This window comes from Ensifer sp. Root142 (assembly GCF_001426785.1).
GTDB classification, from domain to species: Bacteria; Pseudomonadota; Alphaproteobacteria; order Rhizobiales; family Rhizobiaceae; genus Ensifer; species Ensifer canadensis.
In genome coordinates this window covers 56,804-113,694 of the sequence record NZ_LMFK01000047.1, presented here as the reverse complement: position 1 = coordinate 113,694, position 56,891 = coordinate 56,804, and the positions used below count along the sequence as shown (strand labels likewise).

Annotated in this window: 50 protein-coding genes, 3 tRNA genes, 1 pseudogene and 1 riboswitch (1 of these 55 cut by a window edge); of the genes and pseudogenes, 43 read left to right on the top strand and 11 right to left on the bottom strand. The window is 60.7% G+C overall.

Annotated elements, in window-relative coordinates; genetic code table 11:
- Nucleotides 1-64: 64 nt before the first annotated feature.
- Nucleotides 65-856, bottom strand: a complete 792-nt coding sequence (locus ASD52_RS32680) for a phenylalanine 4-monooxygenase (protein ID WP_057226520.1) — start codon at nt 854-856, stop codon at nt 65-67.
- Nucleotides 857-968: 112 nt separating this feature from the next.
- Here ASD52_RS32680 and ASD52_RS32675 point away from each other — a divergent pair, with 112 nt between their 5' ends.
- Nucleotides 969-1,442 carry an Lrp/AsnC family transcriptional regulator gene (locus ASD52_RS32675; RefSeq protein ID WP_051509158.1) on the top strand — a complete coding sequence of 158 codons (474 nt, stop codon included), beginning with the start codon at nt 969-971 and terminating at the stop codon, nt 1,440-1,442.
- Between the two features lie 54 nt (nt 1,443-1,496).
- On the opposite strand, the gene rpsI is transcribed toward ASD52_RS32675, so the two are convergent.
- The 3 genes from rpsI to ASD52_RS32660 all read right to left on the bottom strand — a co-directional run bounded on the left by rpsI (nt 1,497) and on the right by ASD52_RS32660 (nt 3,085).
- Entirely contained in the window at nt 1,497-1,964 is a 468-nt protein-coding gene (gene rpsI / locus ASD52_RS32670) for a 30S ribosomal protein S9 (protein WP_025426556.1), read from the bottom strand.
- Entirely contained in the window at nt 1,964-2,428 is a 465-nt protein-coding gene (rplM, locus tag ASD52_RS32665) for a 50S ribosomal protein L13 (protein ID WP_025426557.1), read from the bottom strand. The genes rpsI and rplM overlap by 1 nt, the downstream gene beginning before the upstream one ends.
- A gap of 225 nt (nt 2,429-2,653) precedes the next feature.
- Nucleotides 2,654-3,085, bottom strand: coding sequence for a PaaI family thioesterase (locus ASD52_RS32660; RefSeq protein WP_025426558.1), 432 nt, complete (start codon nt 3,083-3,085; stop codon nt 2,654-2,656).
- A 172-nt stretch (nt 3,086-3,257) separates the two neighbouring features.
- On the opposite strand from ASD52_RS32660, the gene ASD52_RS32655 reads away from it, so the two are divergent.
- Entirely contained in the window at nt 3,258-4,079 is an 822-nt protein-coding gene (locus tag ASD52_RS32655) for an enoyl-CoA hydratase (protein WP_025426559.1), read from the top strand.
- A gap of 19 nt (nt 4,080-4,098) precedes the next feature.
- On the opposite strand, the gene ASD52_RS32650 is transcribed toward ASD52_RS32655, so the two are convergent.
- On the bottom strand, nt 4,099-4,935 hold the full coding sequence (locus ASD52_RS32650; protein WP_025426560.1) for an EamA family transporter: 837 nt from the start codon (nt 4,933-4,935) through the stop codon (nt 4,099-4,101).
- Nucleotides 4,936-5,133: 198 nt separating this feature from the next.
- Between ASD52_RS32650 and ASD52_RS32645 the strand changes: the two genes are divergently transcribed.
- From ASD52_RS32645 to ASD52_RS32635, 3 genes are all read left to right on the top strand, one after another.
- A complete protein-coding gene (locus ASD52_RS32645; RefSeq protein WP_025426561.1) occupies nt 5,134-5,562 on the top strand; it encodes a CoA-binding protein in 429 nt (142 codons plus the stop codon).
- Between the two features lie 212 nt (nt 5,563-5,774).
- Nucleotides 5,775-7,058, top strand: a complete 1,284-nt coding sequence (locus ASD52_RS32640) for an O-acetylhomoserine aminocarboxypropyltransferase (RefSeq protein WP_025426562.1) — start codon at nt 5,775-5,777, stop codon at nt 7,056-7,058.
- A 56-nt stretch (nt 7,059-7,114) separates the two neighbouring features.
- Complete coding sequence (locus ASD52_RS32635) at nt 7,115-7,459, top strand: cupin domain-containing protein (protein WP_025426563.1); 345 nt, start codon at nt 7,115-7,117, stop codon at nt 7,457-7,459.
- An 8-nt stretch (nt 7,460-7,467) separates the two neighbouring features.
- Here the strand turns inward: ASD52_RS32635 and ASD52_RS32630 are convergent, their stop codons facing one another.
- Complete coding sequence (locus tag ASD52_RS32630) at nt 7,468-7,956, bottom strand: MarR family winged helix-turn-helix transcriptional regulator (RefSeq protein ID WP_025426564.1); 489 nt, start codon at nt 7,954-7,956, stop codon at nt 7,468-7,470.
- A 128-nt stretch (nt 7,957-8,084) separates the two neighbouring features.
- On the opposite strand from ASD52_RS32630, the gene ASD52_RS32625 reads away from it, so the two are divergent.
- Nucleotides 8,085-8,903, top strand: a complete 819-nt coding sequence (locus tag ASD52_RS32625) for an SDR family oxidoreductase (protein ID WP_025426565.1) — start codon at nt 8,085-8,087, stop codon at nt 8,901-8,903.
- Between the two features lie 94 nt (nt 8,904-8,997).
- Here ASD52_RS32625 and ASD52_RS32620 read toward each other — a convergent pair whose 3' ends face one another.
- Nucleotides 8,998-10,245, bottom strand: coding sequence for a cytochrome P450 (locus tag ASD52_RS32620; protein ID WP_025426566.1), 1,248 nt, complete (start codon nt 10,243-10,245; stop codon nt 8,998-9,000).
- A gap of 257 nt (nt 10,246-10,502) precedes the next feature.
- On the opposite strand from ASD52_RS32620, the pseudogene ASD52_RS32615 reads away from it, so the two are divergent.
- The 9 genes and pseudogenes from ASD52_RS32615 (at nt 10,503) to ASD52_RS32575 (ending at nt 23,197) form a co-directional block, all read left to right on the top strand.
- Nucleotides 10,503-11,073: pseudogene (locus ASD52_RS32615) on the top strand (VOC family protein).
- A gap of 236 nt (nt 11,074-11,309) precedes the next feature.
- Nucleotides 11,310-12,167 (top strand): endonuclease/exonuclease/phosphatase family protein, encoded by an 858-nt coding sequence (locus tag ASD52_RS32610; RefSeq protein WP_025426567.1) that lies wholly within the window; start codon nt 11,310-11,312, stop codon nt 12,165-12,167.
- A 22-nt stretch (nt 12,168-12,189) separates the two neighbouring features.
- Nucleotides 12,190-13,749 (top strand): phospholipase D family protein, encoded by a 1,560-nt coding sequence (locus tag ASD52_RS32605; protein ID WP_025426568.1) that lies wholly within the window; start codon nt 12,190-12,192, stop codon nt 13,747-13,749.
- A 291-nt stretch (nt 13,750-14,040) separates the two neighbouring features.
- A complete protein-coding gene (gene clpP / locus ASD52_RS32600; RefSeq protein WP_025426569.1) occupies nt 14,041-14,673 on the top strand; it encodes an ATP-dependent Clp endopeptidase proteolytic subunit ClpP in 633 nt (210 codons plus the stop codon).
- Nucleotides 14,674-14,967: 294 nt separating this feature from the next.
- On the top strand, nt 14,968-16,245 hold the full coding sequence (gene clpX, locus ASD52_RS32595) for an ATP-dependent Clp protease ATP-binding subunit ClpX (protein WP_025426570.1): 1,278 nt from the start codon (nt 14,968-14,970) through the stop codon (nt 16,243-16,245).
- Nucleotides 16,246-16,623: 378 nt separating this feature from the next.
- A complete protein-coding gene (gene lon, locus ASD52_RS32590; protein WP_025426571.1) occupies nt 16,624-19,044 on the top strand; it encodes an endopeptidase La in 2,421 nt (806 codons plus the stop codon).
- A 222-nt stretch (nt 19,045-19,266) separates the two neighbouring features.
- On the top strand, nt 19,267-19,542 hold the full coding sequence (gene hupB, locus ASD52_RS32585; protein ID WP_025426572.1) for a DNA-binding protein HupB: 276 nt from the start codon (nt 19,267-19,269) through the stop codon (nt 19,540-19,542).
- A gap of 122 nt (nt 19,543-19,664) precedes the next feature.
- Nucleotides 19,665-19,917: riboswitch (FMN riboswitch) on the top strand.
- An 86-nt stretch (nt 19,918-20,003) separates the two neighbouring features.
- Entirely contained in the window at nt 20,004-20,903 is a 900-nt protein-coding gene (locus ASD52_RS32580) for a DMT family transporter (protein ID WP_057212386.1), read from the top strand.
- 98 nt (nt 20,904-21,001) lie between these two features.
- Nucleotides 21,002-23,197 carry an esterase-like activity of phytase family protein gene (locus tag ASD52_RS32575; protein ID WP_057221474.1) on the top strand — a complete coding sequence of 732 codons (2,196 nt, stop codon included), beginning with the start codon at nt 21,002-21,004 and terminating at the stop codon, nt 23,195-23,197.
- Nucleotides 23,198-23,291: 94 nt separating this feature from the next.
- Here ASD52_RS32575 and ASD52_RS32570 read toward each other — a convergent pair whose 3' ends face one another.
- Together ASD52_RS32570 and ASD52_RS32565 are read right to left on the bottom strand one after the other, a co-directional pair.
- The gene (locus tag ASD52_RS32570; RefSeq protein ID WP_025426575.1) at nt 23,292-23,765 is read right to left on the bottom strand and encodes a MarR family transcriptional regulator; all 474 of its coding nucleotides are present in this window, start codon (nt 23,763-23,765) and stop codon (nt 23,292-23,294) included.
- Between the two features lie 183 nt (nt 23,766-23,948).
- A complete protein-coding gene (locus ASD52_RS32565; RefSeq protein ID WP_025426576.1) occupies nt 23,949-25,787 on the bottom strand; it encodes a HAMP domain-containing methyl-accepting chemotaxis protein in 1,839 nt (612 codons plus the stop codon).
- 376 nt (nt 25,788-26,163) lie between these two features.
- On the opposite strand from ASD52_RS32565, the gene ASD52_RS32560 reads away from it, so the two are divergent.
- The 3 genes from ASD52_RS32560 to ASD52_RS32550 are packed head-to-tail and all read left to right on the top strand — an operon-like array spanning nt 26,164 to nt 31,353.
- Nucleotides 26,164-27,441: an exonuclease SbcCD subunit D gene (locus ASD52_RS32560; protein WP_025426577.1), complete on the top strand. Its 1,278-nt coding sequence runs from the start codon at nt 26,164-26,166 to the stop codon at nt 27,439-27,441.
- Nucleotides 27,441-30,902 carry an AAA family ATPase gene (locus ASD52_RS32555; RefSeq protein WP_057211428.1) on the top strand — a complete coding sequence of 1,154 codons (3,462 nt, stop codon included), beginning with the start codon at nt 27,441-27,443 and terminating at the stop codon, nt 30,900-30,902. The genes ASD52_RS32560 and ASD52_RS32555 overlap by 1 nt, the downstream gene beginning before the upstream one ends.
- Before the next feature lie 52 nt (nt 30,903-30,954).
- Nucleotides 30,955-31,353 carry a cupin domain-containing protein gene (locus ASD52_RS32550; RefSeq protein WP_025426579.1) on the top strand — a complete coding sequence of 133 codons (399 nt, stop codon included), beginning with the start codon at nt 30,955-30,957 and terminating at the stop codon, nt 31,351-31,353.
- A gap of 298 nt (nt 31,354-31,651) precedes the next feature.
- On the opposite strand, the gene ASD52_RS32545 is transcribed toward ASD52_RS32550, so the two are convergent.
- A tRNA-Val gene (locus ASD52_RS32545) sits at nt 31,652-31,727 on the bottom strand.
- 471 nt (nt 31,728-32,198) lie between these two features.
- Here ASD52_RS32545 and ASD52_RS32540 point away from each other — a divergent pair.
- From ASD52_RS32540 to ASD52_RS32415, 25 genes are all read left to right on the top strand, one after another.
- Nucleotides 32,199-32,275 (top strand) — tRNA-Asp (locus ASD52_RS32540).
- 75 nt (nt 32,276-32,350) lie between these two features.
- A tRNA-Asp gene (locus ASD52_RS32535) sits at nt 32,351-32,427 on the top strand.
- Between the two features lie 295 nt (nt 32,428-32,722).
- Complete coding sequence (locus ASD52_RS32530) at nt 32,723-33,088, top strand: NADH-quinone oxidoreductase subunit A (protein ID WP_025426580.1); 366 nt, start codon at nt 32,723-32,725, stop codon at nt 33,086-33,088.
- Entirely contained in the window at nt 33,079-33,657 is a 579-nt protein-coding gene (locus ASD52_RS32525; RefSeq protein WP_025426581.1) for an NADH-quinone oxidoreductase subunit B, read from the top strand. The genes ASD52_RS32530 and ASD52_RS32525 overlap by 10 nt, the downstream gene beginning before the upstream one ends.
- An 18-nt stretch (nt 33,658-33,675) precedes the next feature.
- Nucleotides 33,676-34,281 (top strand): NADH-quinone oxidoreductase subunit C, encoded by a 606-nt coding sequence (locus tag ASD52_RS32520; RefSeq protein ID WP_057226518.1) that lies wholly within the window; start codon nt 33,676-33,678, stop codon nt 34,279-34,281.
- A 57-nt stretch (nt 34,282-34,338) separates the two neighbouring features.
- Nucleotides 34,339-35,529, top strand: coding sequence for an NADH-quinone oxidoreductase subunit D (locus ASD52_RS32515; RefSeq protein WP_025426583.1), 1,191 nt, complete (start codon nt 34,339-34,341; stop codon nt 35,527-35,529).
- The gene (locus ASD52_RS32510; protein WP_025426584.1) at nt 35,529-35,783 is read left to right on the top strand and encodes a hypothetical protein; all 255 of its coding nucleotides are present in this window, start codon (nt 35,529-35,531) and stop codon (nt 35,781-35,783) included. The genes ASD52_RS32515 and ASD52_RS32510 overlap by 1 nt, the downstream gene beginning before the upstream one ends.
- A gap of 16 nt (nt 35,784-35,799) precedes the next feature.
- Entirely contained in the window at nt 35,800-36,927 is a 1,128-nt protein-coding gene (locus tag ASD52_RS32505; protein WP_025426585.1) for an NADH-quinone oxidoreductase subunit E, read from the top strand.
- A gap of 11 nt (nt 36,928-36,938) precedes the next feature.
- Complete coding sequence (gene nuoF, locus ASD52_RS32500) at nt 36,939-38,243, top strand: NADH-quinone oxidoreductase subunit NuoF (protein WP_025426586.1); 1,305 nt, start codon at nt 36,939-36,941, stop codon at nt 38,241-38,243.
- Between the two features lie 6 nt (nt 38,244-38,249).
- Nucleotides 38,250-38,924 (top strand): NADH:ubiquinone oxidoreductase, encoded by a 675-nt coding sequence (locus ASD52_RS32495; RefSeq protein WP_057211427.1) that lies wholly within the window; start codon nt 38,250-38,252, stop codon nt 38,922-38,924.
- 103 nt (nt 38,925-39,027) lie between these two features.
- The gene (gene nuoG / locus ASD52_RS32490) at nt 39,028-41,100 is read left to right on the top strand and encodes an NADH-quinone oxidoreductase subunit NuoG (protein ID WP_025426588.1); all 2,073 of its coding nucleotides are present in this window, start codon (nt 39,028-39,030) and stop codon (nt 41,098-41,100) included.
- Nucleotides 41,101-41,120: 20 nt separating this feature from the next.
- A complete protein-coding gene (gene nuoH, locus ASD52_RS32485) occupies nt 41,121-42,164 on the top strand; it encodes an NADH-quinone oxidoreductase subunit NuoH (protein WP_025426589.1) in 1,044 nt (347 codons plus the stop codon).
- Between the two features lie 64 nt (nt 42,165-42,228).
- The gene (gene nuoI / locus ASD52_RS32480) at nt 42,229-42,720 is read left to right on the top strand and encodes an NADH-quinone oxidoreductase subunit NuoI (protein ID WP_025426590.1); all 492 of its coding nucleotides are present in this window, start codon (nt 42,229-42,231) and stop codon (nt 42,718-42,720) included.
- Nucleotides 42,721-42,857: 137 nt separating this feature from the next.
- On the top strand, nt 42,858-43,472 hold the full coding sequence (locus tag ASD52_RS32475) for an NADH-quinone oxidoreductase subunit J (protein WP_025426591.1): 615 nt from the start codon (nt 42,858-42,860) through the stop codon (nt 43,470-43,472).
- 28 nt (nt 43,473-43,500) lie between these two features.
- Nucleotides 43,501-43,809, top strand: coding sequence for an NADH-quinone oxidoreductase subunit NuoK (gene nuoK / locus ASD52_RS32470; protein WP_025426592.1), 309 nt, complete (start codon nt 43,501-43,503; stop codon nt 43,807-43,809).
- A gap of 7 nt (nt 43,810-43,816) precedes the next feature.
- Complete coding sequence (gene nuoL / locus ASD52_RS32465) at nt 43,817-45,811, top strand: NADH-quinone oxidoreductase subunit L (protein WP_057211425.1); 1,995 nt, start codon at nt 43,817-43,819, stop codon at nt 45,809-45,811.
- Nucleotides 45,811-47,322, top strand: coding sequence for an NADH-quinone oxidoreductase subunit M (locus ASD52_RS32460; protein WP_057211424.1), 1,512 nt, complete (start codon nt 45,811-45,813; stop codon nt 47,320-47,322). Before nuoL ends, ASD52_RS32460 begins: the two co-directional genes overlap by 1 nt.
- Nucleotides 47,323-47,341: 19 nt before the next feature.
- Nucleotides 47,342-48,787: an NADH-quinone oxidoreductase subunit NuoN gene (gene nuoN / locus ASD52_RS32455; protein WP_057211423.1), complete on the top strand. Its 1,446-nt coding sequence runs from the start codon at nt 47,342-47,344 to the stop codon at nt 48,785-48,787.
- The gene (locus ASD52_RS32450) at nt 48,787-49,551 is read left to right on the top strand and encodes a biotin--[acetyl-CoA-carboxylase] ligase (RefSeq protein ID WP_162249774.1); all 765 of its coding nucleotides are present in this window, start codon (nt 48,787-48,789) and stop codon (nt 49,549-49,551) included. The genes nuoN and ASD52_RS32450 overlap by 1 nt, the downstream gene beginning before the upstream one ends.
- A gap of 24 nt (nt 49,552-49,575) precedes the next feature.
- A complete protein-coding gene (locus tag ASD52_RS32445) occupies nt 49,576-51,243 on the top strand; it encodes a ribonuclease J (RefSeq protein WP_025426597.1) in 1,668 nt (555 codons plus the stop codon).
- A 69-nt stretch (nt 51,244-51,312) separates the two neighbouring features.
- Nucleotides 51,313-51,717 carry a methylmalonyl-CoA epimerase gene (gene mce, locus ASD52_RS32440; RefSeq protein ID WP_025426598.1) on the top strand — a complete coding sequence of 135 codons (405 nt, stop codon included), beginning with the start codon at nt 51,313-51,315 and terminating at the stop codon, nt 51,715-51,717.
- A 232-nt stretch (nt 51,718-51,949) separates the two neighbouring features.
- Nucleotides 51,950-52,219: a DUF1467 family protein gene (locus ASD52_RS32435; RefSeq protein WP_025426599.1), complete on the top strand. Its 270-nt coding sequence runs from the start codon at nt 51,950-51,952 to the stop codon at nt 52,217-52,219.
- A 780-nt stretch (nt 52,220-52,999) separates the two neighbouring features.
- Nucleotides 53,000-54,328 (top strand): proline--tRNA ligase, encoded by a 1,329-nt coding sequence (proS, locus tag ASD52_RS32425; protein ID WP_025426600.1) that lies wholly within the window; start codon nt 53,000-53,002, stop codon nt 54,326-54,328.
- 20 nt (nt 54,329-54,348) lie between these two features.
- The gene (locus ASD52_RS32420; protein ID WP_025426601.1) at nt 54,349-55,659 is read left to right on the top strand and encodes a lipoprotein-releasing ABC transporter permease subunit; all 1,311 of its coding nucleotides are present in this window, start codon (nt 54,349-54,351) and stop codon (nt 55,657-55,659) included.
- Nucleotides 55,660-55,675: 16 nt separating this feature from the next.
- Nucleotides 55,676-56,362 (top strand): ABC transporter ATP-binding protein, encoded by a 687-nt coding sequence (locus ASD52_RS32415; protein WP_025426602.1) that lies wholly within the window; start codon nt 55,676-55,678, stop codon nt 56,360-56,362.
- A gap of 63 nt (nt 56,363-56,425) precedes the next feature.
- Here ASD52_RS32415 and ASD52_RS32410 read toward each other — a convergent pair whose 3' ends face one another.
- Nucleotides 56,426-56,891 carry the 3' portion of a DUF5680 domain-containing protein gene (locus tag ASD52_RS32410; protein ID WP_025426603.1) on the bottom strand. The gene runs 2 nt beyond the window's last position, so only the last 466 of its 468 coding nucleotides appear in the window; the start codon is cut by the window's right edge — 1 of its three bases falls inside, at nt 56,891; it ends in the stop codon at nt 56,426-56,428.

Below are 56,891 nucleotides of genomic sequence, written 5' to 3'. Positions count from 1 at the left end.
AGCAGGTTCAAAGTGTTACAGCGTCCTTCGCGCGTCATATTTGACGCGCGGCGCTGTAATGCTGTCAGGACGCCTTGGCTTCGAAGGTCGGCGCGAAGTCACCCAGCGCCTTGGCCTCGGTAATGCGCGCGCCGATGTCCTCTTCGATGATGGACTCGAGCTGCGCGAAGCTGTCGATCACGTAGTAGATCGGCTGGACGATATCGATGCGATAGGGGGTGCGCAGCACCGTCATCAGGTCGAAGGGGCGAAATTCACTCGCCGACGGCTCCATCGCCGTGCGGGTCTCGTTCGGCGACGACACGATGCCGGCACCGAAGCAGCGCCGACCTTGCGGCGTGTTGATCAGTCCGAACTCGACAGTGAACCAGAAGATCCGGAACATATGCCAGGAATAACCCTTGCCAAGTGCGACGGACTTTTCGCCGAAGCGGCGGACGAAGTTGGCGTAGCTCTGGTTGGTCAGGAGCGGGCAATGGCCGAAGACCTCGTGGAAAATATCAGGCTCTTCGATATAGTCGATGTGTTCGCGCCTGCGGATGAAGGTTGCGAGCGGAAACTTGCCCTCAGACAGAAGTTCGTAGAACCGCGATGGCGGGATCAGTGCCGGTACGCCTTCGACACCGAAGCCGGTGGTTTCCTGCAGGCGGCGGTTGACGTCCTGCAACTGCGGCACGCGGTCAGGGCCAAGGCCAAGTTTGCGCGCGCCCTCCAGATATTCGTCGCAGGCCTTGTCGGCGAGCAGTGCCATCTGTCGCTGGTAAAGTTCGCCCCAGATCGCATCTTCCTCGGGCGTGTAGTGGTAGCTGCCATCGGGCTCCGGCAGTTTCGCGGTGTAGCTGCTTTCCTTGGGCATGACGTCTCCTCATTCGTCAAAACATCCGGTTGTTGCAATTGTATCGCGAATGGAGCGAGTATTTGTTTCACAGTTGCCGGCGGAAGCCGCTGATGCGGGAGGAAATTTCAAAATGTCGTCGGATTTGAAGGAAACTTCCCAGCCATTGCGCAAGCTGCTGAGGCTGATTCAGGCCGACAGCGGCCAGTCGCTGTCGGAGCTCGCGGAAAGCGCGGGCATGTCGCAAAGCTCCGCCTGGCGCCGGCTGCAGGAACTGGAGGCCGACGGCGTGATCCGCAAGCGGGTGGCGCTGCTCGATCCGTCGAAACTGGATCTGAAACTCTGCATCATCGCCCATGTGACGCTGGAGGATCATCATGACGAGGCCATCGCCTCTTTCTCGGCGGTTGTCCGCGATCGGCCGGAGATTATGGAGTGCTATGCGCTGTCGGGAACCTTCGACTACATGCTGAAGATCCGCGCGAACGACGTCGACAGCTATGACGCCTTCATGACGCGCTATCTCATGCGCAATCCGCATGTGCGCACGGTGGTTTCAAGCTTCGTGCTGCGCGAGTTGAAGTCGACGACCGAGCTGCCGATCTGAAACAAAAAAAGGCCGGGCGAACCCGGCCTTCCAAAATGCAGTGTCTTCCAGCGATTAACGCTTGGAGAACTGGAACGAACGGCGGGCCTTGGCCTTACCGTACTTCTTACGTTCGACGACACGGCTGTCGCGGGTCAGGAAGCCGCCCTTCTTCAGGACCGGACGCAGGCCCGGTTCGAAGTAGGTGAGCGCCTTGGAGATGCCGTGACGAACGGCACCGGCCTGGCCGGAGAGACCGCCACCGGCGACCGTCGCGTCGATGTCGAACTGGCCATCACGGGCAGCTGCGACGATCGGCTGCTGCAGGATCATCTGCAGAACCGGACGAGCGAAGTAGTCGAGGTACGGCTTGCCGTTGACGGTGATCTTGCCCGAGCCGGGCTTGACCCATACGCGGGCGACAGCGTTCTTACGCTTGCCGGTCGCGTAGGAGCGGCCCTGTGCATCGACCTTCTTGACGTGAACCGGAGCTGCCGGTTCCGCAGTCGTGGCGATTTCCTTGAGAGCGGAAAGGTCGGCCATTAGGCGCTCCTTGTGTTCTTGCTGTTCAGCTTGGCGACGTCGAGGACGGCCGGCTGCTGTGCTTCATGCGGATGGTTCGTGCCTGCGTAAACGCGCAGGTTCTTCATCTGGCGACGGCCGAGCGGGCCGCGGGGAACCATGCGCTCGACGGCCTTCTCGATGACGCGCTCCGGGAAGCGGCCTTCGATGATCTGGCGCGCGGTGCGCTCCTTGATGCCGCCGGGGTAGCCGGTGTGCCAGTAGTACTTCTTGTCGGTGTACTTCTTGCCCGTAAGCACGGCCTTCTCGGCGTTGATCACGATGACGTTGTCGCCATCGTCAACATGCGGCGTGAAGGTGGCTTTGTGCTTGCCGCGCAGGCGGTTCGCGATGATGGAAGCGAGGCGACCGACAACGAGGCCTTCGGCATCGATGATGATCCACTTCTTCTCCACCTCTGCAGGCTTCTGAACGAAGGTTGCCATAACAAAACTCTTTCTCTGGACCCGAACGGCGAACCGCTGGGCGTTTCTTGTTGCTTGGTTTTGACTGAAACTCAGCCAAAAGAAGAAAGCGGCCCGAGAGGGACCGCGATCTGAGGGTGCTTATACCCAAGCCCTAAACCGGCGTCAACAACGTGAATTTTGCAAGGTCGAAATAAAGTATTGCGAAAACAACGACTTAGCAATGTGGTGCATTGATACCTCAATTTACTGAGGCGGAATCGAATAGGTCGCTGTCGCATGCGCCACGAGATCGTCGCTGCTGACCATTGCGATAGCGGCGTCAAGAACGGCCAATCGCTTACCGAGCTTGAGGATGCGGCAGGTGCATTCGAGCGGCCGCGGCTCCGGCTTGCGCAGGAAATTGATGTTGAGATTGGTGGTGACGGCAAGCGCCACAGGTCCGATATGGGCGATCAGCGCGATATAAGCCGAAACGTCCGCAAGCGCGAAAAGTGTCGGGCCCGATACGGTGCCGCCCGGCCGGATATGACGCTCGTTCGGATCGAGTCGCATCGTCGCAAATCCGGGGCCGGCCTCGGTGACATGGAACACTTTGCCGTCCGTGTGGACCTGAGGAAAGTCCGTGTCGAGAAACCGGTTCAGCTCCTCGACCGTCATGATGGGCTGGATCTTCATCGGCAGGTATTCCTTTGCGCTAACATCGACACTTAGTGAAGCCGACATGCGTTTTTGCGCAAGGCGGAAAAAGGTCTAAGTCGCGACAGCTACCACTGACTTGAAAGGTTGCAGGAGGCGGCGTACCACGGATGCCCATTTACGGGGATAGACAGGACAGCAGGAGAAAAGCATGGCGGACGTTGTTTCATTTCGGAAGGAAGAGCCGAGTGCATTGCTGGTGCGCGAGCTTTCGGGACCGGTGCTTCGGCTGACGCTCAACAACCCGCCAGCCAATGTGCTTTCGATCGAGCTGATGGAGGCGTTGCATACGGCGCTCGATGCCGTTGCCCATTCCAAGGACATCAGAGTTGTCGTGCTGGCGGCATCCGGCAAGCTGTTCTCCGCGGGCCACGACCTCAAGGAAATGACGGCACATCGGGCCGATGCCGACGGGGGCAGGGCCTTCTTCGAAACGACGATCCGCCTTGCTGCAGATTTGATGATCAAGATCACGCGGCTGCCCCAGGCGGTCATCGCCGAGTTCGACGGCCTGGCGACGGCAGCCGGTTGCCAGCTTGTTGCCAGCTGTGATCTGGCGATCTGCACCGACAGCTCCACCTTCTGCACGCCGGGCGTCAATATCGGCCTGTTCTGCTCGACGCCGATGGTGGCGCTGTCGCGGGCAGCACATCGCAAGCAGGCGATGGAAATGCTTCTGACAGGCGAGACCATCGATGCATCGACCGCCAAGGATTTCGGCCTGGTCAATCGCATCGTGCCCCAGCAATATCTTCGCCAGGTCGTCGACAAATATGCAGCCGTCATTGCTTCGAAATCGCCGCAGGCGCTGAAGATCGGCAAGGAAGCGTTCTATCGCCAGGCGGAAATGAGCCTTCCCGAGGCTTACGATTATGCGGTCGGCGTCATGGTCGAAAATATGCTGGCAGGCGACGCCGAGAACGGCATCGGCGCCTTCCTCGGCAAGCGGATGCCGGAGTGGGATAGGGAATAATTGGGATTGGGAATAGCGGTCAGGCCAGTTTCAGGAGCAGGGCGCCAAGCGCGATTACGCAGGCGGCGGCGATGCGCCAGATGCTGACGCGCTCCTTCAGAAACACCACGGAGATAACGACAGCGAACAGGATCGCGGTCTCGCGCAGCGCTGCGACGGTCGCGACCGGCGCCTTCGTCATCGCCCACAGTGCCAGGCCGTAGGCGCCAATGGAGCCGGCGCCGCCGATGAGGCCGCGCCACCAGTTCTTGTAGACGTGGCGGGCGACCGGCTTGATGCCCCGCCGGGCAAAGGCCCAGGTAAACAGCAACACCGGCGGAAGCAGCGCCATCCACAAAGTGTAGGAGATCGCGTTGCCCGACACCCGCGCGCCGATGCCGTCGACAAAGGTATAGCATGCAATCACGCAGGCATTGAGTAGCGCCAGGATGATCGCGTGTTTGCCGCCTTTTCGCGATTCGAAGGCGAGCGTCAGCACGCCGACGCTGATGGTCAACACACCCGCCATGGCGCCGGTTGTCAGCTGCTCGCCGATGATGACGCTGCTGGTGGAGGCGACGATCAGTGGCGCGACGCCGCGCATCAGGGGATAGACTAGCCCGATATCGCCGGCACGGTAGGAGGCAGCGACCAGCTGGAAATAGGCAAACTGGAAAAGCGCCGAAACCAGGATGAACGGCCAGGCTTCCGGCTGCGGCAATGGCAGGAACGGCAGGAAAGGAATGGCCACGACTGCCGCGCCGAGTGCGATCATTGCCGCATCGAGCGATTTCTCCGAGCCCGCCTTGACCAGCGCATTCCAGGTCGCGTGCAACAGCGCCCCGAAGAGGACGAGCGCAATGACATCAAGGGGCAAGGTGAAACCTCAGTGGAGAATGGGGCAGGCCGTTGCCAGCGTTGTCGCGCCACTGTACGGGAAAAGCAACCGGAAATTGGCGGGAGGATGCCTGTGCGGCGCTACAGCCGTTCCGCCGCCGCCATCGGGCGCTCGATTGACACCCGCCGCCACCGTGCGAACTATACACGCGTATAACAGATGAGTTCGGATCAGAACATGAACCACGACGCCTACCCGGATTATTACCTCGCCGACATCCTGCGTTCGACAAAGACGATCGCCCTCGTCGGTGCATCGCCGAACGCCGAGCGGCCGAGCCATCGGGTCATGGCCTTCCTGTTGCGCAAGGGCTATCGCGTCATCCCCATCAATCCGGGTCATGTCGGCAAGACGATCCTCGATCAGCCCGTCGTCGGCAGGCTCACCGACGTCAAGGAGCCGATCGACATGGTCGACGTCTTTCGCGCGGCCCATGCACTGCCGGCGCTCGTCGACGAGATCCTGGCGCTCGAGACCTTGCCGAAGGCGATCTGGGGCCAACTGTCGGTGAGGCACGACGCCGCTGCTGCCAAGGCGGAGGCCGCCGGTATCAAGGTCGTCATGGATCGCTGTCCGGCGATGGAGTATCCGCGTCTGATCGGCTGACACGGCATCGGCCACAGCGATGTTTCGTGCAACCGTCAGTTTTGAAAAAATCTTTCTTTGACCACGCGTGGCGGCTCTGGGATAGTGCCGCCGCTCCAGCGCATGAAGCCGAAATCGAAGCTGTTCTTCGACGCGCACGATGCCTGGAATCAAAGGGATAGGGTGCGTTTGGCGCCTCCATGGGAGGTGCGGCGCGGTCATGGGAGGGACGAATGACGAAAGACAATCCTGGTTTCAGCACGCTCGCAATCCACGCCGGAGCGCAACCAGATCCGACGACGGGCGCCCGGGCGACGCCGATCTACCAGACGACCAGCTTCGTCTTCAACGACACCGACCATGCGGCAGCACTCTTCGGCCTCCAGCAGTTCGGCAATATCTACACCCGCATCATGAACCCGACGCAGGCGGTGCTGGAAGAGCGCCTCGCCGCATTGGAAGGCGGCACTGCGGCGCTGGCGGTTGCTTCCGGGCATGCGGCCCAGCTTCTCGTATTCCACACGATCATGAGCCCGGGTGACAATTTCGTCGCCGCCAACCGTCTTTACGGTGGCTCGGTCAATCAGTTCGGCCATGCCTTCAAGTCCTTCGATTGGCAGGTTCGTTGGGCGGATCCGGGCGATCCTTCGAGCTTTGAGGCGAAGATCGATGCGCGCACCAAGGCGATCTTCATCGAAAGTCTCGCCAATCCGGGTGGTACCTTCGTCGATATCGCCGCGATTGCCGAGGTCGCACACAAGCATGGCCTGCCGCTGATCGTCGACAACACGATGGCGACACCCTACCTGCTGCGTCCGCTGGAGCACGGTGCGGATATCGTCGTGCATTCGCTCACCAAGTTCATCGGCGGTCATGGTAATTCGATGGGCGGCGTCATCGTCGATGGCGGCACCTTCGACTGGTCGAAGTCCGGCAAGTACCCAATGCTGTCGGAGCCGCGCCCGGAATATGCAGGCGTCGTGCTGCATCAGGCCTTTGGCAATTTCGCCTTTGCGATTGCTGCTCGCGTTCTCGGGCTTCGCGACTTCGGGCCGGCGATTTCGCCGTTCAACGCCTTCATGATCCTGACTGGCGTCGAGACGCTGCCGCTGCGCATGCAGCGCCATTGCGACAATGCGCTCGCCGTTGCCAAGTGGCTGAAGGGCCACGACAAGGTGTCCTGGGTCAACTATGCCGGGCTTGAGGACGATCCGAACAATGCGCTGCAAAAGCGCTATGCACCGAAGGGTGCCGGCGCCGTCTTCACCTTCGGTCTCAAGGACGGCTACGAGGCAGGAAAGCGCTTCGTCGAGGGGCTCGAGATGTTCTCTCACCTTGCCAATATCGGTGATACCCGTTCGCTCGTCATTCACCCGGCCTCGACCACCCATCGTCAGCTGACCCCGGAGCAGCTGGTTGCGGCGGGGGCAGGTCCCGATGTCGTGCGCCTGTCTGTCGGTATCGAAGACGTTTCCGACATCATCGCCGATCTCGAGCAGTCGCTCGCAAAGATCTGATATTGATATGAAAAAGAGGGGACGGACCTTCCGTCCCCTTATGGAGTTGGTGCGTGATGGTGAAGATGCAGAAATTCGACTTGGCGGCGATCGAGCCCGAAGTCGGCGGGCCTGCGGCCGATCGGCTGATTTCCGGCACGCCTCGGTTCCGCACCTGGAACGTCGAGGAGGCCGATGGCGGGATTTATGCCGGCGTCTGGGAATCCACGCCCGGAAAGTGGCGCATCGCCTATGACGAATGGGAGTACTTCCATATCCTGTCGGGCTACTCGGTCGTCACCGACGACGGCGGCGCAGTGGTGCACCTGCGCGCCGGCGACAGCATGATCCTCCAGCCCGGTTTCAAGGGAACGTGGGAGGTCATCGAGACGACCCGCAAGGATTACGTCATCCGCCTCTGATCGACCCGTTATCCCTTTGCGCCCGGCTCGGTACCGTCCGATGCCCGGGTGAACGCTTCGGCAAACGAGGCTTCCGAGATTCCGTTCAGCGCCCGCCGCAAGGCTTCGGCCTCCTGTTTACCGAGAGCATTGTCGAAGCGCGCCTGCGCCTTGCGCCAGAGATCCGTCGTCTCCCGCTGCTTCTTGGCGCCGAAGGGCGTCAGCTGAACGCGCTTCACTCGCCGGTCCGACGCGTCGGGCACAAGCTCGACATAGCCGTCGCGGATGAGTGGCTTCAGCGTGTGACCAAGCGCCGACAGGTCCATCACCAACAGATCCGCGAGCGTGCGCAGCGACGCATTCTTGCTATGGGCGATCTGGCTCAGCAGCGAATACTGCGTGCCGCGCAATCCGCTTGGTGCGAGCACATCCTCATAGAGCTGTCCTAACTGTCGCGAGGCGCGCTTCAGCGCACTGTTGGTGCAGAAGTCCCAGATTCCCTTCGGCGTGTCGTCCATCGTTTCCTCCGTCGGGAGCTGCGGCGCCCATTTTCGACTTTGGTAGCGCCACTCTTGCGCAGCGTCCAGTTTGCTGTATATTTAGTGGCATATACCACTAGATTGAAATCCGAACAAGGAAACCGACAATGCGTGCAGTGGAGAAAAGGGGTAAGGCGCTGGTGACGGGCGCGTCGTCGGGCATCGGCGCGACCTATGCGGACCGCTTGGCGCAACGCGGCCATGACCTGGTTCTGGTGGCACGCGATAAAAAGCGTCTCTCCGATCTTGCCGCCAAGCTGTCGGCGCAATACGGTGTGACGGTCGACGTGCTCAAGGCGGACTTGACGCTACGGGATGACGTAAGGCTGGTCGAGAAGCGCCTGCGCGAAGACGAGGCAATCGAACTCCTTGTCAACAACGCGGGGATCGGTCCGAAGGGACCGCTGCTCACTGATGACCTGGACTATCTCGAAGCCATGATCGAGCTGAACGTCGTCGCCGTGAACCGGTTGGCGATTGCCGCCGCCCAGACATTCGCGATGCGCGGCAAGGGAGCGATCATCAACATCGCCTCCGTCGTCGCGCTGGTGCCCGAGCGGTTCAACGGCACATACAATGCCTCCAAGGCGTTTGTGCTTAACCTGACGCAATCGATCAACGTGGAAGCGGCAGACAAGGGCGTCAGGGTTCAGGCGGTGCTGCCCGGGCTGACCCGCACCGAGATCTTTGACCGGGCCGGCGGCTCGATCGACCGGCTCGACCCTTCGATGGTGATGGACGTCACCGATCTCGTCGACGCGGCACTTGCCGGTTTCGACCAGGGAGAACTGGTCACCATTCCATCGTTGCCCGACGCTGCCGACTGGCACGCCTTCACAAAGGCGCGCATGGTGCTGTCGCCCAATCTTTCGCATGACAGGCCGGCGGCGCGCTACGGTGTCGAACAGACGGCCGCCGCCGTCTAAACCCCAACGCATTCGCCTCTGCAATTGGGATCAAACGGCTTCGGCGGTTGCGTCGAAGCCGTTTGCTTTGCGCAGACCGGGCAGGGGTGTCCCTTCACCAAACGAGATCGAGCCGCTCCAGGCCATGGAAATGGAAACTGTCCTTCACTTCCGGCGGGTGTTTCAGCCGCATCCCGGGCAAGCGCTGGAACAGGATCGGCAGCGACAGCTTGAGTTCGAGCCGGGCGAGCGGCGCTCCGATGCAGAAGTGCAGGCCCGCACCGAACGAGACGTTGACGCCCTCGTCGCGCGCAGGCTTGAAGCGGTCAGGGTCGCTGAACTTCCGCGGATCGACATTGGCGGCACCAAGAAGCAGGCCGATCTTGTCGCCCTTGCGAAGCGCAATCCCTTCGTCGAGTTCGATATCCGACAGCGCATAGCGTTGAAAGATATGCAGCGGTGCGGCAAATCGGAGGCACTCCTCGATCGCAAGATCGGTCGTCGCCTCCGTTGCGAACAGATCTCCCGGCGCGTGGTCCGACTGCAGGATCGTTCTGACCGCGTTGCCGATCTGATGGACGGTCGCCTCGTGGCCGGCGTTGAGAAGCAGGGCGGCCGTCGAAACCAGCTCTGCCTCGGACAATCGCTCTCCATCTTTCTCCGACGTGATCATATGTGTCAGCAGATCGTCGGCCGGCTTGCGGCGCTTCTCGGCGATGATGGTCTTGAGGTAGTCGGCGAAGTCGGCGGAGGCCTGGTTGGCGTCGAACTCGGTCTCGTGGCTCCGATTGAAGACGTACATTCTCACCATGCGATGCGACCAATCGAGCAGGTTTGGCGCGGCGTCGACGGGAATGCCGAGCATCCTGGCGATGATCGTGACCGGGATCGTTTCGGCATAGGTCTTCAGTAGCTCGACTTCGCCGTCCTGCTCGAAACCGTCGATGATCGTATGCGAAAGCCGTTCGATGTCCGGCCGCAACTGTTCGATCTGCCGGGAGACGAAGGCGCGGTTGACGAGGGTGCGAAGCCTGGTGTGGGTCGGCGGTTCGAGCTCCAGTAGCGAATGCTCCTCAAGTGCGTCGAAATCCTTCAGATGCGGCTTCGGTGCCGGCATGCCGAGTTCTTCGCGTGTCGCCACGTGTAGGATCTGCCGGCCAAAACGCCGGTCGCGTAGCAACGCGTTCACCTGGTCGTAGCCCGCGAAATACCATTGTTCGCGCTCGCTCCAGTAAAATGCCGGGCAATGGGCGTGAATTTCCGCGTAAGCCGACAGTGGCGCACGGTAGAAATCCGGGTCGTGCACGTCGATCGAAACGCTTCGCTTGGCGCTGTCGATGATGATGGCGGGCTTGGGCGGCATGATCTGGCTCTTTGCAAGGCGGGTGCGACAGCTATTTCTAAGGGCGACCGGGTTCGCCCCGCAAGAGTACAAGTTGCAGAGCCCTGACCGATCGACAGCGCGACTGAGTGGTTGTCGCAACGGGTCATCGGCTTGCGGTATCAGCGCGTTGACAAGATAGCTCACCGCGAGTCAATGTTCTGACGCTGCGTAGGGCGCATCGGTGCAAGGTCGAAAGGGCAACGCCCACCTACGGTAGATAGACCTTAGTTGCGCCCATGCCGAACCTCGAAAACCTCAAGAAGCAGGCCCGACCTGGATGATCGGGAAATATTGAAGGCAGACTTCAAGCTCGCCGACGCCCAGGAACTGGTCGCACGCCAGATGGGTTTTGACGGCTGGCAGGCGCTCAAATCAGGAGCCCTGACAATGACCATGCAAGCAAAACAAGCAGCACCGCGCCCTGTTCTGCAATCGACTTCGGCACAATTGTTCGTCGCCGATATCAAGGCGTCTTGCGACTTCGTCACCGACAAACTCGGTTTTGCCGTCGACTTCGTCTACGGCGATCCACCCTTCTATGGCCAGGTGAAACGCGACAATGCGCTGCTCGCATTGCGCCTGGTCTGCGAGCCTGTCTTCGTCGGCGACATCAGAGAGCGGGAGCATCTGCTTTCCGCCTCCTTGACCGTCGCCACATCGGATGAGCTCAAGCGCCTGTTCCTCGACTATCAGGCCGCCGGCGTGCGTTTTCACCAAACATTGCGGACCGAGCCTTGGGGTGCGCGGAACTTCATCGTCCTTGATCCCGACGGCAATCTGATCCTCTTTGCCGGTCCGGCGGATTGAAGGTCGCGTTTGCGCAACGGCGGGTGGCCCGGCGGCCGGCCGTCATTCTCCAGCCCTCAAAAATGCGGGAAACAGTCTACCTGTGCCTTGAGGTCTGAGCGGCGCCGATGACTGTGGAGCAGTTCGAAAAAGCGCCACTGCCGCCATTTCGAACGGAACAAGTTTTGGTCTGGAGCCTTTTTCAGTGGCGTCCGGCGACCTATTTGCGCATGATGCGGCAGCAAGCAGGGAGCGGCATGGCAAAAAACCAGACCAGTCTATCGGCGGGCATCGTAGCGGCAATCCGCAAGCGGCGACCCACCGTCGTCAGCCGTGAGGCGGCGGTCAACCGCGGTGATATCGTCATCGCTTCCTACAACATCCACAAATGTGTCGGCACCGATGGCCGCTTTGATCCGGGCCGCACGGCCCAAGTGATCGGCGAACTCGGCGCCGATATCGTCGCCCTTCAGGAAGCCGACCAGCGGTTCGGTGAGCGGGCAGGGCTCCTCGATCTGGAACATCTGCGGCGCGAAGCGCATCTCGTATCCGTTCCGATCTCGGGCTTCTCCACCAAGGGGCATGGCTGGCACGGCAATGTGCTGCTTCTGCGTGAAGGTGCGGTTTCCGACGTACAGCAACTGAAACTTCCGGGTGTCGAGCCGCGCGGAGCGCTCGTTGTCGATCTTGACCTCAGGATGGGGCCGCTGCGCGTGATCGCCGCCCATCTCGGATTGCTTCGTCATTCCCGCGCGCAACAGGCCGAGGCGATCATCGAGGCGGCCTCCGATGCGGGCGGGCGACCCACGCTTTTGATCGGCGACCTCAACGAGTGGCGCATGGGCAAACGGTCGTCGCTGTCCTTCCTTAGCCCCGTCTTCGACCCCTCGCATGCGACCGTCGCGAGCTTTCCCTCTCGCTTTCCGCTGTTGCCGCTCGATCGCGTTCTCGGCAACCCGCACAGCCTGGTGACATCGGTCGCAGTGCACGATTCTCCTCTGGCCCGCATCGCTTCCGATCATTTGCCGGTCAAGGCATCGATCGATCTGAAGGTCGGCAAGCGGGAAGACCATAACAACGAACGGATTGAAGTGAGCCGGGCCGGATCGGCCTGAGACACTTTCTGGCGGGCAGGTGATGTTGTCCTTTGTCATTGTTGCCGTTGTCGCCATCGGCGGCGCGTTCGGTGCGGCGATTTTCTATGTCTATGGCCGCTTCGGTCGGCGTCCCCATGGAGACCCGTCTGCTGCACTCCCTGTCGCTGACGCCGATACCGAACTCGATCGGGCCATAGGCCCGCTGCTTCGCACCCGTTCCGGAAAGAACGGCATATCGCTGGTCTCTGACAACATCGAAGCTTTCGTCGTCAGGGCGCATGCGGCTCGCAGGGCCGGCCGCGGCCTCGACCTGCAATACTACTACTGGAAGGATGACTTGACCGGTCTCTTGCTCACGCGTGAAATCCTGACGGCTGCCGACCGCGGCGTCCACGTCCGCCTGCTGCTCGATGATATCAACGCCGGCATCCACGACCGGATGTGCATCGCGCTTGATGCCCACGAGAACATTGAGGTCCGGCTCTTCAATCCAAGCCGTGCCCGCACCGATCGTATCCGCCGGGGTTTCGAGATGGCCATCCGCGCTTTCAGCGCCACACGCCGCATGCACAACAAGCTGTGGGTTTCCGATGCGCGCCTGGCCATCGCCGGCGGGCGCAATATCGGCGATGCCTATTTCGACGCGGCCGAGCTTTCAAACTTTCGTGACCTCGATCTCTGGATGATCGGGCCGGTGGTCGATCAGGCAACGGCAATGTTCGATCGCTATTGGAACAGCACGTCCGTGCTGCCGATCGCCAAACTGCGCACCCCCCGCAAGCAATATCTGCCGGCGCTGAGGGAGGCGCTCGATGCCCATGCGCGCACGCCTGCCGCCCGTTTCTATCTGGAGCGCGTGACTGACGCGATGGCCGAAGAGACGTTCTATAGCGGCTCGAGAAGGCTGTACTGGATCGACAACGTTCGCCTTGAGGCCGACCCGCCCGAGAAGGCGCTGATGCAAAAGCGGCAGAACTGGCTGCTGCGCGAACTCTTCCCGCTGATCCAGGCGGCAAAGAACGATCTGCGCATCATTTCGCCCTATTTCATTCCCGGCACGGCCGGGACGCGCGAACTGACGGCGCTTGTGAAAAAGGGCATCCGCGTCGCGGTGCTGACAAATTCACTGGCTGCGACCGACGTCGCGGCCGTTCATGGTGGCTATGTGAAGTACCGTCGAAACCTCGTTCGCGCCGGTGTCGAGCTTTTCGAACTGAAAGAGCAGGGCGATACGGTCGAGAGTCATCGTATGTCGCTGTTTGGCCGGCGCAATGCGAGCCTGCACAGCAAGGCCTTTGTGGTCGATGGTCTGAACGGCTTCGTCGGTTCGATGAATTTCGACCCGCGGTCGGCATCGCTGAACACCGAAATGGGCGTTGTGTTTGTGGATGCAGCACTTGCCGGCGAACTCGCCACGATGTTTGAGGACGAGACGGCCCCGTCCGTCAGTTATCGGCTAAGCCTTGAAGGTGCGCGGCTCGTCTGGCGTGACCGAACCAACGGGACCGAGCGGCGGCTGCGGCGCGAGCCCGACGCCAGCCTGCTGAGGCGCGTTATCGCCGGGATCATCCGTATCCTGCCGATCGAATCGCAGCTTTGAGGTCCGCCGTGGCGCGCGCGCCGTTTACCGTCCGTTTACCCAGCGGTGGCGAATGCTGTGCGGAAAGCGCAAAAGCCAGGGCGTTGGCAAAGGCGGCGGCGAAAAAATGTTCTATCAGCAATCACGTGTGGAGGACCGCTGTTCTTAGGCTGGAAGGGCGCCGCCGATTAAGGTTATCGGAGGTTGGCGACTTGAAGTGAAGGGTGTTGACACTCTATGTAGGGGCAGAAGGCTAATCCTGTGATTCCCGGTTCGCAAAGGCATTGCGGGCCCGATTGATGAAGGTTCGATATGAGAAATCCAGTTGATACCGCCATGGCGCTGGTGCCGATGGTTGTGGAGCAGACCAACCGCGGCGAACGTTCCTACGATATCTTTTCGCGCCTTCTGAAAGAGCGCATCATCTTCCTGACCGGTCCGGTCGAAGATCAGATGGCAACGCTCGTCTGCGCCCAGCTTCTTTTCCTCGAGGCAGAAAACCCGAAGAAGGAAATCGCTCTCTACATCAATTCGCCGGGTGGCGTCGTTACCGCCGGTATGGCGATCTACGACACCATGCAGTTTATCAAGCCGGCGGTTTCGACGCTGTGCATCGGTCAGGCCGCCTCGATGGGTTCGCTCCTGCTGGCTGCCGGCCACAAGGACATGCGTTTCGCCACCCCGAACTCGCGCATCATGGTGCATCAGCCGTCCGGTGGCTTCCAGGGCCAGGCCTCTGATATCGAGCGTCACGCCAAGGACATCCTCAAGATGAAGCGGCGCCTGAACGAGGTTTACGTCAAGCATTGCGGCCGGACCTACGAAGAGGTTGAACAGACGCTCGATCGCGACCATTTCATGAGTTCCGACGAAGCGCTCGACTGGGGTCTGATCGACAAGGTCATCACGTCGCGCGAAGCGATCGAGGCTGCAGAGCAGGCGTGATAACGCGCTTTTGTGTCACGATAGATGCAATTGTGACACAATTGTAATGGTGAAAGGGCTTTATCGAGGGGGTAAAGCCGCTAAGATGACCCCTTAATGTTCTATTGAGCTGTGAAGACATAGGGTTCAGAGTTAGGTGGGAGAGTCGTTGCGGCCGAATCTTGGGCAAAATGCCCTGATACGGTGAGTACTCCCGGAAGCCCTCTTAATGCGGCGCAGGTCTTTGCGCGGGGCGAATTGAGTGGTCCGTGATATCTTTTCCGAAGATGTCCGGCGTGCTGGAAGGAAATGGAAATGAGCAAGGTCAGCGGTAGCAACGGCGGTGACTCGAAGAATACGCTTTATTGTTCGTTTTGCGGCAAGAGCCAGCACGAAGTCCGCAAACTGATTGCCGGACCGACGGTCTTCATCTGCGATGAATGCGTCGAGCTCTGCATGGACATCATTCGCGAAGAGAACAAGACCTCGATGGTCAAGTCCCGCGATGGCGTTCCGACCCCCCAGGAAATCATCAAGGTCCTTGACGAGTACGTCATCGGCCAGCAGCAGGCGAAGCGCATTCTTTCGGTCGCCGTGCACAACCATTACAAGCGTCTGGCCCATGCGGCCAAGGGCAGCGATGTGGAGCTGGCGAAGTCGAACATCATGCTCGTCGGCCCGACCGGTTGCGGCAAGACCTATCTCGCACAGACGCTTGCACGCATCATCGACGTGCCCTTCACGATGGCCGATGCGACGACGCTGACGGAAGCCGGCTATGTCGGTGAAGACGTCGAAAACATCATCCTGAAGCTGCTGCAGGCTGCCGACTACAATGTCGAGCGCGCCCAGCGCGGCATCGTCTACATTGACGAAGTCGACAAGATCTCGCGCAAATCCGACAACCCGTCGATCACCCGTGACGTTTCCGGTGAGGGCGTGCAGCAGGCGCTCTTGAAGATCATGGAAGGCACTGTTGCTTCGGTGCCGCCTCAGGGTGGCCGCAAGCATCCTCAGCAGGAATTCCTGCAGGTGGATACCACCAATATCCTGTTCATCTGCGGCGGCGCCTTCGCCGGCCTCGATAAGATCATCTCCGCCCGTGGCGAGAAGACGTCGATCGGTTTCGGCGCGACGGTTCGCTCGCCGGAAGATCGCCGCGTCGGCGAAGTTCTGCGCGAACTCGAGCCGGAAGATCTGGTTAAGTTCGGCCTGATCCCGGAATTCATCGGCCGTCTGCCGGTTCTGGCAACGCTCGAAGACCTCGATGAGGACGCGCTGATCCAGATCCTGTCCGAGCCGAAGAACGCTCTGATCAAGCAGTACCAGCGGCTGTTCGAGATGGAGGACGTCGAACTGACCTTCCACGAGGACGCGCTGCGCGAGATCGCCCGTCGCGCCATCGTGCGCAAGACCGGCGCCCGTGGCCTGCGCTCGATCATGGAAAAGATCCTGCTCGACACGATGTTCGAGCTGCCGACGCTCGAAGGCGTTCGCGAAGTCGTGATCTCCGACGAGGTGGTGAAGGGTGCGGCGCGGCCGCTCTACATCTATTCCGAGCGCTCGGAAGAGAAGGCGAACGTTTCGGCCTGATCGCAGGCCCACAGATCGGACCTGAAAAAGCCCGCCTCGTGCGGGCTTTTTCATGGCCTTGCACTTAGTTGTTGAGATGGCTTGCGCGGGGGACGATTTAACAATTCGGTTGTTGCTAAAGTGTCTTAACAACGCAATGATGTGACGATTCAGTAGAGGGCCTCGGCCGTTGCATATCCTTGAAGCCTCGTTTTCCGTCGCAAGGTACGCAACAGCAATAAAGCGTAGTCAGAAGGACCCGGCCACTGATGGTGGATGTTGCGGCGAGCCTTGAAAAGGACTCTCTAGCACTCCACTTTCATGTGGAAAATATGACAACCGGGAGTGCCGCTGTGGCTCCCGGGAACGGGCCCGAAATCGGGACGGAAAGGAAATGACATGACGAGCAAAACGTCTCCGGCGACTGAAAGCGCGACCTATCCGGTCTTGCCGCTTCGCGACATTGTAGTCTTCCCGCACATGATCGTGCCGCTCTTTGTCGGCCGTGAAAAGTCCATCCGTGCGCTTGAAGAAGTCATGGGGACCGACAAGCAGATCATGCTTGCCACCCAGATCAACGCGACGGACGACGATCCGGAAGCCTCGGCGATCTACCAGGTGGGCACGATTGCCAATGTCCTGCAGCTCCTGAAGCTGCCCGACGGCACCGTCAAGGTGCTGGTCGAAGGGCGCACGCGCGCCAAGATCGACAGCTACACGCCGCGCGAAGAATTCTACGAAGCGTCCGCACAGGCGCTCGACGAGCCGGAAGAAGATCCGGTCGAGATCGAGGCGCTCAGCCGCTCGGTCGTCTCCGAATTCGAAAGCTACGTGAAACTCAACAAGAAGATTTCTCCGGAAGTCGTCGGCGTCGCGAGCCAGATCGAAGATTATTCGAAGCTTGCCGACACCGTCGCATCGCATCTATCGATCAAGATCGTCGAAAAGCAGGAAATGCTGGAAACCACCAGCGTGAAGATGCGCCTGGAAAAGGCGCTCGGCTTCATGGAAGGTGAGATCTCCGTCCTGCAGGTGGAAAAGCGTATCCGTTCGCGCGTCAAGCGCCAGATGGAGAAGACCCAACGCGAGTACTACCTCAACGAACAGATGAAGGCGATCCAGAAGGAACTCGGCGACGGTGAAGACGGCCGCGACGAGATGGCCGAAATCGAAGAGCGCATCGCCAAGACCAAGCTTTCCAAGGAAGCGCGCGAAAAGGCCGACGCCGAGCTGAAGAAGCTGCGCCAGATGAGCCCGATGTCGGCGGAAGCAACCGTCGTGCGCAACTATCTGGATTGGCTGCTTGGCATGCCGTGGGGCAAGAAGTCCAAGATCAAGACCGATCTGAACCATGCCGAGGAAGTGCTCAACGTCGATCACTTCGGCCTCGACAAGGTCAAGGAGCGCATCGTCGAATATCTCGCCGTCCAGGCCCGTTCGACGAAGATCAAAGGCCCGATCCTGTGCCTCGTCGGCCCTCCGGGCGTCGGCAAGACTTCGCTTGCCAAGTCGATCGCCAAGGCGACCGGCCGCGAATACGTGCGCATGGCGCTGGGTGGCGTTCGTGACGAAGCCGAAATCCGCGGTCACCGCCGCACCTACATTGGCTCGATGCCCGGCAAGGTCGTCCAGTCGATGAAGAAGGCGAAGAAGTCCAACCCGCTCTTCCTGTTCGACGAGATCGACAAGATGGGCCAGGACTTCCGTGGCGACCCGTCCTCGGCTCTGCTGGAGGTGCTGGATCCAGAACAGAACTCGACCTTCATGGATCACTACCTTGAAGTCGAATACGATCTGTCCAACGTGATGTTCATCACCACGGCGAACACGCTGAACATTCCGGCGCCGCTGATGGACCGCATGGAAGTGATCCGTATTGCCGGCTACACCGAAGAGGAAAAGCTGGAAATCGCCAAGCGGCACCTGCTGCCGAAGGCGATCCGCGATCACGCGCTGCAGCCGAAAGAGTTTTCGGTCACCGACGGTGCGCTGATGGCGATCATCCAGACCTACACACGCGAAGCCGGCGTTCGTAACTTCGAGCGCGAACTGATGAAGCTCGCCCGCAAGGCGGTAACCGAGATCATCAAGGGCAAGGCCAAGGCAGTGGCAGTCACTGCCGGCAACATCCAGGACTACCTTGGCGTACCGCGTTATCGTCACGGCGAAGCCGAACGCGACGATCAGGTCGGTGTGGTCACAGGTCTTGCCTGGACCGAGGTCGGCGGCGAACTGCTGACGATCGAAGGCGTCATGATGCCCGGCAAGGGCCGCATGACCGTCACCGGCAACCTGCGCGACGTGATGAAGGAATCGATTTCGGCGGCGGCATCCTATGTCCGCTCGCGGGCGATCGACTTCGGCATTGAGCCGCCGCTGTTCGACAAGCGCGACATCCACGTGCACTTGCCGGAAGGCGCGACGCCCAAGGATGGCCCGTCGGCCGGTGTTGCCATGGCAACAGCGATCGTCTCTGTCATGACCGGTATTCCGATCTCCAAGGACGTGGCGATGACGGGTGAGATCACCCTTCGCGGCCGCGTGCTGCCGATCGGAGGACTGAAGGAAAAACTGCTGGCGGCCGTTCGCGGCGGCATCAAGAAGGTGCTGATCCCCGAGGAAAACGCCAAGGATCTCGCCGAGATCCCGGACAACGTGAAGAACGTGCTGGAGATCATCCCCGTTTCGCGGATGGGTGAAGTGCTCGAGCACGCTCTGGTCCGCGTCCCGGAGCCGATCGAATGGGACCCGGCAAATGAGCCGGCAACCGTCGCCGCGGTTGATTCGCAGGACGAAGCGGGCGCTTCCATCGCCCACTGATTGACAGGACCGGGCGGGTGCAATTGTGTTCCCGTCAGGCCCATTTGGCAGAAAAACAAGGAAGACCGGCCTCTGGCCGGTCTTTTTTGTTGTAAAAGCATGCTGCAAGCCTTGCATTCCAAGGGATTAGGCGCAATTGGGAATGGCAAGACGCGGGCGATGCGCAAGCCGCCGCGGCTTAAAAACACAGTCGTTTCGAACCATTTTGAAAGGGGTGGAAACATGAACAAAAATGAGCTCGTGTCTGCCGTTGCTGAGAAGGCCGGACTTTCCAAGACCGACGCATCTTCCGCAGTTGATGCAGTTTTCGAGACCATCCAGGCTGAACTTAAGGACGGTGGCGACATTCGCCTCGTCGGTTTCGGCAACTTCTCCGTTTCGCGTCGCGAAGCCTCCAAGGGCCGCAACCCGTCCACGGGCGCTGAAGTTGACATCCCGGCACGCAACGTTCCGAAGTTCACGGCCGGCAAGGGCCTGAAGGATGCCGTTAACGGCTGATAGGTTTGCTTGACGGCCGGATACGAGGCCGGCCGTCCAAGTCTTGAAGGGTTCGGTTCACGCCGGACCCTTTTGCGTTTCGGCTGCCCTTGCAGCAGCGCGGTCTTTGGTCTACGGCTCAGCCCTGTTCTCAGGGCGGGGTGAAACTCCCCACCGGCGGTAAGGGCTCAGCGCCGCGCGTCAAATATGACGCGCAACGGACGCTGTGACACTTGAAAGCTGCTGCATAATTTTCTCCTTAAATCGGATTGGATTTAAGGAATTATGCAGCAGGCCCAAGCCCGCGAGCACTTCAGGCGCTGTCGTGTCGGAAGGTTAGCAGATCCGGTGCGATTCCGGAGCCGACGGTCACAGTCCGGATGAAAGAGAATGATCGTGGGTGCGACGGGCGGGCGGTCCGTCGTCGCATCCTGCGCTCATGTGTCCTGATTTGTGTAGGTCCCTGTTTGCGGATGAAGGACATGAGCGAGACGACCCAAGCACTTTTCACCTCCCGTGCCATGGCCGGTGCGGCCTGGATGATACTGGCCGGCGTCGCCTTTGCTCTCCTGAATGTCGTCACGCAATGGATGACGATGCAACTCGGCTTTTCCGCCACCTCGACTGCCTTCTGGCAATATGCATTTGCACTCGTCTTCTCCCTGCCGTTCCTGTTTCGCGCCGGCCTGTCGGCCATGCGCACCGATTACCCCTGGCGTCACGTCATTCGCGTTGCCTTTGCGGCGCTCGGCGTAGGGGCCTGGGTTTCGGGCCTGGCTTCTGTTCCGATCTGGCAGGCGATCGCGCTGGTGATGACATCGCCATTTTTCATCATTCTTGGTGCGCGGCTCTTCCTGGGCGAACGCGTTGGTCCGGCACGCTGGGCAGCGGCGGCAGTCGGCTTTGCCGGCGCCACGATCATCCTGCAGCCCTGGTCGGAAAGCTTCACCTGGGCAGCGCTGCTGCCGGTTTTCTCGGCGCTGCTCTGGGGGGCGGCGTCGCTGATCACCAAGAGCCTGACAGGCATCGAGCGCCCTGAGACGATAACGGTCTGGTTGCTCGTGCTTCTGACGCCGATCAATGGTGTGCTGGCGCTGTCGGCAGGGTTTGTCGTGCCGAGTGGAACTATCCTTGCGCTATTGGTGCTGGCGGGGCTTTTGACCGTGGTGGCACAGTATCTGTTGACGCTTGCCTATACCGTCGCAGACGCAGCGTATGTGCAGCCTTTCGACGATCTCAAGCTACCGCTCAACGTTCTCGCCGGCTGGCTCGTCTTCGGTTATGCGCCGAGCGGCTATCTGTGGCTGGGGGCGGTCCTGATCCTCGGCGCCTCGCTTTTCATCATGCGCAACGAGATGAAACGCGAGCGCGCGACCGCGTAAGACAACGCTGCACAACAAAGGCGCGAGACTGTCATGCGCCTGTCATCGCCATCCCGCAGAACCCCCTTGTTTTGAATATTCGACATGGGGGATTTTTCATGACCATTTCATCATGCAGAACGGCACTTGCCGCCATACTTCTTGCGTCCGTTGCCTTTCCGGCTGCCGCCGAACCGGTGTTCAATCGTATTGCGTCCTTCGCCGTTGCCGACAATCTGCCGGAGGGCGATGCCCGCAAGGACGCGACATCCGCGGAAATCATTACCGCCACCGAAGACGGCAATACGCTGATCTATTCCGATAGCCCGGGCAAGCGCATCGGCCTTATCGATATCACCGACGCCAAGGCGCCGAAGGCGGCCGGTATCGTGTCGTTCGATGGCGAGCCGACCTCGGTAACCGTCGCCGGTACCAAGGCCCTGATCGCGGTCAACACACGCGAAAGCTTCACCAAGCCTTCCGGCTTTCTCGCTACCGTCGACGTTGCCTCGAAGAAGGTCGAGTCGACCTGCGATCTCGGCGGCCAGCCGGACTCCGTCGCGGTCAACAAGGACCGGACCATTGCTGCGATCGCGATCGAGAATGAGCGCGATGAAGAGGTCAACGACGGCAAGATCCCGCAGATGCCTGCCGGCGACCTGGTGATCCTGTCTCTGAAGGATGGTGGTGCCGATTGCGCGACGATCAAGCACGTGACCCTCACCGGTCTTGCCGAGGTTGCAGGCGACGACCCGGAGCCGGAATTCGTGTCCTTCAACGGCAAGGACGAGATTGCGCTGACGCTGCAGGAGAACAACCACATCGTCATCATCGACGGCAAGTCGGCGACGGTAAAGACGCATTTCTCCGCTGGCGCGGTCGACCTTAGGGACATCGACGCCAAGCGTGACGGCGCTATCGCCTTCATGGACGAGCAACCGGGCCGCAAGCGCGAGCCTGACGCCGTCAAGTGGCTCGACGACAATCGCATCGTCGTCGCCAACGAAGGTGACTATGAGGGCGGTTCGCGCGGCTTCACCATCTTCGATACGGCCGGTAAGGTCCTGTTCGAATCGGGTGCGAGTTTCGAACACGAGATCGCTTCGATCGGCCACTATCCCGAGAAGCGCTCGTCGGCCAAGGGCGTCGAGCCGGAAGGCCTCGAGGCTGCCAAGTTCGGCGAAGACAATCTGTTCTTCGTGCTTGCCGAACGTGCATCCGTCGTCGGCGTTTACAAGGACACCGGCGCCGAGCCGGAACTGCTGCAATTGCTGCCGTCGGGCATCTCGCCGGAGGGTGCCGTCGCGATCCCGTCGCGCAATCTGCTTGCGACCGCCAACGAGGTCGATCTCGGCGAAGACGGCGGCGCTCGCTCGCATGTGATGATCTACGAGCGTGGCGAAGGTGAAGCCGCCTATCCGCAGATCCGTTCGGCGGACAAGGATGGTCTGCCGGTGGGCTTCGGAGCCTTGTCGGGCCTCGCAGCCGTTGCCGACAAGCCGGGCTTCCTGCGCGCAGTCAACGATTCGGTTTATGCATCGCAGCCGACCATCTTCACCATCGATGCGACGCAGAAGCCGGCGTTGATCACCGAGACGCTTCGGATCACCCGCGATGGCGCCCCGGCACAGAAGCTCGACATCGAAGGCATCGCCAATGATGGGGAAGGGGGCTTCTGGCTCGCTTCGGAAGGCAACGCCGACAAGCTCTACAGCCACGCGCTGCTGCGTGTGAACAAGAAGGGCGAGATCAAGAAGGAGATCGCCCTGCCCGAAACTCTGCGTGCAGGCGAGAGCCGCTTCGGCTTCGAGGGTGTAACGGTTGTCGGCGAAGGCGACGATCAGGTTCTCTGGATGGCCGTCCAGCGCGAATGGAAGGACGACGAGAAGGGCTTCGTCAAGCTCGTCTCCTACAAGCCGTCGAGCGAGGAATGGGGTGCTGTGCGTTATCCGCTCGAGAAGGCGGATGGCGGCTGGGTCGGCCTGTCGGAAATCTCCGTCCACGGCGATTATGCCTATATCATCGAGCGAGACAACCTGATCGGCCAGGCAGCCAAGCTGAAGAAGCTCTACCGTGTCGCCCTTGCCGACCTGAAGCCGGCAGCCCTTGGCGGCGAGCTTCCTGTCGTCAAGAAGGAAGAGGTTCGCGACCTCCTTCCCGATCTGAGGGCCCTGAAGGGTTACGTCGTCGACAAGGTCGAAGGCTTCACCGTCGATGCCGCCGGCAACGGCTATGTCGTCACCGACAATGACGGCGTCGACGATTCCTCCGGCGAGACACTGTTCTTCTCCATCGGTGCCATCGACGCGATGTAATCGTCGGGCCAGGAGAAAAACGAAAGAGGCCGGGACATGACGTCCCGGCCTCTTTCTGTTTCGGCTATCTGTAAAGGCTGGGGGAAGGGCGGGCCTAGCGAGCGACCGCAATCTGTGCTGCTTCGGCCTCATCCTTGCGCTTGCGAATTTCGTCGGTCTTGTCGACGAGTTTGCCGACGATATCGAAGAGCTGACCGAGCTCCTTGTCGTCGAGCGCGGAGAAGATCTCCTCGATCAGCTGTTTGCGCGGGTGTTCGGCTGCCTCCAGGATCACGCGTCCCGTGTCGGTGATCGAGACGATCTTGGCGCGGCGATCCTCGGGATCGGGTTTGCGCATCACCAATCGGTCGCGCTCGAGGCCGTCGATCGCTTCGGTGACGGTGCGCGGCGCAAAGTTCAGCGCGCAGGCGATATCCGTCGAGCGACAGGGGCCGAGCTTGCTCAGGAAGAACAGGAATTTGCTCCGCGCCAGCGAAACGCCTTCCTCCGTCATCGACTCGTTCACGAGCCGGTGGACGCGGTGATAAAGCTCAAACAGTCTGTCGGAAACTTCGAATGTCTTCTTCATGATCATCGTTGGAAAATTGTGAGGTGCCATGTCAAATGGCAGCAACATTATTGATAGTTACAATTGCTACATTTGTCGACTAAAACCTCTGCAATTTCACGGTAACGACCTCCGCAAGCAAGAAACGGCCTCCGTTTCCGGAGGCCGTTTCACTTGTAGTGCCAAGAATTTCACCCGTTCGGACTATGCTGCCCGGCGCGATGAGCCGGTCCAAGGCGCGTAACCGTGGCCCGAATCCTGGGCCAATGTGAAGCGAGCGATCAGTTCGCGAAGACGGCCGGCCTCCTGTGCCAGCGTCGCGCTTGCGGCGTTCGCCTCTTCGACCATTGCGGCGTTCTGCTGGGTCACCTGGTCCATCTGGTTGACGGCGGTGTTGACCTCGGAAAGCCCGGCGGACTGTTCCTGTGCCGAAACGGCGATCGCGTCCATGTGCTGGTTGATCGTGACGATAAAGCCTTCGATCGTGCGCAGAGCCTCGCCGGTTTCACGCACGAGTTTGACGCCGCTCTGCACTTCCACCGCTGAATTGCGGATCAGGTCCTTGATCTCCTTGGCGGCATTGGCCGAACGCTGTGCGAGTTCGCGCACTTCCTGGGCGACGACGGCAAATCCCTTGCCGGCATCACCGGCGCGCGCTGCTTCCACGCCGGCATTCAGCGCCAGCAGGTTGGTCTGGAAGGCGATTTCGTCGATGACGCCGATGATGTTGGAGATTTGGCTCGACGAATGCTCGATGCGGCCCATGGCGTCGATTGCGCCGGAGACGATGGCGCCGGACTTGTGGGCGCTTTCGTTTGCCTGGCTGGCAATGGCGCGGGCTTCGTTGGTGCGCTTGGACGAGCTGCCGACATTGACCGTGATCTGGTCGAGGGCGGCTGCCGTTTCTTCCAGCGACGCGGCCTGCTGTTCGGTGCGACGTGACAGATCGTCGGCGCTCTGGCTGACTTCGCGTGCACCGCTGTCGATGCTGCCCGAGCTGGAGGAGACGGCAGCCAGTGTATCGGCCAGCTGGGCAACGGCCTGGTTGAGGTCGTGACGCAGCTGTTCGAAATCCGGTGCGAAAGGTTCGTTGAGCTGGAAGGCGAGATCGCCGGCCGCCAGGCGGCGAAGACCGGTTGCAAGGCCGGCTGTCGCTTCCTGCAGACGGAGCTGTGCGGCCGCCTCGGCCTCTTCGGTCACGCGGTGACGCTCGGCCTCTGCCTGCGAACGCTGGACCTTGGCATCTTCCTCGAGCTGAAGATTGGAGATGGCCGCCTCGCGGAAGACCTCGACGGCGCGCGCCATCTCGCCGATCTCGTCCTTGCGCACGCCATAGGGAATGGCGGTGGCCGTATCGCCATTTGCGAGACCTGCCATCGAGCGGGTGATGATCTGGATTGGACGGGCAATGCCGCGGATTGCGTAGAAAATAGCGCCGAGGACGATGAGAGCCGCAACCGCGATGACAGCCATTTCGATCATACGGATCTGGTCGTGCGTGGTGGAGCTGTCAGCAACGGCAGCGTCGGCGCCGGCCAGATTGAGCGCGCGCATTTCCTTGATCGCCTGGTCGACCTGCTGTTCCCTCTCGCGCATCTCGACCTTGAACACGCTTTGCGCCTTCATATTCTCGAGATTGTTGGAGAGCTTGACCATGCCGGCGGAAACCGAGAGGTAGGCCTCATAGGCGCTCTTGACCTTTTCAAGTGCTGCCTTGTCGGCGTCGTTGACCATCAGGGCGGCGTATTCGTCCGAAAGCTTGTTGAAGCCATCTACGGTTTCGCCGATGACCTTCTCGGCCGCCTTCTTCTCGAAGGGGGTCAGCGAGATCAGGTGCCGGGCAAACGACATGCGTGTGTCCGAAAGCTGGGTTTCCAGTGCGCGCGAGAGCGAGACACGCGGCAGCCACGTGGTGGCAATCTCGTTGTTGCGCTCGTTCATCATCTTGATGCCGCCAAGCGAGGCGACGGCCAGAACGGTGACGATGAGGCCAACCATCAGGAAAAGGGCAATAAGGGTGTGTGATATCTTTAGGCGCGACATGAATAACTCCGGAGGAACGGCGTCCGTAAAAGCTTGTGCATGAATAAGTCGTTCCGGCTCTTGATCGTCATGACGGAGCGGATGCCGAAGCAGGGAGTCATTCCTGTGCTTGGCCGCACGCAAAATGCAGCCGAGCGGAACCTAGCCAACAAGTTCTTACAAAAGCGCTAATCGATTAAAGTGAGTATAATCTGATATTTGCACATAGGGGCGCGCGCTTTTGCGGCAGAACGTTTCAAGTCGAAACTCCAGTCATTACGTATGAGCGCTGGCTTTACTTAACTGCCCTGAAATAACGGCGAGTGACGGGCGCATCCGCGTGGATGACGGTGTCCGGCGCATTGACGGGTGCTGCTCCCACGGGCCATGGTCGGCCATGTCCTTCCGCTTCGTTCACACCGCCGATCTTCATCTTGATTCCCCGCTGCGCAGCCTTGCGCTTCGAAATGCCGAGCTCGCCGACATCGTGCGCGGTGCGACCAGGCAAGCGCTTGTGAGGATCGTCGATCTTTGCCTTGCCGAAGAGGTCGATGCCTTGCTGATCGCCGGCGACCTTTATGATGGCAGCCAGACCTCGATGAACACCGCGCTGTTTCTCGCTGGCGAACTGCGCCGGCTCGACGAGGCCGGCATCCGGGTCTTCATCATCCGCGGCAATCACGATGCCCAATCGCAAGTGACGAACGAGCTGACGCTCTCGCCATCGACACACGTCTTCAAGGGCCGCGGCAAGGCAGTCCTCGCAAAGACGCTGGAGAGCGGCCGCGATGTCTATATCCATGGTGTGAGCTTTGCGAACCCCCATGCGTCGGAAAGCTTGCTGCCGTCCTTTCAGTCACCGGTCGCCGACGCGATCAATATCGGCATGTTGCACACGAGCCTCGCCGGCGCTGCCGGCCATGACCTCTATGCTCCCTGCAGCGTGGCGGATCTCCAGGCGCACGGCTTCGACTATTGGGCGCTCGGCCATGTCCATCAGCGTCAGGTCCATGCCAGCGAACCTTTCGTCGTCATGCCGGGCATGCCGCAGGGGCGCGACATCAACGAAGCCGGCAGCAAGGGCGTGACGTTGGTGACGGTGACCGACGAAGGGCGGGTTTCGATCGAGGAGCGGGCAATCGGCCTTGCCACCTTCGAGCGGATCAGCCTTGACCTCACCGGCGTTTCCGAGTGGGGCGATATGCTTGATACGGTCGGGAACGCTTTCTTGCAGTCGCGCGAGACGACCGCTGCCGACAATGTGATCTTCCGCCTGACACTGACTGGCGCGACGCCGCTTTCCTGGCGCATGCGCCGTGATGGCGATCTGCTCCGGGCCGAGATCGACAATGTGGCTGCGGGCAACGGCGGCTGCTGGGTCGAGAAAATCGAGCTCGATTGCCGCAGTCCTGGTGCAGAGGCGGGGGCGGTTATGGCTGATCCGGTCGACGAACTGGCGGCCCTTGTCGGCAGCGATGTCCTGCCGGCCCACGGTTTCCGTCAGGAAGTGCGCTCTGCGGTCGAGGAATTGCTGCAGCAGTTGCCGCCGGACCTGCGCCAGGTTCTGGCGCCGGATGAGGCGGCGGTCGAAAGACTGGCGTTCGATGCCGGTGTCTCCGGTGCTGCGGAGGTGCTCGCACACCTTCATGGCAATGCAGGCGAGGGTTCACGCTGATGCGGCTGCGCGAACTCGACCTGGTGCGGTACGGCAAGTTTACCGAGCGGCGCCTCGACTTCGGTCCGGCGATATCAGGTAGGCCAGACCTGCATATCGTTTACGGCCCGAACGAGGCCGGCAAGTCGACGCTGTTTTCGGGCTTCCTCGACCTGCTCTTCGGCATCGAGCATTACAGCTCCTACGGCTTTCTGCACGCCTATCAGACGATGCGGGTTGGCGGCACGATCGAGGCGGCCGGCCGCACCCATCAGGCCTTCCGGATAAAGCGCAAGACCAACACGCTGGTCGGTGCCGACGATCAGCCGTTGCCGGACAATCTGTTTTCCGCCGCGCTCGGCTCGATCGACCGCGCGACCTACCGCATGATGTTCTCGCTCGACGACGACAGTATCGAGCAGGGAGGGGAGGCGATCCTGAAGAGCGAGGGCGAACTCGGCTCCCTGCTCTTTTCCGCCAGTTCAGGTCTGCCGGACAGCGCTGCGATCCTGTCTATCCTGCGCGCCGAGGCGGATGCCTTCTATCGACCCCAGGCACGCAAGCATCAGCTTTCCGAGCTGAAGGCCGAACTCGATGCGTTGAAAGTCGAGCGCAACGGGCTGGACGTCAATGCGCGTGAATATGCATCGCTGCGCAAGACGCTTCTTGCCGCCCGCGAGCGCCACGACGCGGCCATGGCGCGGCGCGTCGAACTGCGAGTGGAGCGCGATCGCCTGCGAGCGCAGATCGATGCCTTGCCGCTCTTCCGGCGCCTGTGTGGCTTGCGCATTGATCTGGCAAAGGCGCCGGCCTTGCCGCCAGCGCCGGCCGAGTGGGCCGCAGAACTGCCCGCACTGCGACGGCGCGACATCGAAATTGCGACCAGGTTGCGTCAACTCGCGGACGAAAGTCGCCGTCGGCAGGAAGAGCTGGAGGTCCTGCCGCATGACAAGGCGGCCCTCATCCTGGTGGAACGTTTGAACGCGCTGCAGGAGACGGCGCTCGATGCGCGTTACGTCACAGCCGCGCGCGACATGCCCGCACGGATCGACGAACTGTCGCGGACAAATATCGAAATTTCTGCCTGCCTCGTTAGGCTCGGCGAGCGCGGCGACCAGGATCCGGCATCGCTGCTGTTGCCGACGGCCACAGGCGCTCGCCTGCAGGAACTCTCACGGCGGCATTCCGCGTTGCAGGAGCGTGCGGCATCGGCTCGACAGGAGGCGGATGGGGCAAAACGGATGGAGCGGGAGGCGACAGACGAGCTGGCGCGGCTGCAGGCCGAACGCAGCTCGGCCATCGATCCGAGCGCGTTTGTCGAGCGCTTGCGGCGTGTTCGGCAGGATGATTGCTCCCTGCGCCTGCAGGCCACCCGACAAGTGCTCGAACGCCTGGATGCAGAGCTTGCCGACAAGCTGGCGGCTTTGAAACCCTATTCAGGCAGCGCCGATGATCTGCTTGGCCTGACTGTGCCCGCTGCCGGCACGATCGAGACCTGGCGACGCGACACGGCGGCGCAGGACCAAAGGCGCCTGCGCCTTGCCGACCGCGTCGCGAGCGAAACTGAACAACTGGCCGGAGAGGAAGCTCGCCTCGCGGCCCTGATTGCTTCGGGCGGCGCCCTTGACGACCGGGCGTCCATCGAGATTCGCCAGCAGCGACAACACGCCTGGGAGCGGCACAAGGTCCGGTTGGATGCGACGACTGCGGAAATCTTTGAGGACGCGTTGGGTCGCGACGACGATGCGACGGCATTGCGGCTCGCCGAGGCAGCAAAGGTCGCGGATATGCGCTCGCTCGCTTTGTCGATCGCCGAGCGCCGGGCGCGTCTTGATGAGCTTGGGCGACAACAATGCTCGCTCGCCGAGGAGGCGTCTGCACTTGCACAGGCGGTCAAAGCAACAGCCTCTGCAAGCGGTTTACCTGACGTCACGCAGTTGACGCAGCTGGAAGCCTGGCTCGTGTCCCGGCTCGCGGCGCTCGATGTCCGCACACAACAGCGTTCTACGCGGCTGGAGCTCGATCGCGCCCAGGCCGACGAGAATGACGCGCGCGATGTTCTGAAGGATTCACTTGCCGAGATCGGTGTGACCGAGCGTTTGCCGCAACGGCTCGACGATCTCATGGCCTTTGCCGAGAATGCTGTCGGGCAGGCCCAGGCGGCTTTTTCTGCCGGCAAGGCGGCGCGCGAGGCGGTCCGACGTTCCAGTGACGCGCTGGAGCAGCGTAAGTCGATCTTGGCGCAAGCCGAGGACGCCCTGTGCTCCTGGCGGGAGCAATGGGACGATCTGCTCTCAACCACCTGGCTTGCCGGTCGGCCGGAACAGCTGCTGCCGGATCAAATCGCCCCCATGCTCGCGGTCTTGCAGGATCTCGACAAGCTGGTGCAGCGCAAGGCCGATCTCGATCACCGCGTCGCCGGCATGCGCAAGGATCAAGTGGCTTTTGAAGCGGCGATCGCAAATCTTGCCGGTGTGCCCGACACCGGAGATACGCTTGCGATTTTCGCCGCCATGAAGGCGCGTGCCGCAGAGGCTGAAAAGCAGGAGGATCGGCGCGCTACGCTGTTGACGGAGCTTGCCCGCCTTGAGGAGGAGAAACGCAGCGTTGCTGCCGAGCAGGATCTTCACATTGCCCGCAAACGTCTGGTCCTCGACTTCTTCGACTGCGAGACATTGGATGAAGCCGGCTTGCGGCTCGACGCTTCCCGCGAGCAGGAACGGCTGCGCCAGCGCATTGCCGAATCGGAGGCCGACCTTGCGCAGCGCCTTGGTGTCGCCCGCAGCGAAGACGCCGAGGCGTTGCTGGCTGCGCTTGACGACGAAGCGGTGCGGCTGGAACTGGCTCGCGTCGAGGCGCTGCTTGAAGAGAGCGACCGTGATGTAAGTGAATTGCACGCCGACATGCGGACGAAGGAAGGGGCGCTCGCCAATATCGCCGGCGACGACGCTGTCGCAGCACTCGATCAGCGTCGCCGCACGCTGCTTCTGGAGATCGAGGCCAAGGCGCTCGGCTATCTCAAGCTGAGAGCCGGCCTGATCGCCGCCGAGCAGGCACTCCGGCTCTTTCGCGAGCGCCATCGCAGCGGCATGATGCGGCGCGCCTCGGAAACCTTCAGCCGCATCAGCGGTGGAGAATATTCCAGCCTGTCGGCGCAGGCCGACAAGGGTCAGGAATTCCTGATTGCCAACGCCGCAACTGGCGGGTCCAAGCTGGCGCGCGATCTTTCCAAGGGGACGCGCTTTCAGCTTTATCTGTCGCTCAGGATCGCCGGCTATCACGAGGTCGCCGCGGCGCGCGAAACCTTGCCCTTCATCGCAGACGACATCATGGAGACGTTTGACGACGGCCGCGCCGGTCGCGCCTTCGAGCTGATGGCGGATATGGCCCGCGTCGGGCAGGTGATCTACCTGACGCACCACGAGCATCTTTGCGATATTGCCCGAACGGCGTGCCCGGAAGTGACTATCCACAGGTTATGATGCCGACATGCCGTCGGCGAATGATCGTGACGGAAACCCGGAGGAACGGCAGATGGAAATCATACCCAGCGGATCGCGAGCGTCGACACGACCCTCGGCCGACTACTTCACCGGGACAGTCAGGCAGGATCCCGTCATCGAGGCAGCAGAGCCGGCCCGTGTGCGCGCCGTCAACGTGACCTTCGAGCCCGGCGCGCGGACCGCATGGCATACGCATCCGCTTGGGCAGACGCTGGTGGTGACATCGGGCAGAGGCCTGGCGCAGGTCTGGGGCGAGCCGGTGCGTGAGATTCGTACGGGAGACGTGGTCTGGTTTCCGCCAGGCGAAAAACATTGGCACGGTGCCGCGCCTGACACGGCCATGGTTCACCTCGCCATCCAGGAAGCGCTCGACGGCAAGGCGGTCGACTGGCTGGAGCATGTCACCGACGAACAGTATCGCGGCAGCTAGCTGATTCTTTTGCTCGTCTGCTGCTTTGCGATTCGTGACGAATCTGTCGCCAGCGCGTTCACAGCGCACGTGGCGTAAGGATCGCTTTCAACAAATTCGGTTGCATCGCGCGAAAGGCGCAGGTCGCTCTATCGTCGAAGCCTGTGCGGGCGTTTGCCTTGGGTCACGGTACCGACAGCTCGATCTGATGAACGCCTGAACACAGGAAGCGCAGAATTTTGGCCACGGACAGTTCGACAGTGAAAACATGAACGCAAATGCGCTTGTTGAGTCGGCGGTGGAAGTTCCAAGGAAAAAATGGTGGGCGATGAGAGACTCGAACTCCCGACATCCTCGGTGTAAACGAGGCGCTCTACCAACTGAGCTAATCGCCCTTCAGCGTTCGGACCGGATGTGTCCGCCGCGTCGGTGGCCGTGATCTAGGCGTAACCGAAAAAAACCGCAAGAGCATTTCCGTCGTTTTTTTGATTTTTTTTGCACGAGGCGACAAAAGTGCAGGAGTTGCCGGGTTTTCACATTGTGGAAAAAAGCGGAGAGCGGCGACTGTGGAAAAAGGTGATTGGCCACGCGACGACTTTCATCCGAATCCATCAGTCGCTGGCATGTATCTGTGCATTGTCTTTCCTCACGCCAGAGCCGGCTGCTGCGCAAAGGGCAGGGGCCCTCTCTCTTAAGGGGAGGTCGAGGGCGGCTTTGACATTGCCTGTGGATCAAAATTGGCTCCGTTATGGATTTGTCTCCAAACACGCTTGACACCCAAATGCGAACCGCTTAGTTAGCCGCTCATCGAACGGGCAAGCCCGCTCGGTGCCGGGGCGGAAACGCTCCAGCCACTTCAAGATGATGCGGGTGTAGCTCAGTCGGTTAGAGTGCCGGCCTGTCACGCCGGAGGTCGCGGGTTCGAGCCCCGTCACTCGCGCCATTCTTGACATGGTTTGACTTGAGGCATTCTCACGAAGCGCCGATGGTGGTAATACTGACCCCTTGGGTCATATGCGCGGGTGTAGCTCAGTCGGTTAGAGTGCCGGCCTGTCACGCCGGAGGTCGCGGGTTCGAGCCCCGTCACTCGCGCCATTTACCTCTTGATTCCTCCGATACAACGTCACTGCAAATTCTGTTTTTTGCAGTGCGGCAATCTGTCCTTCTGGCGTCGCTTTTACCGTAAAGTCTGCCCGTGCCTGCAAATCAGCGCTTTGCCGCGACACGTCGTCCAATCCTGTGCCGCGAACCGGTTTAAATGGCCCTCGAAGGCTTGCGCGCAAGCGCGGGCTGCGCTAACCACTCTGGCGTTGCAACATATTTTTCGGCCTGCGAGATTTGTTGTTTGGCGCTCTCCCATGCGCCCTCCCGCAGGCAGGGACGGATAACAATGACTGAACTTCTCGGTTCCTATGTTCCGATCGCGATTTTCATTGGAATCGCACTTGTGATCGGCGTGGCACTTTTGATTGCCCCCTTCGCCGTCGCGTTCAAGGCGCCTGATTCGGAAAAGCTGTCGGCCTACGAATGCGGTTTCAATGCGTTCGACGACGCTCGAATGAAGTTCGACATTCGTTTCTATCTTGTGTCGATCCTCTTCATCATCTTCGACTTGGAAGTCGCCTTCCTCTTTCCGTGGGCCGTCTCGTTCCACCAGCTGGGCTGGTTCGGATTCTGGTCCATGATGGTCTTCCTCAGTGTGCTGACGATCGGCTTTATCTATGAATGGAAGAAGGGAGCGCTGGAATGGAACTAGCATCCGGCACCACGCTCGTTGCGCCCAAGCCGAAGGGGATCATCGATCCCTCGACCGGCAAGCCGATCGGCAGCAATGATGCATTCTTCGGCGAGATCAACAATGAGCTCGCCGACAAGGGTTTTCTGGTTACGTCGACCGACGAGCTCATCAATTGGGCGCGCACTGGTTCGCTGATGTGGATGACCTTCGGTCTTGCCTGCTGCGCCGTCGAGATGATGCAGATGTCGATGCCGCGTTACGACGCCGAGCGCTTCGGCTTCGCGCCGCGCGCTTCACCGCGCCAGTCCGATGTGATGATCGTCGCCGGCACCCTGACCAACAAGATGGCGCCAGCGCTCCGCAAGGTCTACGACCAGATGCCGGAGCCGCGTTACGTGATCTCGATGGGCTCGTGTGCCAATGGCGGCGGCTACTATCACTATTCCTATTCCGTCGTGCGTGGCTGCGACCGTGTCGTGCCCGTTGATATCTATGTGCCAGGCTGTCCTCCCACAGCAGAAGCGCTGCTTTACGGCGTGCTTTTGCTGCAGAAGAAGATCCGCCGGACCGGCACGATCGAACGCTAAGGGTAGGGGGTCCTTAACATGAGTGAAGCCCTGAACGAGCTTGCCTCCTATCTGCGCGAGACGCGCAGCCAGCTGATTTCGGATGCCGCCATCAACTACGGCGAACTGACGCTGACGACGACGGCTGCAAACCTGATCGAGCTCTTGACGTTCCTGCGCGACGACGTGCAGTGCGCCTTCATCAACTTCGTCGATGTTTGCGGTGTCGACTGGCCTCAGCGGCCGGACCGTTTCGATGTCGTCTACCACCTGCTGTCGCCACGCCAGAATTTCCGCGTGCGCATCAAGGTTGCGACCGGTGAAGGCGAGCCTGTGCCGTCGGCCACCAGCGTCTTTCCGGGCGCCGACTGGTTCGAACGCGAAGCCTACGACATGTATGGCATTCTGTTTACCGGCCATCCGGACCTGCGTCGCATCCTGACGGACTACGGTTTCGAAGGGCATCCGCTGCGCAAGGACTTCCCGGTCACCGGGTTTGTCGAGGTTCGCTATGATGACGAAGCCAAGCGCGTCATCTATGAGCCCGTTGAACTGAAGCAGGAATTCCGTAACTTCGACTTCCTCTCCCCGTGGGAAGGGACGGAATACGTCCTGCCCGGCGACGAGAGGGCGAAAGCACGGTGAGACTAAGTCGGCCCGCGGCGACCCTTTGAGGGCGCCGTCCGGCCTGGAGTAATCGGTATGACCGAACATAACGTCCGCAATTTCAACATCAACTTTGGTCCGCAGCATCCGGCGGCGCACGGCGTTCTTCGTCTGGTGCTCGAGCTTGATGGCGAAATCGTCGAGCGTGTCGACCCGCATATCGGTCTGCTGCATCGCGGCACCGAAAAGCTGATCGAAACCAAGACCTATCTGCAGGCGATTCCCTATTTCGATCGGCTCGACTACGTCGCGCCGATGAACCAGGAGCATGCTTTTGCGCTTGCAGTGGAAAAGCTGACCGGAACCGAAGTTCCGATCCGCGGCCAGCTGATCCGCGTTCTCTATTCGGAAATCGGCCGTATCCTGTCGCATCTTCTGAACGTGACCACGCAGGCCATGGACGTCGGCGCGCTGACGCCGCCGCTCTGGGGCTTCGAGGAGCGCGAAAAGCTGATGGTGTTCTATGAGCGTGCCTGCGGCGCGCGCATGCACTCGGCCTATTTCCGTCCCGGCGGCGTGCACCAGGATCTGCCGCATGAGCTGGTCGAGGATATCGGCAAGTGGATCGACCCGTTCCTCAAGACCGTCGACGATATCGACGAGCTTCTGACTGGCAACCGCATCTTCAAGCAGCGCAACGTCGACATCGGCGTCGTCAAGCTGGAAGACGCCTGGGCCTGGGGTTTCTCGGGCGTGATGGTTCGCGGTTCCGGCGCTGCCTGGGACCTGCGCCGTTCGCAGCCCTACGAATGCTATTCGGACATGGATTTCGACATTCCGATCGGCAAGAACGGTGACTGCTTCGATCGTTACCTCATCCGCATGATCGAAATGCGCGAGTCGGCCAAGATCATGCGTCAGTGCGTGAACCGTCTGCTCGGCGATGCCAAGATTGGCCCGGTCTCGTCGATGGACGGTAAGATCGTTCCGCCAAAACGTGGTGAGATGAAGCGCTCGATGGAAGCGCTGATCCACCACTTCAAGCTCTACACCGAAGGCTACCACGTGCCGGCCGGCGAGGTTTATACAGCCGTTGAAGCGCCCAAGGGCGAATTCGGCGTCTATCTCGTCTCCGACGGTAGCAACAAGCCCTATCGCTGCAAGATCCGTGCCCCGGGCTACGCGCATCTGCAGGCGATGGACTTCCTCTGTCGCGGACACCAGCTTGCCGACGTGTCAGCCGTGCTGGGCTCCCTCGATATCGTGTTCGGTGAGGTGGATCGCTGATGCGTTTCGCGCCCCTGGCAATGGCAGGATTTCTTATGCTTGCGACGGCGGCATCCGCACAGGATTCCGTCAACAGCGAAGCGTCTGCCGCGATGCGTGGGGGCTCGATGGCCGATCTCGTGGCCAAGGGCTACGAGATCAAGGCGGCCGTGGCCAACGGCACGCGCTACATCGTATTTTTACAAAAAGACCAGTCAGCCTATGCCTGCGAATTCGTTTCGGTGACGAAATCGCGGTGTGGGTCGATTAACTGATAAGGTGTCGTGAAGAATGTCTGTTCGTCGACTAGCCGAAGACAATGTTCAGCCGGCCGCATTCGCGTTCAATCGCGAAAACGCCGCTTGGGCAAAGAAGACAATCCAGAAGTATCCGAAAGGCCGTGAGCAGTCCGCGGTCATTCCGTTGTTGATGCGGGCGCAGGAGCAGGACGGCTGGGTAACGAAGGCCGCGATCGAATCGATCGCTGACATGCTCGGCATGGCCTATATCCGCGTGCTCGAAGTTGCGACCTTCTATACCCAGTTCCAGCTGAAGCCGGTCGGAACGCGCGCTCACGTGCAGGTCTGCGGCACGACGCCGTGTATGCTGCGTGGCGCCGAAGACCTGATCCGGGTCTGCAAGAGCAAGATCGCCCACGATCCTTTCACCCTCAACGAGAGCGGCACGCTTTCCTGGGAAGAAGTGGAATGTCAGGGCGCCTGTGTGAATGCGCCGATGGTCATGATCTTCAAGGACACCTATGAAGACCTGACGCCCGAGCAGCTCGAGCAGATCATCGACCGCTTCGATGCAGGCAAGGGTGCCGAAGTCGCCACCGGTCCGCAGATCGATCGTGTCTTCTCGGCGCCGGAAGGTGGCCCGACCACGCTCATGACGCCGGACGCGCCGGCCAGGAAGGCTCCCGCGAGCGCGAAGAAGGTCAGCGATGCGCCTGTTGTCAGCGTTCCGCCATCGAACGCTGCACGGGCAAAGACCGCTGCCAGCGAAACCAACGCCGCCGTGAAGACGCCGGCGACGGCGAAGAAGGAAGCGGCGGCAAACGCCAAGGTCGAGGGCGACACCGCCGACAAGTCGAAGCCCGCCAGGGCGGCCGACGTTTCCGGCAAGCCGTCGCTTGAAGACAAGAACCGCCCGGCAGGCATCGCTAGGCCGGCGGCTGTCGACGACCTCAAGCTGATCTCCGGCGTTGGCCCGAAGATCGAAGGCACGCTGCACGAACTCGGCATCTACACGTTCGCGCAAGTCGCGTCGTGGAAGAAGGCCGAGCGCGAATGGGTCGACAGCTATCTCAATTTCAAGGGCCGGATCGAACGTGACGATTGGGTCAAGCAGGCCAAGGCGCTCGCCAAGGGTGGCGAAGCCGAATACATCAGAGTTTTCGGCAAGAAGCCGCGGTAAAGAGGTGAACCATGCTCAGAGATGAAGATCGCATCTTTACCAATATCTACGGCCTCAAGGATAAGTCTCTCAAGGGCGCGATGAGCCGCGGCCATTGGGATGGCACCAAGCAGATCCTCGAAAAGGGTCGCGACTGGATCGTCAACGAGATGAAAGCTTCGGGTCTTCGCGGTCGTGGCGGCGCAGGCTTCCCGACCGGTCTCAAGTGGTCCTTCATGCCGAAGGAAAGCGACGGGCGTCCGCACTATCTGGTCGTCAACGCCGACGAATCCGAACCGGGCACCTGCAAGGACCGTGACATCATGCGTCACGATCCGCACACCCTGATCGAAGGCTGCGTCATCGCCAGCTTCGCCATGGGTGCGCACACCGCATACATCTACGTGCGCGGTGAATATATCCGCGAGCGCGAGGCGCTGCAGGCTGCGATCGACGAATGCTACGACGCCGGCCTGCTCGGCAAGAACAACAAGCTGGGCTGGGACATGGACATCTACGTCCACCACGGCGCCGGCGCCTACATCTGCGGCGAAGAAACCGCGCTGCTCGAAAGCCTTGAAGGCAAGAAGGGCCAGCCGCGCCTGAAGCCGCCGTTCCCGGCGAACATGGGTCTCTACGGCTGCCCGACGACCGTCAACAACGTCGAGTCGATCGCAGTTGCCCCGACGATCCTGCGCCGCGGCGCTGGCTGGTTCTCGTCGATCGGCCGTCCGAACAACGTCGGCACCAAGCTGTTCATGCTCTCCGGTCACGTCAACAAGCCGTGCACGGTCGAAGAAGCGATGGGCATCACCTTCCGTGAACTCGTCGACAAGCATGCCGGTGGCATTCGCGGCGGCTGGGACAACCTGCTGGCGGTCATTCCCGGCGGCGCATCGTGCCCGGTGGTCAAGGCGGAAGACATCATTGACTGCCCGATGGATTTCGACGGGCTTCGTGAAGTCAAATCGTCCTTCGGCACGGCGGCTGCCATCGTCATGGATCGCTCCACGGACATCATCAAGGCAATTGCCCGCATCTCGGCTTTCTTCAAGCACGAGAGCTGCGGCCAGTGCACGCCGTGCCGCGAAGGCACCGGCTGGATGTGGCGCGTGATGGAACGCATGGTGCAGGGCCGCGCCCAGAAGCGCGAGATCGACATGCTGTTCGACGTCACCAAGCAGATCGAAGGTCACACGATCTGTGCTCTGGGTGATGCGGCCGCCTGGCCGATCCAGGGCCTGATCCGCAACTTCCGTCCGGAGATCGAAAAGCGCATCGACGAATACACCCGCAACGCGACGTCGCACGGCGCGGTGCTGGAAGCGGCGGAGTAACGGGCCATGGCCGGCACACGCAAGGATGGACAGGTGAGGGGAGAGGCCGAGAGCGGCATTCCGTCCGCACGTCCGCTTGGCAGTGATCCGGCCGATCCGTTCGGCATGGCCGAATGGATGAAGACCATGCCCAAAGTGCCGCTGCATCCGCTGATGGCGCATCCGGCAGGCGCCGTGGCAGCTGCCACCGCGCTTGGTTTCGGTCTGTCGAGCCACATCGCCGGCGTTATGTTCGGCGCGATGCAGGGCGCCGTCGAAGCGCTGCAGAAGGGCTCGGCCTTGGCTGGCCAGATGCAGGCAGACGCCCCGGCTGAGGTCGTTCCGACCCAAGCAGCTCCGGTTCAGGCAGAAGCAATGCCGCAAGAGACGGTGAAGCCGGTAGTCGCCAAGAAAGGCGCGGTATCAAAGCCGAAGGCTGAGAACAAGCTGGCGGAGCGCGTGAAGGCGCCGGCAGCTTCGCGGTCCAAGACCCGCACCGCCGACGACCTCAAGCGGATTTCCGGCATCGGCCCGAAGCTCGAGCAGGTCCTGAACGGCAAGGGCATTCGCCGGTTCGCCGATATCGCCGCCTGGAGTGACGCCGACATTGCCCGCTTCGACGACGAACTGGGCTTTGGCGGACGTATTCTGCGCGACGACTGGGTAAAGCAGGCAAAGGCGCTGAAAGGCGCAAAAGAATAAGAGGCGGTGACCGGCAGAGGTCGCCACCGGCAAGCAGCATGGCTGTGTTGGAATTGTCCGTCGCCTCAAGGTGGACGGATGGAAGACAGGATTGAGTACGAAGATGGCAAAGCTGAAAGTCGACGGAAAAGAGATCGAGGTCCCGGATCATTTCACGCTGCTTCAGGCGTGCGAAGAAGCCGGCGCCGAGGTTCCGCGCTTCTGTTTCCATGAGCGGCTGTCGGTCGCCGGCAACTGCCGCATGTGTCTGATCGAGGTGAAGGGAGGGCCACCAAAGCCCGCCGCCTCCTGTGCCATGGGTGTGCGCGACCTTCGTCCGGGTCCGAACGGCGAGACGCCGGAAGTCTTCACGACCACACCGATGGTCAAGAAGGCGCGCGAAGGCGTCATGGAATTCCTGCTGATCAACCATCCGCTCGATTGCCCGATCTGCGACCAGGGTGGCGAATGCGACTTGCAGGACCAGGCGATGGCCTTCGGCATCGATAGTTCGCGCTACCAGGAAAACAAGCGCGCTGTCGAAGACAAGTATATCGGCCCGTTGGTCAAGACGGTGATGAACCGTTGCATCCATTGCACGCGCTGCGTCCGTTTCACCACGGAAGTGGCCGGCATTGCCGAACTCGGCCTGATCGGCCGCGGCGAAGACGCCGAGATCACTACCTATCTTGAACAGGCCATGACCTCCGAGCTTCAGGGCAATGTCGTTGACCTCTGCCCGGTCGGCGCGCTGACCTCCAAGCCGTTCGCCTTCACGGCGCGTCCGTGGGAACTGAACAAGACCGAATCGATCGACGTGATGGACGCGCTCGGTTCGGCCATCCGCGTCGATACCCGTGGCCGCGAAGTGATGCGCATCATGCCGCGCGTCAACGAGGACATCAACGAAGAGTGGATCTCCGACAAGAGCCGCTTCATCTGGGACGGCCTGAAGACTCAGCGTCTCGACCGTCCTTATGTCAAGAAGGACGGCCGTCTGCAGGCTGCAACGTGGAGCGAAGCGTTCCAGGCGGTCAAGGCTGCCGTTGCAGCGACCTCCGGCGACAAGATCGGCGCCATCGCCGGTGACCTTGCTTCCGTAGAAGAAATGTACGCGCTGAAGGAACTGCTTGCTTCGCTCGGTTCCGAAAACGTCGACTGCCGCCAGGATGGTGCAGCGCTCGATCCGTCGCTCGGCCGCGCCAGCTACATCTTCAACCCGACCATTCAGGGGATCGAGAGCGCCGACGCGCTGCTGATCATCGGCTCGAACCCGCGCTTCGAAGCATCCGTTCTCAACGCACGCATCCGCAAGCGTTACCGGATGGGCAATTTCCCGATCGCCGTCATCGGCGAGCAGGGTGAACTGCGCTACGAATACGAATACCTCGGTGCAGGCACCGACACGCTGGCCGAACTCGTGTCCGGCAAGGGCAAGTTCGCTGCGACCTTGAAGAAGGCGCAGCGTCCGATGATCATCATCGGCCAGGGCGCCGTTGCAGGGGAGGGCGGTGCCGCCGTTCTCGCCGCTGCCGCCAAGCTTGTCGGCGCAGTGACGGCCGACTGGAACGGCTTTGCCGTTCTGCACACCGCAGCGTCCCGCGTCGGTGGTCTCGACCTCGGCTTCGTCCCGGGCAAGAACGGCAAGACGGCCGCCGAAATGGTTTCGGCCACTGACGTTCTCTTCCTGCTCGGCGCCGACGAGATCGATCTTGCTGGCCGCAAGTCCGGCTTCACTGTCTATATCGGTTCGCATGGCGACAATGGCGCCCACGCTGCCGACGTCATCCTGCCCGCCGCCACCTACACCGAAAAATCCGGCACCTGGGTCAACACCGAGGGCCGCGTGCAGATCGGCAACCGTGCCGGCTTCGCTCCGGGCGACGCCCGCGAGGACTGGGCGATCATCCGTGCGCTCTCCGACGTTCTCGGCAAGAAGCTGCCCTTTGATTCGCTTGGCGAATTACGCTCGAAGCTTTACGCCGCGCAGCCGCATTTCGCCGATGTCGACGCGATTGCCGTCGGCAGTGGCGACGAAATTGCCGCACTTGCTCAAAAAGCCGGTGAGATGGGCAAATCCGTGTTTGCGTCTCCGGTCAAAGACTTCTATTTGACGAACCCGATAGCGCGCGCATCCGCCGTCATGGCCGAATGCTCGGCTTTGGCACGCAACAACTTCAAAGCTGCGGCGGAATGAGCGCGAGGGAATAGAGTATCATGGACGCTTTCGTTTCGACCTATGTCTGGCCTGCGATCATCATGGTCGCCCAGTCGCTGCTGCTGCTGGTCGCGCTGCTGCTTTTCATCGCCTACGTTCTGCTGGCCGACCGCAAGATCTGGGCTGCTGTCCAGCTTCGCCGTGGTCCGAATGTGGTGGGCCCCTGGGGTCTTTTCCAGTCCTTTGCCGACCTTTTGAAGTTCGTCTTCAAGGAGCCGGTGATTCCGGCTGGCGCAAACAAGGCAATCTTTCTGCTCGCGCCGCTCGTCTCCGTGACGCTGGCGCTCGCCGCCTGGGCGGTTATTCCGCTCAATGCCGGCTGGGTGATCGCGAATATCAACGTCGGCATCCTCTTCGTGTTCGCCATATCTTCTCTTGAAGTTTATGGCATCATCATGGGTGGCTGGGCGTCGAACTCCAAATATCCCTTCCTCGGCGCGCTTCGTTCTGCCGCGCAGATGGTGTCTTACGAAGTCTCGATCGGCTTCGTCATCGTCACCGTCCTGTTGTGCGTGGGTTCGCTGAACCTGACTGATATCGTCAATGCGCAGAGCAACGGCATCGGTACGAACTTGGGTCTGCCCGCATCGTTCCTCGACTGGCACTGGCTCGCACTGTTCCCGATGTTCATCGTGTTCTTCATTTCGGCGCTGGCTGAAACGAACCGCCCGCCCTTCGATCTGCCGGAAGCGGAATCCGAACTCGTCGCCGGCTTCATGGTCGAATACGGCTCCACGCCTTACATGATGTTCATGCTCGGCGAGTATGCCGCCATCTGCCTGATGTGCGCGCTGACGACCATTCTCTTCCTCGGCGGCTGGCTGCCTCCGGTTGACGTCTGGTTCCTCAACTGGGTCCCGGGCATCATCTGGTTCGTTCTCAAGGCATCCTTCGTGTTCTTCATGTTCGCGATGGTGAAGGCTTTCGTTCCGCGTTACCGCTACGACCAGCTGATGCGTCTCGGCTGGAAGGTCTTCCTGCCGATTTCTCTGGCAATGGTCGTGATCACTGCATTCGTTCTCAAGCTGACGGGAGCTGCATGATGCTGGCTTTCGCTCGGTTGCATACCGCTGGCCGCTCCCAGGCCGGCAAGTCTGGAGGTAAATGATGGCCGGTCTTTCGCAAGCCGTCAGCTCGCTGTTCCTCAAGGAATTCGTCGGCGCGTTCTTTCTGTCGATGCGCTACTTCTTCAAGCCGAAGGCGACGTTGAACTACCCCTTCGAAAAGGGGCCGGTCAGCCCGCGCTTCCGTGGCGAACACGCCCTGCGCCGTTATCCGAACGGCGAAGAGCGCTGCATCGCCTGCAAGCTCTGCGAGGCGATCTGTCCTGCCCAGGCCATCACCATCGAGGCCGGCCCGCGCCGCAACGACGGCACCCGCCGCACGGTGCGCTACGACATCGACATGGTGAAGTGCATCTATTGCGGTTTCTGCCAGGAAGCCTGTCCGGTCGACGCCATCGTCGAGGGACCGAACTTCGAATTCGCCACCGAGACGCGTGAAGAGCTGTACTACGACAAAGACAAGCTCCTCGCCAATGGCGACCGTTGGGAGCGGGAAATCGCACGCAACATCGCAATGGACTCGCCCTATCGCTGAGGCCGATGCGTGGTGTCGCCCTTCAAGGCGGCACATGTGAAACAGTTTGGGGCAAAGGCCGGACATCAGTCCGGCTTTGCCAGTGGAGTGGGGGCTGCAAGAGCCTCACGCCGTGCAAGACGAAAAAGGCACCGATCATGGGTCTGCAGGTTCTTTTTTTCTATCTCTTTGCCTTCATCGCGGTGGCATCGGCATTTATGGTCATTGCGGCCAGGAACCCCGTTTATTCGGTGCTGTTCCTGATCCTGACCTTCTTCAATTCGGCGGGCCTGTTCCTGCTGGCTGGCGCCGAGTTCCTGGCGATGATCCTGCTCGTGGTCTATGTCGGCGCGGTTGCGGTGCTCTTCCTGTTCGTCGTCATGATGCTCGATATCGATTTCGCCGAACTCAGAGCCGGCGTGCTTGAATATGCGCCCGTCGGTGCGCTGATCGGTCTGATCCTGGCTGCCGAACTGATCATCGTCGTCGGCGGCGCGACCTTCTCGCCGGAGATTGCCAAGGGCATCTCGATGCCGATCCCGGCGGTTGCCGACCGGACGAACACCGCCGCACTCGGCGACGTGCTCTATACCCACTACGTCTACTTCTTCCAGATCGCGGGCCTTGTGCTGTTGGTCGCCATGATCGGCGCCATCGTCCTCACGCTGCGCCACCGCACGAACATCAAGCGCCAGAGCATTCCGCAGCAGGTTGCCCGCACGCCCGAGACCGCCGTCGAGGTGATCACGGTCAAGCCCGGGCAGGGCATTTAATTCGGACGCGAGGTCGAGGAACCAAAAAATGGAAATCGGAATTTCCCACTATCTCACCGTCAGCGCCATCCTGTTCACGCTTGGTGTCTTCGGCATCTTCCTGAACCGGAAGAACGTCATCGTCATCCTGATGTCGGTCGAACTGATCCTGCTTGCGGTCAACATCAACATGGTCGCCTTCTCGTCGTTCCTGAACGACATCACTGGCCAGGTCTTTGCTCTGTTCATTCTGACCGTCGCGGCCGCGGAAGCCGCCATCGGGCTTGCAATTCTCGTCGTCTTCTACCGCAACCGCGGCTCGATCGCTGTTGAAGACGTCAACATGATGAAGGGCTGATTGGGCTATGGATACCATCATCAAGGCTATCGTCTTCCTGCCTTTGATTGGCTTTCTGGTCGCCGGCCTTTTCGGCACTTCGATCGGCGCCAAGGCTTCTGAATATGTCACCAGCGGACTGATGATCATCGCCGCCGCATTGTCGTGGTACGTCTTCTTCGACGTCGCGATGGGCGAGCAGGAACTGATCAAGGTTTCGGTGCTGCGCTGGATCCAGTCCGGCGGCTTCGACGTCGAATGGGCGTTCCGCGTCGACACGCTGACCGCAGTCATGTTCGTGGTCGTCAACACAGTGTCGACGCTCGTGCATGTCTATTCGATCGGCTATATGCACCACGATCCGCATCGTCCGCGTTTCTTCGCCTATCTGTCGCTCTTCACCTTCGCGATGTTGATGCTGATCACGTCGGACAACCTGGTGCAGATGTTCTTCGGCTGGGAAGGCGTGGGTCTCGCATCCTACCTGCTGATCGGCTTCTGGTATAAGAAGCCGTCGGCGAACGCGGCGGCGATGAAGGCGTTCATCGTCAACCGCGTTGGCGACTTCGGTTTCTCGCTTGGCATCTTCCTCGTCTTCGTGCTGTTCGGTTCGGTCAACCTCGAAACCATCTTTGCAGCAGCCCAGACCTACCTGCCGGCCGAAGGTGCCGCAGCAGGGGAGGCGGTTGTTACGCTGTTCGGCATGCACCTCGACAAGGCAGATGCCATCACGGCCGCATGCCTGCTGCTCTTCATGGGCGCGATGGGCAAGTCGGCTCAGTTCCTGCTGCACACCTGGCTTCCGGACGCGATGGAAGGCCCGACCCCGGTTTCGGCCCTCATTCACGCCGCAACCATGGTCACCGCCGGCGTCTTCCTTGTCGCTCGCATGTCGCCGCTGTTTGAGCTGTCGCCGACTGCACTGACGGTCGTCACGCTGATCGGCGCGATCACGGCCTTCTTCGCCGCAACCGTCGGTCTGGTCCAGAACGACATCAAGCGCGTCATCGCCTATTCGACCTGTTCGCAGCTTGGCTACATGTTCGTGGCCCTCGGCGTCGGCGCCTATGGCGCGGCCATCTTTCATCTGTTCACGCACGCCTTCTTCAAGGCTCTCCTTTTCTTGGGTGCAGGTTCGGTCATTCACGCCGTCGATGGCGAACAGGATATGCGTTATATGGGTGGCCTGCGGAAGCATATTAAGGTCACCTATTGGATGATGTTCATCGGCACGATCGCGCTCACCGGCGTCGGCATCCCCGGCACCGTCATCGGTACGGCCGGCTTCTTCTCGAAGGATGCCATCATCGAATCGACGTTCGCTTCGCACAGCATCGTTTCGGGCTTTGCCTTTGCGATGCTGGTGATCGCCGCTCTGTTCACCAGTTTCTATTCCTGGCGCCTGACCTTCATGACCTTCCACGGCAAGCCACGCGCTTCGTCGGATGTCATGCATCACGTCCATGAATCACCTCAGGTCATGCTGGTGCCGCTCTACATCCTGGCTGCCGGTGCTCTGCTCGCAGGCTTCCTGTTCCACGACCACTTCTTCGGCGAGGGCTATGCCGAGTTCTGGAAGGGTGCGTTGTTCACCTCGGCTGAAAACGAAATCCTCCATGAGTACCACCACGTTCCGCTGTGGGTTAAGTGGAGCCCGTTCTGCGCCATGGCGCTTGGTCTCTTCACGGCCTGGTACATGTACATCCGTCGGCCTGAGCTGCCGAAGTACCTGGCGGAACAGCATCGCGGCCTCTACCAGTTCCTGCTCAACAAGTGGTACTTCGACGAGCTATACGACTTCCTGTTCGTACGCTCGGCCAAGCGCCTCGGCGTCTTCCTGTGGAAGGAAGGCGACGGCCGGGTCATCGACGGCCTTGGCCCTAACGGAATTGCGGCACGCGTGCTTGATGTCACCGATCGTGTGGTCCGGCTGCAGACCGGTTACCTCTATCACTACGCGTTCGCCATGCTGATCGGCATTGCTGCGCTCGTTACATGGATGATGCTCGGGAGTTCCTTCTGATGACCGATTGGCCCGTACTTTCCGCGGTCACCTTCATGCCGCTCGTCGGCGTCCTGCTTCTCTTGCTGACAAGAGAAGACAGCGCCTACGGCCGCCGCAACATCCTGAACGTATCGCTGCTGACGACGCTCTTCACGTTCGCCGTGTCGGTCTATATCTGGTACCAGTTCGATAGCTCGAACCCGGGTTTCCAGATGACCGAGAAGCACGAATGGCTCGGCACCGGGATTTCCTATCATCTCGGCGTCGACGGCATCTCGGTGCTCTTCGTCGTTCTCTCTGCCTTCCTGATGCCGTTCTGCGTGCTCGCAAGCTGGTTCTCGGTCGAAAAGCGGCTGAAGGAATACATGATCGCGTTCCTGATCCTGGAAACGTTCATGATCGGCGTGTTCGTGTCGCTCGACATCGTGCTGTTCTACGTGTTCTTCGAAGCCGGCCTCATTCCGATGTTCCTCATCATCGGTGTCTGGGGCGGCAAGGATCGCGTCTATGCGAGCTACAAGTTCTTCCTCTACACGCTGCTCGGCTCGGTGCTGATGTTGCTCGCCATCATGGCGATGTACTGGCAGGCCGGTACCACCGACATCACTGAACTTCTCGCCTACAACTTCCCGCGTGAGATGCAGACGTGGTTATGGCTCGCCTTCTTCGCTTCCTTCGCGGTGAAGATGCCGATGTGGCCGGTGCACACCTGGCTTCCCGACGCGCACGTTCAGGCGCCGACGGCGGGTTCGGTCATCCTGGCCGCCATCCTCCTGAAGCTTGGCGGTTACGGCTTCGTGCGCTTCTCGCTGCCGATGTTCCCGCTGGCGTCCGACTATTTCGCGCCCTTCGTCTTCACGCTGTCGGTCATCGCGATCATCTACACCTCGCTGGTGGCGATGATGCAGACCGACATCAAGAAACTGATCGCCTATTCGTCCGTCGCACATATGGGTTACGTGACGATGGGTATCTTCGCGGCCAATACGCAGGGTGTTCAGGGTGCGATTTTCCAGATGCTGTCGCACGGCATCGTCTCCGGCGCGCTCTTCCTTTGCGTCGGCGTCGTCTATGACCGGCTGCACACCCGCGAGATCTCGGCCTATGGCGGCCTCGTCAACAACATGCCGAAATACGCCGTCGCCTTCATGGTGTTCACCATGGCCAACGTCGGCCTACCCGGCACATCAGGCTTCGTCGGCGAAGTGCTGACGCTCGTCGGCGTCTTCCGCGTCAATACCTGGGTTGCGTTCTTTGCAACGAGCGGCGTTATTCTCTCGGCTGCCTACGCGCTCTGGCTCTACCGCCGAGTGATCTTCGGTGCGCTGGAAAAGGAAAGCCTGAAGGCTCTGCTCGATCTTTCGGCTCGCGAGAAGGCGATCCTTTACCCGCTGGTGATCCTGACGATCTTCTTCGGTGTCTATCCGGCGCCGATCTTCGATGCGACCGCAGCCTCCGTGGATCTGCTCGTCAACAACTACTCCGCAGCCCTGCAGGCAGCGCAAAACGTTGCGCTTTCGGTGCAATGACCACAGGACGTGATTGGACATGACTGCTGAAATCCTCCTCGCTAGCCTGCAGCTCTCGATCCCCGAGTTGATCCTCGCGGTCGGCGCGATGGCGCTCTTGATGATCGGCGTGTTCGCCGGTGAAAAGTCGACCTCGACCGTCACCGGCCTTGCGGTTGCCCTTCTCATCATCGCCGGCCTCTGGCTCGTCCTGAAGACGGGCGAGGGCGAAGCTTACGGCGGCGCCTTCCTGTCCGATCCCTTCGCCAAGTTCATGAAGGTGCTGGCGCTGATCGGCTCGATCACCGCCATGGTGATGACGGTCGGCCATGCCCGTTCCGCGCAGATCGATCGTTTCGAGTTCCCGGTGCTGCTGGTGCTCGCCACCCTCGGAATGCTCCTGATGATCTCGGCCAACGACCTGATGTCGCTGTACCTGTCGCTGGAATTGCAGTCGCTGGCGCTCTACGTCGTAGCCGCCATCAACCGTGACAGCATCCGTTCGACGGAAGCCGGCCTGAAGTATTTCGTCCTCGGCGCGCTGTCTTCGGGCATGCTGCTTTATGGCATGTCGCTGGTCTACGGCTTCACCGGCCACACCGGCTTTGACGAGATTGCCGCTGCATTGACGACTACGGGCACGCCGTCGCTCGGCCTGATCTTCGGACTGGTCTTCATCCTTGCCGGCCTTGCATTCAAGATTTCTGCCGTTCCGTTCCACATGTGGACGCCGGATGTTTATGAAGGTGCGCCGACGCCGGTCACCGCATTCTTCGCCGCGGCCCCGAAGGTTGCCGCCATGGCCATCTTCGTTCGCATCGTCATCAACGCGTTCGAGCCGGTCGTTGTCCAGTGGCAACAGATCGTCGTCTTCATCTCGATCGCTTCGATGCTGCTCGGAGCCTTTGCGGCGATCGGCCAGAAGAACATCAAGCGCCTGATGGCCTATTCCTCCATCGGTCACATGGGCTACGCGCTCGTCGGTCTCGCCGCCGGCTCTATGGCGGGCGTTCGCGGCGTTCTGCTCTACATGCTCATCTACATGGTCATGACGCTCGGCACCTTCGCCTGCATCCTCGCCATGCGCCGCAAGGATGGCGAGAACGTCGAAAGCGTCGACGATCTCGCTGGCCTGTCGCAGACCAACCCCTTCATGGCCACGGTCCTTACCATCCTGATGTTCTCGCTCGCCGGCATCCCGCCGATGGCAGGCTTCTTCGGGAAGTACTTCGTGTTCATGGCGGCTATCGAAGCCCATCTCTATGCGCTTGCCATCATCGGCGTGCTCGCTTCGGTCGTCGGCGCCTACTACTACCTGCGTGTCATCAAGGTGATGTGGTTCGACGATGCCAAGGGCGAGTTTGCCCGGACGGCCGGCGAGCTTCGCCTGGTTTTCGGTCTCTCGGGCCTGTTCGTGCTTGGCTACGTCCTGATCGGTGGTCCGCTCGGCAACGCCGCTGAAGTCGCGGCTCGGACCTTCTTTTGATAGGCCTTGAAGGCGGCGGCCGGGTTTCGCTCGACGATTTCCGGCACGTCGCTCTCAATGAAGTCGGTTCGACCAACAGCGAATGCCTGGTGCGGGCGCGCGAGGGGGACAGGGGAAATCTCTGGATCACCGCCGCCCGCCAGACAGGTGGACGTGGTCGACGCGGTAGGGCCTGGTTTTCAGAGCCCGGCAATCTCTATGCTTCGCTCCTCTTGATCGAGCCGGCTCCGATCGAGCTGCTGCACTCGCTGCCGCTGGCAGTGGCAGTGGCGGTTCACAGGGCCATCCGACAGGTAATGCCGCTGGCCGGCGCTCCGGTCGAGATCAAATGGCCGAACGATATCCTCATCGACGGCAAGAAGACTTGCGGCATCCTGCTTGAAGGCGAGAGTCTTGCAGACGGACGTCGCGCGCTGGTCATCGGCTGCGGCATCAACATCGCCGTCATGCCCGACGAGGCACTCTACCCGGTGACTTCGCTTCGCAACGAAGGGGCGTCGGTATCGCCGGACGACTTGTTTGCCCACCTTTTCCTGACCATGGCCGAAACGCTCTCCGTTTGGGACCAGGGCAGGGGTGTGGCACACATCATAGACCAATGGCGGGCGGCAGCGCGCGGCATCGGCGAGACCATTACGGTGAACCTGCCGGATCGGTCGCTTTCCGGCCGCTTTGCCGGTATTGATCAGGACGGCCGGCTGATGCTCGATACGGGCTCGGACACGATGCAGACGATCGCCGCCGGCGACGTATTTTTCGGATAATCAAAACAAGGGCGCATCAAAAACATGGCGCAAGAAGAAGAACTGGTGTTCTTGCCGCTCGGCGGCGTCGGTGAAATCGGGATGAACCTCGGCCTCTATGGCTATGGCAAACCCGGTCATCGACAGTGGATAATGGTCGATTGCGGCGTCACCTTCCCGGGGCCGGAGCTGCCGGGAGTGGATCTGGTTCTGGCCGATATCAGTTTCCTGGCGGAAGAACGCCGCAATCTCAAGGGCATCATCATCACCCATGCCCACGAGGATCACTATGGTGGTCTCAACGATCTTTGGCCGGGGTTGAACGTACCGGTCTATGCCTCGCCGTTTACCGCGGGCATGCTTGAGGCGAAACGCGACTTCGAAAGGAGCCGCGGCGAAATCCCGATAACGATCTTCAAGCAGGGCGACCGCATCAATGTTGGCCCGTTCGAAATCGAAGCGGTCGGCGTCAACCACTCGATCCCCGAGCCGATGTCGCTGATCATCCGCACGCCGCTTGGCGCGATCGTTCACACCGGCGACTGGAAGATCGATCTTCAGCCGTCGCTCGGGCCCCTGACCGACGAGCAGCGCTTCCGCAAGATCGGTGACGAGGGCGTGCTGGCGCTGGTCTGCGATTCGACCAATGCGCTTCGTGACGGGGTCTCGCCGTCCGAGCAGGAGGTTTCGGCAAGCCTGACGCAGATCATCTCCAAGTCTGAAGGACGTGTGGCGATCACCACCTTCTCTTCCAATGTCGGGCGCATCCGCTCGATTGCGGAAGCTGCGGAAGAGGCGGGCCGCGAGGTGTTGCTTCTCGGCAGCTCGATGAAGCGCGTCGTCGCCGTCGCCCGCGATCTCGGCCTGATGGAAGGCATCAAGCCTTTCCTCGCCGAAGACGAGTTCGGCTATGTGCCGCGCGACAAGGTCGTGGTGATCCTGACCGGTAGCCAGGGCGAACCCCGTGCCGCACTTGCCAAGATCGCCCGCGACGAGATGCGCAACGTCGCCTTTTCCGCCGGCGATACGGTCGTGTTTTCGTCGCGTACCATTCCCGGTAACGAGAAGGCGATCAACGACATCAAGAACGGCCTGATCGAGCAGGGCATTCACATCATCACCGACAGTGAAGCGCTGGTGCATGTGTCGGGCCACCCGCGTCGCAGCGAGCTGCAGCAGATGTACCAGTGGGTCCGTCCGCAGATCCTCGTGCCGGTGCATGGTGAGGCCGCACACCTGACGGCGCATGCCGAACTTGGCCTGCAGTCGGGTATCGCCAGCGTTCCGCGGCTTCGCAACGGCGATATGCTGCGGCTGGCGCCAGGTCCGGCCGAAGTCATCGACACTGCGCCGCATGGCCGGATCTACAAGGATGGCTCGCTGATCGGTGATTTCGAGGAAATGGGCATCGGTGAGCGGCGCAAGCTCTCCTTTGCCGGACATGTCTCAGTCAACGTCGTGCTCGACAACCGCTACGATTTCCTCGGTGATCCTGACCTCGTTGCCATCGGCTTGCCCGAGTTCGACGACGAGGGCGAGGACATGGAAGACACGCTCTATGACGCCGTGCTCGGTGCTGTCGAAAGCATCCCGCGTGCCAAGCGCAAGGATCTGGCCATGCTGCAGGAGGCGGTGCGCCGCGCCGTGCGTAGCACCGTCAACCAGATCTGGGGCAAGAAGCCCGTGGTGACCGTGTTCGTCACCAAAGTCTGATTTCCTTCAGGCTCCCGGCGCTGTAGACGTCCGGGGGCTTGAAAACAGCCCGAAGGTTGGAGGATCGCGATGCTTGGACGTGTAAACCATGTGGCAATCGCCGTGCCGGATCTGGCATCCGCTGCTGAGGGCTACCGAGTGACGCTCGGCGCTTCGGTGACCGAGCCGCAAGCCTTGCCCGAGCACGGTGTCACCGTCGTTTTCGTCGCGCTTCCCAACACCAAGGTCGAACTGCTGGAGCCGCTCGGCGATGCCTCGCCGATTGCGGCGTTTCTCGCCAAGAACCCGTCCGGCGGCATGCATCACATTTGCTACGAGGTCGAGGACATCATTGCTGCCCGTGACACGCTGAAGGCGTCCGGCGCGCGGGTTCTCGGTGACGGCGAGCCGAAGATCGGCGCTCACGGCAAGCCGGTGCTTTTTCTGCACCCGAAGGATTTTCAAGGCACGTTGATCGAGCTTGAACAGGTGTGACAGTTGACCGCGCGATGCCGGTTTGTGTGATCGCGCCGGTGGCGTTATAAGCGGGCTACAGCGCCGCGCGTCAAGTTTGACGCGCTCAGCACGCTGTAACACTTTAAACTTGCTGCATAATTTTCTCCTTAAATCGATGCCGATTTAAGGAATTATGCAGTAGAATATCGCGAGGATCGTTCCGTTGAGGGCCAGTAGCCAGTTCGGGACAGGTCTTCATCAGGAGCCGGAAATGCCGCTTTTTTCAACCTTTGCCATCTACTTCATTATCTGGTGGCTGACGCTGTTTGCAGTGCTGCCGCTTGGCGTGCGCACGCAGGCGGAGGAAAACGAGGTGGTGCCCGGCACTGTCGAAAGCGCGCCGGCGCGGTTCCGTGCCAAACGGGTCATCCTGCTGACAACTGCAATCGCGGCGGTCATCCAGCTTGCCTGGTACATTGTGTCGGTGCGGCTCGGCTACGGCATCGACAGCATTCCGCGCTTCTATCCGAAGTTCTATTGAGCCAAGCATCGGCAAGCATGTGGGCGCTCGGCGTCTAGGGATATCGAGTGATCGTGTCCGCTTCCTCACAATCCCCAGTTAAGTATTATCGATTTACCGCTGCACAGGCCCGTAGAGTTCTCTCGGGTGCCTCTCTGCGCGAAACCCGGGCAATCCTACGATTGACCGCCCCGAAATTGACATAGTTCAAGAAAGCCCGGGTGCTCCGATGAGGGTTCGCTTGGCGAAAGGCAAAAAAAAACAAGGCTAAAAGCCTTGTTTTTCAAGTATCGCGTGATCTTTAATCCGTTTCCGGCGGCAGCGACGAAGCGCGCCTAAGATCTTATCCTCCCAAGACTTGACCGCGAAAGTCGGCAAGAATTTAGACTTCATGCCTGTTTTGTGAGCCGAAATTAGCCCAAACATTGGGCGATGTCACCTTATTTTTTTGCATTTTTGCTACAGTTGGATAAAATTTCTCCGTTGACAAGCATCGTCGCAATACTGTTACTACCGTGCTCTTTTGACGCAGCTTTTGGCTTGTCGGTTCTCCTTCGAATCTCTCGATCCACTCTGTGTGGTTCCTTCTGCAAGCAGGGTTTTCATCCGGGCGCGAAGCGGCTATGAACGCAGGGCTCGGAAAGGTTCCTGCCGACTTGTCGGTGACGGAAATTTGAGAGCCGACCCCAAGAAGCAATGGTCGCCTTTGCCTGTTTTCGGCGAGACCGGCGTACCTGAGCTCAACGTCATTTCGCCCGAATCCGTCGATAGTGCGACGTTCATCAAGTTCTGGAACCCGTCATGCGCCTGTCCCGCTTTTTCATGCCCATCTTGAAGGAAAATCCGAAGGAAGCGGAAATCGTTTCCCACCGTCTTATGCTCCGGACGGGCATGATCCGGCAGCAGTCCTCGGGGATCTATACCTGGCTGCCGTTCGGAAAGCGGGTTCTCGACAAGGTCAATGCGATCGTTCGCGAAGAGCAGAACCGCACCGGCGCGAATGAGCTTTTGATGCCGACGCTGCAGTCCGCCGAGCTTTGGCAGGAGAGCGGCCGTTATGACGCCTATGGCAAGGAAATGCTGCGCATCAAGGACCGCCAGGATCGGCCGATGCTCTATGGTCCGACCAATGAGGAAATGATCACGGATGTCTTCCGTTCCTACGTGAAGTCCTACCGCAATCTGCCGCTCAATCTCTACCATATCCAGCTGAAGTTCCGCGACGAGATCCGTCCGCGCTTCGGCACCATGCGCTCGCGCGAGTTCCTGATGAAGGATGCCTATTCCTTCGATCTCGACCGCGAAGGTGCCGAGCACGCCTATAACAAGATGTTCGCCGCTTACCTGCGCACCTTCTCGCGCATGGGGCTGCGTGCCATTCCGATGCGTGCCGACACCGGACCGATTGGCGGCAATCTCAGCCATGAATTCATCATTCTCGCCGAAACCGGTGAATCCGAAGTGTTCTGCCACAAGGACTTCCTCGGCTTCGATATTCCCGGCGAAGACACCAATTTCGATGATGTCGCTGGTCTGAAGACGATCTTCGACAAGTGGACCTCGCGCTACGCGGCCACGTCCGAAATGCACGACGAAGCGGCGTTCAACGAAGTCGCCGAAGGCGATCGCCTGTCGGCACGCGGCATCGAAGTCGGCCATATCTTCTACTTCGGCACCAAGTATTCCGAGGCGATGGGCGCGAAGGTTCTCGGTCCGGATGGCAAGGAACACGCGGTCCATATGGGCTCCTACGGCATCGGCCCGACACGGCTGGTTCCGGCGATCATCGAGGCGTCGCATGACGACAACGGCATCATCTGGCCGAAGTCGATCTCGCCGTTCGATGGTGTGATCATCAACATGAAAGCGGGCGATGCCGCTTGCGACGCAGCCTGCGAGACGCTCTATTCGAAGCTCGGCGCCGCAGGATTCGATGCGCTGCTCGACGATACGGACGACCGCGCCGGCGCCAAGTTCGCCTCTGCCGATCTTATCGGCGTACCTGTCCAGATCATCGTCGGACCGCGTTCTATCGCCAACGGCGAAGTCGAGCTCAAGGATCGCAAGACCGGTGAGCGCGAGACCATGACTGTCGAGGCAGCCCTCAACAAGCTGATCGCGACGAAGTAAGTGAGGCAAGGGGAGGCAGGATGACCGCCGTGACGGAAGATCAGGTGCAGGCCGCTGGCCAGTCTGCAAAGTCCGCCAGCCGCCCTTTTTCCGCCTTTGAGCGCATGGTCGCCTGGCGCTATCTGCGTTCGCGGCGCAAGGAAGCCTTCATTTCGGTGATCGCCGGCTTCTCCTTCATCGGCATCATGCTCGGCGTCGCGACGCTGATCATCGTCATGGCGGTGATGAACGGTTTTCGCACCGAGCTCATCTCGCGCATCCTCGGCATCAATGGCCACATGATCGTGCAACCGATCGACGGTCCGCTCAACAATTACCCCGACCTCGCCACCCGCTTTTCCGGTGTGAAGGGTGTGACGATGGCGATCCCGCTGGTCGAAGGCCAGGTTCTGGCCCAGGGCGTCGGCGATTCTTCGACCGGTGCGCTCGTGCGCGGCATCCGCGCCGATGACCTCAGCAAGATGAAGTCGGTCTCCGACCATATTCAATCCGGCGATCTCGTCGGCTTCGCCGCCGGCACCGGCGTGGCGATCGGTTCACGTATGGCTGAGCAGCTCGGCATTCAGGTGGGCGGCACGATCACGCTGACATCGCCGAACGGCGACGTCACGCCGATGGGCATGAACCCGCGGGTCAAGGCCTATACGGTCTCGGCAATCTTCGAGATCGGTATGTCGGAATATGATGCGTCGATCATCTTCATGCCGCTTGAGGAATCGCAGCTGTTCTTCAATGCCGAAGGCTTGGCCCAGCAGATCGAGATCTTCGTCGAGCACCCCGATATGGTCGACGATTTGCGCAAGCCGGTCGAGGACGCTGCCGAGCGGCAGATCTTCATCACCGATTGGCGCGACCGCAACAAGACGTTCTTCTCGGCGCTCGAGGTCGAGCGTAATGTGATGTTCATGATCCTGACGTTGATCGTTCTGGTCGCGGCGCTGAACATCATTTCCGGACTGATCATGCTGGTGAAGGACAAGGGGAGCGACATCGCCATCCTTCGCACGATGGGCGCGACCTCCGGCTCCGTCATGCGCATCTTCTTCATGACTGGAGCTGCCATCGGTGCGGCGGGAACCGTTGCCGGCGTGCTGCTCGGTGTCGTCGTCTGCCTGAACATTGAGTCCATTCGCCAATTCTTCTCCTGGATTTCAGGCACGACGCTGTTCAGCCCCGAGCTCTATTTCCTCAGCCAGTTGCCGGCAGATATGAACGCCGACGAGACGATCCTCGTCGTCGTCATGGCCCTCAGCCTGTCGTTCCTTGCCACGATCTTTCCGGCATGGCGCGCCTCGCGCCTCGATCCCGTGCAGGCCCTGCGGTACGAATGACAAGGACATCATCTGAATGAATGCGCGCGTGGCACTGCAGCTTTCGGGCATCGAGCGTAATTACGGGCAGGGGGACACCTTCCTCTCGATCCTCAAGGGCGCGGACTTCACGCTGAAAAGCGGCGAGACCGTTGCGCTTGTGGCGCCGTCAGGCACTGGCAAGTCGACGCTTCTGCATGTTGCGGGCCTGCTGGAGCGGCCGGATGGCGGAAAGGTCGTGGTCAACGGCGTGACCTGCGACGGTCTCAACGACGACAGGCGCACCGCTATCCGTCGCAACGAGATCGGTTTCGTCTACCAGTTCCATCATCTGCTTCCGGAGTTCACCGCTCTCGAAAACATCATGATGCCGCAGCTGATCGCCGGCCTTGGCAAGGCTGAGGCCGCCGAGCGTGCGCGGGCGCTGCTCGACTACATGCGTATCGGCCACCGCGCCGATCACCGCCCGTCGGAGCTTTCAGGCGGCGAACAGCAGCGCGTGGCGATCGCCCGCGCCGTTGCCAATGCTCCCTTGGTATTGCTGGCCGATGAGCCGACCGGCAATCTCGATCCGGAAACTGCGGGATACGTCTTCGAAGCGCTCGAAGCATTGGCTCGCCAGTCCGGTCTTGCAGCCCTGATCGCCACGCACAATCACGAGCTGGCATCGCTTATGGACCGGCGGGTGACGATCGAGGACGGCAAGGTCGTCGAGCTGAAATAACGCTCGCGTCAAAGCCCGTTTCCAATGGAGCGCGCGATATCAATGTGATGCGAAACCTTTAGTTTAAGGCACGATGAGGCCACCTCGATAGTCGAGTTCGTAGGCTTCGTCGCCGTCGACAAAGATGACTTCACGTCCGGAAAAGTGCCCGGTGTCGCCGCGGCTGTTGTCGATGTAGTAGCCGTAGGCGTGGCGATATTCCATTCCACCGAGAAAGTGCCGCTTCTCGCGATACATGGTATCGAGCGCGGCTTTGATGACGATGCCGGCGCGTTCCGCATCGATCAGATCGGGCCGGATGACGCGGCCGAAATAATTCATGGCCCAGCGGGTGTCGTCCTCGAACCAGACGGTTTCCTGTCCTGCGAAATCGGTCCCACCGAAGTAACTGTCGAGATACCGCCACCGGTCGCGTTGGTAGCCGATATCGCGCGAGCCCGCGCGCGATGGCGGGCTTGTTATCCCGCCACCGACATATGTCTTCGATTTGGCTTCCACGATGAAGTCTTTGAGCTGCTCGATGCTGGCC

Bases quoted from the DNA above. Each gene is read 5' to 3' on its own strand.
- ASD52_RS32680 (WP_057226520.1), bottom strand. From the start codon at position 856: ATGCCCAAGGAAAGCAGCTACACCGCGAAACTGCCGGAGCCCGATGGC.
- ASD52_RS32675 (WP_051509158.1), top strand. From the start codon at position 969: ATGTCGTCGGATTTGAAGGAAACTTCCCAGCCATTGCGCAAGCTGCTG.
- rpsI (WP_025426556.1), bottom strand. From the start codon at position 1,964: ATGGCCGACCTTTCCGCTCTCAAGGAAATCGCCACGACTGCGGAACCG.
- rplM (WP_025426557.1), bottom strand. From the start codon at position 2,428: ATGGCAACCTTCGTTCAGAAGCCTGCAGAGGTGGAGAAGAAGTGGATC.
- ASD52_RS32660 (WP_025426558.1), bottom strand. From the start codon at position 3,085: ATGAAGATCCAGCCCATCATGACGGTCGAGGAGCTGAACCGGTTTCTC.
- ASD52_RS32655 (WP_025426559.1), top strand. From the start codon at position 3,258: ATGGCGGACGTTGTTTCATTTCGGAAGGAAGAGCCGAGTGCATTGCTG.
- ASD52_RS32645 (WP_025426561.1), top strand. From the start codon at position 5,134: ATGAACCACGACGCCTACCCGGATTATTACCTCGCCGACATCCTGCGT.
- ASD52_RS32640 (WP_025426562.1), top strand. From the start codon at position 5,775: ATGACGAAAGACAATCCTGGTTTCAGCACGCTCGCAATCCACGCCGGA.
- ASD52_RS32635 (WP_025426563.1), top strand. From the start codon at position 7,115: ATGGTGAAGATGCAGAAATTCGACTTGGCGGCGATCGAGCCCGAAGTC.
- ASD52_RS32630 (WP_025426564.1), bottom strand. From the start codon at position 7,956: ATGGACGACACGCCGAAGGGAATCTGGGACTTCTGCACCAACAGTGCG.
- ASD52_RS32625 (WP_025426565.1), top strand. From the start codon at position 8,085: ATGCGTGCAGTGGAGAAAAGGGGTAAGGCGCTGGTGACGGGCGCGTCG.
- ASD52_RS32620 (WP_025426566.1), bottom strand. From the start codon at position 10,245: ATGCCGCCCAAGCCCGCCATCATCATCGACAGCGCCAAGCGAAGCGTT.
- ASD52_RS32610 (WP_025426567.1), top strand. From the start codon at position 11,310: ATGGCAAAAAACCAGACCAGTCTATCGGCGGGCATCGTAGCGGCAATC.
- ASD52_RS32605 (WP_025426568.1), top strand. From the start codon at position 12,190: ATGTTGTCCTTTGTCATTGTTGCCGTTGTCGCCATCGGCGGCGCGTTC.
- clpP (WP_025426569.1), top strand. From the start codon at position 14,041: ATGAGAAATCCAGTTGATACCGCCATGGCGCTGGTGCCGATGGTTGTG.
- clpX (WP_025426570.1), top strand. From the start codon at position 14,968: ATGAGCAAGGTCAGCGGTAGCAACGGCGGTGACTCGAAGAATACGCTT.
- lon (WP_025426571.1), top strand. From the start codon at position 16,624: ATGACGAGCAAAACGTCTCCGGCGACTGAAAGCGCGACCTATCCGGTC.
- hupB (WP_025426572.1), top strand. From the start codon at position 19,267: ATGAACAAAAATGAGCTCGTGTCTGCCGTTGCTGAGAAGGCCGGACTT.
- ASD52_RS32580 (WP_057212386.1), top strand. From the start codon at position 20,004: ATGAGCGAGACGACCCAAGCACTTTTCACCTCCCGTGCCATGGCCGGT.
- ASD52_RS32575 (WP_057221474.1), top strand. From the start codon at position 21,002: ATGACCATTTCATCATGCAGAACGGCACTTGCCGCCATACTTCTTGCG.
- ASD52_RS32570 (WP_025426575.1), bottom strand. From the start codon at position 23,765: ATGAAGAAGACATTCGAAGTTTCCGACAGACTGTTTGAGCTTTATCAC.
- ASD52_RS32565 (WP_025426576.1), bottom strand. From the start codon at position 25,787: ATGTCGCGCCTAAAGATATCACACACCCTTATTGCCCTTTTCCTGATG.
- ASD52_RS32560 (WP_025426577.1), top strand. From the start codon at position 26,164: ATGTCCTTCCGCTTCGTTCACACCGCCGATCTTCATCTTGATTCCCCG.
- ASD52_RS32555 (WP_057211428.1), top strand. From the start codon at position 27,441: ATGCGGCTGCGCGAACTCGACCTGGTGCGGTACGGCAAGTTTACCGAG.
- ASD52_RS32550 (WP_025426579.1), top strand. From the start codon at position 30,955: ATGGAAATCATACCCAGCGGATCGCGAGCGTCGACACGACCCTCGGCC.
- ASD52_RS32530 (WP_025426580.1), top strand. From the start codon at position 32,723: ATGACTGAACTTCTCGGTTCCTATGTTCCGATCGCGATTTTCATTGGA.
- ASD52_RS32525 (WP_025426581.1), top strand. From the start codon at position 33,079: ATGGAACTAGCATCCGGCACCACGCTCGTTGCGCCCAAGCCGAAGGGG.
- ASD52_RS32520 (WP_057226518.1), top strand. From the start codon at position 33,676: ATGAGTGAAGCCCTGAACGAGCTTGCCTCCTATCTGCGCGAGACGCGC.
- ASD52_RS32515 (WP_025426583.1), top strand. From the start codon at position 34,339: ATGACCGAACATAACGTCCGCAATTTCAACATCAACTTTGGTCCGCAG.
- ASD52_RS32510 (WP_025426584.1), top strand. From the start codon at position 35,529: ATGCGTTTCGCGCCCCTGGCAATGGCAGGATTTCTTATGCTTGCGACG.
- ASD52_RS32505 (WP_025426585.1), top strand. From the start codon at position 35,800: ATGTCTGTTCGTCGACTAGCCGAAGACAATGTTCAGCCGGCCGCATTC.
- nuoF (WP_025426586.1), top strand. From the start codon at position 36,939: ATGCTCAGAGATGAAGATCGCATCTTTACCAATATCTACGGCCTCAAG.
- ASD52_RS32495 (WP_057211427.1), top strand. From the start codon at position 38,250: ATGGCCGGCACACGCAAGGATGGACAGGTGAGGGGAGAGGCCGAGAGC.
- nuoG (WP_025426588.1), top strand. From the start codon at position 39,028: ATGGCAAAGCTGAAAGTCGACGGAAAAGAGATCGAGGTCCCGGATCAT.
- nuoH (WP_025426589.1), top strand. From the start codon at position 41,121: ATGGACGCTTTCGTTTCGACCTATGTCTGGCCTGCGATCATCATGGTC.
- nuoI (WP_025426590.1), top strand. From the start codon at position 42,229: ATGGCCGGTCTTTCGCAAGCCGTCAGCTCGCTGTTCCTCAAGGAATTC.
- ASD52_RS32475 (WP_025426591.1), top strand. From the start codon at position 42,858: ATGGGTCTGCAGGTTCTTTTTTTCTATCTCTTTGCCTTCATCGCGGTG.
- nuoK (WP_025426592.1), top strand. From the start codon at position 43,501: ATGGAAATCGGAATTTCCCACTATCTCACCGTCAGCGCCATCCTGTTC.
- nuoL (WP_057211425.1), top strand. From the start codon at position 43,817: ATGGATACCATCATCAAGGCTATCGTCTTCCTGCCTTTGATTGGCTTT.
- ASD52_RS32460 (WP_057211424.1), top strand. From the start codon at position 45,811: ATGACCGATTGGCCCGTACTTTCCGCGGTCACCTTCATGCCGCTCGTC.
- nuoN (WP_057211423.1), top strand. From the start codon at position 47,342: ATGACTGCTGAAATCCTCCTCGCTAGCCTGCAGCTCTCGATCCCCGAG.
- ASD52_RS32445 (WP_025426597.1), top strand. From the start codon at position 49,576: ATGGCGCAAGAAGAAGAACTGGTGTTCTTGCCGCTCGGCGGCGTCGGT.
- mce (WP_025426598.1), top strand. From the start codon at position 51,313: ATGCTTGGACGTGTAAACCATGTGGCAATCGCCGTGCCGGATCTGGCA.
- ASD52_RS32435 (WP_025426599.1), top strand. From the start codon at position 51,950: ATGCCGCTTTTTTCAACCTTTGCCATCTACTTCATTATCTGGTGGCTG.
- proS (WP_025426600.1), top strand. From the start codon at position 53,000: ATGCGCCTGTCCCGCTTTTTCATGCCCATCTTGAAGGAAAATCCGAAG.
- ASD52_RS32420 (WP_025426601.1), top strand. From the start codon at position 54,349: ATGACCGCCGTGACGGAAGATCAGGTGCAGGCCGCTGGCCAGTCTGCA.
- ASD52_RS32415 (WP_025426602.1), top strand. From the start codon at position 55,676: ATGAATGCGCGCGTGGCACTGCAGCTTTCGGGCATCGAGCGTAATTAC.